We start from the raw sequence: 57,671 nt of genomic DNA on the forward strand, positions 1-57,671 counted from the left end.
GTCTGGATAAAGGCATCTTTTGAGTTGAACGTCGTAAAGTTCAGGCTATTAAAGTAGAGTTTTAAAGATTTGGATTCGATCAGGTTGGGTGAAGATGCCGGCAGGGCAATCCGGCCAATGGCTACTTGCGGGATGCCGACTGCATTTAACCAGGAAATTTCAAAGACATGCCACCAGTCTTTGCCTTGCTGAATGGCATCTACATGGGCATAGTTTTCACGGGCAGGTGCGCGTGAAATAGGGAACAGAACATCGGGTTGATATTCTGTCGGGTAGTTGGTGTCTTTACCAAGAAGAGATTGTTCTACACTCATTATTCACGCATTCCTGAACCACGGGAGAGTAAATGATAGGCAAGCATATACAGTGCTGCACAACATAAGCTGATTACTGTCAGTGAAACGGCAACATTGACATCGCTATGACCTAAAATGCCATAGCGGAAGGCATTGACCATGTACACCACAGGATTAATCAAAGATAAATTTTGCCAAAATGGACCGAGGGCTGAAATTGCATAAAACACCCCGCCTAAATAGGTCAGCGGCGTCAATACAAATGTCGGGATGATTGAGATATCATCAAAAGATTTGGCATAGACTGCATTGATAAAACCGCCCAGAGAAAAGAGCAGGGAGGTAATCAGTACAGTATAAATGGTGACGAACCAGTTGGTAATAGATAAATCTGCAAAAAACAGACTCATTACACTGACAATTATGGCGACCAGTACACCGCGGGTGACACCGCCCAGCACATGACCCCATAACACGATGTGCAGAGGTACGGGGCTCATGATTAGCTCTTCAATACTTTTCTGGAATTTTGAGCTAAAAAAACTGGAAGAGACGTTGGCATAACTGTTGGTAATGACGGCCATCATAATCAAGCCGGGCACAATGAACTCCATATAGCTGTGGCCACCCATTTCCCCAATTCTTGAACCGACCAGATTGCCGAAGATGACAAAGTACAGGCTCATGGTAATGGCTGGGGGTAACAAAGTCTGTGGCCAGATCCGCATAAAGCGGCGGATTTCTTTATACAGAATGGTATATAAGGCGATACCTAGCTGATTCATGTTCATTCTGCCGCTCCATCCAGATTTTTTTCAACCATTTTTACGAATAGCTCTTCCAGACGATTGGATTTATTACGCATACTGCGAACCTGGATGTTTTGTGATTCGAGTAACTGGAACAGATCATTCATGGTATGGGCCTTATCCAGGGTAATTTCCAGAGTCAACGGGTCAATCAGATTAAAACGGACGCCGATAATATCCAGACTGAGGGGCTCAATTGGGGCGGCCAGATCGAAAATAAAAGATTCTTCATTGAGCTGGTTGAGGAAGTTTTTCATGCTGGTATCTTCTTTAATGACCCCGCGATCAATGATGGCTATACGACGACACAACATTTCTGCTTCTTCCAGATAATGAGTGGTCAGAATAATAGAAGTGCCATTTTCATTCATTTCATTCAGGAAATCCCACATGGAACGGCGTAGTTCGATATCGACACCCGCAGTAGGTTCATCCAGAATCAGTAATTTGGGTTCATGCATCATCGCACGGGCAATCATTAAACGGCGTTTCATTCCCCCTGAAAGCATACGTGCCTGGGTCGAACGTTTATCCCATAAGCCGAGTTTGTTTAAATATTCTTCTGCTCTGGCTTGCGCCATTTTTTTAGGGATACCGTAATATCCGGCTTGAGTCACCAGAATATCAAAGGTTTTTTCAAACTGGGCAAAGTTAAACTCCTGTGGAACTACCCCTAGACACTGTTTGGCTTTAGAGGGCTGAGTGTCGAGGTCATAACCAAAAATCTCAACCGTGCCAGAGCTTTTTCTTGTTAATGAGCTGATGATGCCAATCGTGGTCGACTTTCCTGCACCATTGGGACCCAACAGCGCATAAAACTCACCTTCCGGTACATTTAAGTTAATTCCTTTCAGTGCCTGAAAACCATTTCTATAGGTTTTCGATAAATCCCTCAATGTCAGTGCATCAGTCATGGATATCTCAAATGGTGAAAAGTTAAGATATTGTGAGTGATCTTGCAAAATAAGCCAAGTCATCCACTTGGGATTCTATGTTGCGTTTTTGGAATATTGTATAAAGCATAGGCATAAAGTTAAATAACTTAGAGATAGGTGCTTTACCTTGCTGATTTTTTTGTTATGATGTGCGTCGCGCGCTCATAGCTCAACTGGATAGAGTACAGGTCTCCGAAGCCTGTGGCGTGGGTTCGAGTCCCGCTGAGCGCACCACTATTATTTATAAAATCAATACCTTATCTATATCTTGGCGTGCTCTATATTGTCTCAAGAAAAAACCGCTATTTTTATGGTAACTGCATACTATCTTCTGTATCAAATCCCAATCAAAAACTTTAAAAATTATGAAGTAGGCTTAATGGGTAAATAAAAGGTCTATTAAAATCCAGCTTATGAAGTGTCTTGTTTACCTTTAGTCACGTTTGGGACAAAAGTTTTTTAAAAAAAAGATGGCTTTTGAGTTATGAGAGAAATTTAATCTACAGTCCTTTTTTATTTTTTTAAATATTTTTAGAATAAAAGCTTTAATACACACCAGCCAATAAAAGCCACCTGCGTATTTATACAGATGGCTTTTGATATGCTCTGGCCCTACATGGCTTCTTGCTGTTTAGGGTCTTCTAAATAACTTTCCAATGAGTCATCAAGCGCATATAACCAAGGGGTATGGTGCGGTTGAGCCATTTTTCCTGTCATCACCGAGCGATATACTTTATCTCTGAAGCCCATAATATTTTCTTTTTTATGCTTTTTCCACTGCATGAAAATATTATGTACTGCATCAATATCAAAAGATGGATAATCGGTTTGTGCAATTAACTGTTTGATATAGTCGCCTTGAAACTTCGCAGACTGTTCCTCGGTTATTAATTGCTTCTCTTTCTGATGCAGGGCTTGGGTATGCTGTTGCATTTCTGCAACCTCAGGTAAGGCGATCTTGCCTAAAATAATATCGCGTACATACCAGGCTTGGGCATCAAACATATTAAAGGTATACCACTGATCCTGCATGCCTAGATAAAATAAGCGCGGATTTTTCTCCCATACCACCCCTTGATATAAGCCCAGAGGGTACAAGCAGTTATGGGTTCTTAAGCGCAACTTGTCTTCAATGAAGGGGAAATGGTGCAGATAGCCAGTACATAAAATAATGGCATCAACCTTTGCTGAGCTGTTATCTCCGAAATAGGCTGTATCTTCATCTACGCGAACAAGCTGCTTTTTTTCTGACCAGTTTCTAGGCCATTTAAAGCCCATAGGCTTGGTGCGATAACACGTGTAAATCTGTTTAGCACCATACTTATAACATTGAGAACCAATATCTTCAGCTGAATAACTGCTGCCCACAAGTAAAACAGATTTTCCTTTAAATTCACGAGCATCACGGAAATCGTGAGCATGTAAAACTCGCCCATGGAAGCGGTCGAATCCTTCATATACAGGAACATGTGGGGTAGAGAAATGTCCAGAGGCAACGATGACATAATCAAACTGCTCTGAGTAATGACATTGGTTCTGATAGTCTTCTACAGAAACTGTAAATTGCTGGCTATGTTCATCATAGCTAATCTGTTGTACTGCGGTATTAAACCTCACCTGATCTTTAATATTGGCTTTTTCTGCACGCCCTTTAATGTAATCCCAGAGAACTTCACGGGGGGGATAAGACGCGATTGGCTTTTTGAAATGTTCATCAAAAGTATAATCGGCGAATTCTAAAGCTTCTTTAGGGCCATTCGACCATAAATAACGGTACATACTGCTGTGGACAGGTTCGCCATGCTCATCTATACCTGTACGCCAGGTATAATTCCATTGCCCACCCCAATCACTTTGTTTTTCAAAACATACAATTTCTGGAATTTCTAGACCTTTGGCCTTTGCTGATTGAAATGCTCTTAATTGGGCCATACCACTGGGACCAGCACCTATAATTGCAATTCGGTTCATCGCTATCTCCATTAGTTTTAACTTATGCATTCACCTCCAATTTTGAGTTTGGTCATTCAGGATCATAGATAAAAATAGATACAATCCTAACTGTATAGATGAATAAAAAATCTACTCAAAATAGGACATGAATTAAAAGATGAAGATATGTGCTAAATCACATTGAAAAGTTGAATTTAAGTTGGATTTATAAGAAACACACATCAAAGAAACTGCATATTATCATAATTCCTTATGAACTTTAAGGGTCTCATTAGAATTGTGATTAGGCCTTAGCAGTTAAAATGATTAATAAATGAGGTAAGATATTGGAGAGAGTATTAAAATACATGCTTTAAATTAAAATATTTTAATTGTTTTTCAATGGATTATATTTTTTTTATTACTAGAATAGGAAGGTATTAATATTTGACACTAATGCAGAAATAAACCCCGATTTTTCTGCCAGATTTACTGCTCATTTAGTCCCATCATCATATTAAATTATGCAGATAAATCAAAAAATATAAAAAATCTGATTAAATATATTAAGAGCCTGTTGTCAGGATAAAGAAGTATTAACAGATGATTATCATGAAGCAAGTATTTTAAATTATATGCAAACACTGGCTGAAATAAGAAGGTATCAAATAGTTTATAAACACGAGAAATTATAGCCGAGGTTTAATACTTAAATGATTCCATTGAGCTCAGTTAAAAACCCACTGCAATAGAGTGGGTTTTTTAGAGGTGGATGAGTGATGTTCTCAATAAAAGGTCATCTCAAGATGTCGGAATTTATTGAATAGTCACTTTTACAGGTGCTGCATATAGTGTATAGCTATAATTCGGTGCCATGGTGTAATTGTAGCGAGGCATTACATAGGCGGTACCTTTTTCACTAAATGTCACGGCTTGGCCTGATTGAGTGTATTTAGCGGATTGAGGTAAAACCAGCATTTCTTTAAATATATAGGTGGTTTTTTCTCCCACTTGAGTCGTGGTTTGACCAGAGATCTCTACAGGTTTGCCCACTGTGGCAGTAACTTCTGCAGGGGTCTTTAGCTTGACAATTAAATTAGAGGAATCATGTGCATAGTCAGTGGTTAGGCCATGAGTGCCTTGAACATACATACGATTGAAATCTTCTTTATTCAACCGGAATGTCCATGGCCAGAAGGTCACGCCACGTTGACTGGCAAGCGTCATGAGCTCTTTACTTAATCCCCCGAAAGATGGGTTAAATGTCGAGGAGTACTGTTGGGTGGCATCCAGAATACGACGGGTATTCACAATGTCGCTCTGGGCGGTTGGAGTATTGGTTAAGAAACCGGTGGATACGCCGGGTAACACATTCTTCATATGGAGGATTTGGGCACCACTGAAGCTAATGACGATAGATTGGTCATAGGCATCATGTTGATCTAGTAGTGCTTTAATGGCGGGTACAATTTCAGGTTTTGGACTCTTAATTTCAATAAAATTCACCACATGTGGATATTTCTTCACCTCTGTAAGTACTTCATCCATTGTTGGAATTTGACGCTGTTTGCCTAAAGTGCGTAATTCCCGAACTTCTGCCAAAGTCATTTCTTCAATCTTGCGCGCAACACCGGTGGTACGTGTAGTAGTGTCGTCATGCATTAAGACTACATGACCATCTTTGGTGATATAGACATCGTATTCAACGGCATCTGCACCGACCTCAATTGCTTTTAACATACTTTCTAGCGTGTTTTCGTCATCCAGTGCAGGGATACCACGATGCCCGGTAATTAGCGGCTTACGCAATAAGGTATTAGGTGCCATGCTCTTCATAAGATTCTGGAAAGTATCGGGCTGAGTGGTCAAAATCCCATTCACACCAGTCGTTAAAATTTGTGCGGCTGAAACTGGAGTGGTCGTGTTTGTGCTTGCCCAAGGGGTAATCAGTAAACGCTGTAAATGACTTACGACCTCTTGTTTCACTAAATGCGACGGTAAAATCACAATTTTAGAAAGTGAAGAGTTGGTATTGTGTGCAATTTGTACAATATCTTTACGGCTATGGGTTAATCCAGTGTGACGTGAATAATCCAATGCAGTACGAGAGCTTGGAAGAGCAAGACGAACTTTACGTAATAAATCTGCTTGATCAGACACAAAAGTGAAATCTGTCAAATCATAGTTTGTAGACAGTGCTTTTAATTGCGTGATGGTATTTTCATTTTTGATGGTTAAAAGAGGTAAGGTACGGCGGTTGCTATCATTCAAATAATCACGTAAATGCATAACTTTTTGATTATTTGCATTCAATAAATTGAGTTGCTCATCTAGCTGATATGCAATATGGGTGGCATTGACCGAGGCATTTCCGGTGAGAGGAGCCGGTTGAGCCAGCGTAGGAGCCATTGAAACAGGGAGGCGATGATCGATGATATCGGTCACTTTATTTGATTCAGGTAGCGCATCAAGCTGCTCGGTAATTTTTAGACGCTCTACTCGCATCAGCAGACCTGCTGTAGATAATCCAATGCCGCCTTGATCGAGACTATACGGTAGCGAAGTATCCAGTACCAGCTCATCATTGATATAGTGGCGTACACGTTTACCATGCACAATCACCGTGGCTTTATAAGTCTTGGTCGGGTCTATATTTTCTTTATACGCGGATTTGTGTAGGACATTCCAGGCATTGGTCGGTTGACGTAAAGCAAGTTCTAGACCGCTTGCACCTGTGGCATCGCCACGAATCGCAAATTGGTAATAGGGTGAAAATGCAGGTTCAGCATAGTGATCTGCAGCACGGTAAATAATACTTCCCCAGCGTCCGCCATTATTACGTTCCACATAGGCAAACTCCATATCGATACGATAATTACGCAACTTTTGATATTCTTGTGGCAGCATCACCAAGGTCATTTGCGTGTCGTTGGCACGACCATCTAAAAATAAGCTACCTTCGCTTAAATAGACTGTTCCAGCATTTGATCTTGGCATTGACCAGGTTGCAGGAATCTCCGTCATTTGGTCAAAGTTTTCATCCAGGTAAACTTCAGGAACTGGCACAGGTTGTTCTGGTGTTTCAGGCTCAGGATCTGGAACGGTAGGCTCTTCTGGGTTGACTGGCGGTTGCGTTGATGTATTTTCATCGTCACTTGAACAAGCGCTTAAAGTTAAAGCTAATAAAATAGCTGTTGTTAAGTGTGTAATTTTCATAAAGTACTTTTCTATAGAGAGGCTTCAAAAACGTTTCTCACCTTAAAACAGCTTGGTTACATTTCTGTTGATTTGTCATAAACTAAAAATTTAATTACATATTAAATATTTATGAAATTTATATGATGGTCATAGCGACATGATGAAATGAAAGATTTTATTTTTATACATTTTTGAATGGCGAGATAATTCGACTTGAATTGATCAGGCTCTTTTGGACACGTCACTCTTGAAAGAGCCGTTATGTATAGTTTGGAAGGGTCAGGAGATGAGTATTTTGGCTTGCTCTAAATAGCTCTGCATTTGCGTCATGCTCTTAACCCCGGCAATACGCTGGATAATGTTGCCTTGATAAAAAATTAAAGTCGAAGGTAAGCCATATACTTGATAGCGCAAAGTCAGAATAGGCGATTGATCAATATTGACCTTACCAAACTTGATGTTTGGCTCGGCGTGCATTTGAGTCTTCGCCCATTGTTCAAAGACAGGAGCGTTTTGCACACAGGGCGCACACCAGTCTGCATAAAACCGGATAATTGCAAGGCCGTCATACCACTCAAAGTCAGTATAGTTGTTTTCAGTGTATTCAATAATGTCTGCCATAGTAGGTCTATTATCCTGCGCCTAAATATGGACATGATTATACATAAGTCCATTGCTGTTCAATCTGCTGCATTTATATGTTCAAATAGTTTTAGAGGCTTGAATAGTCAATCATTGAAAAAGGAAGAACATATGACACCCACCACCATGCAGCAGGTCATTATTACCGAGCCGGGCGGTATCGATAAATTGGCTTATGAAACGGTTGCGATCCCCGAAGCCAAAGCAGATGAAGTTCTGGTGAAAGTTCATGCTTTTGGTATTAACCGTCCAGATATCTTGCAGCGTCAAGGTTTGTATCCAATGCCGAAAGGCGTAACACCCGTCCCGGGCCTTGAAGTCGCGGGTGAAGTGATTGCAGTCGGTAGTGAGGTAAGCCAGTTTAAAGTTGGTGATAAAGTCTGTGGCCTGACCAATGGTGGTGGTTATGCGGAGTATTGTGTCGTACCAGAAAGCCAGACCTTGACCATCCCGGAAGGTGTAAGCTTTACACAGGCAGCAGCCATTCCAGAAACCTTTTTCACCGTGTGGGCCAATGTCTTTCAAATGGCACATGCCAAAGCAGGCGAGATGGTACTGGTGCATGGGGGTGCCAGCGGTATAGGTACCACGGCATTGATGCTGTGCAAATCATTAGGTTTGGAATCGTTTGCCACAGTCGGTTCGGATGAAAAAGTTCAGGCAATTTCCCATCTCACTACAGCCATTAACTACAAAACTCAGGACTTTGAACAAGTCATTAATGAGGTGACCGACAATGGTGGTGTAGATGTGGTGCTGGATATGGTGGGTGCGCCGTATCTAGAAAAAAATCTGAACTTGCTGCGCCGTGATGGCCGTTTGGTCTATATCGCATTTCTGGGGGGGGGCAAAGCCAAAGAAGTGAAGCTGGGCCAAATTATGATGAAACGCCTGACCATTACTGGTTCAACCATGCGTGCCCGTAATACTGCAGAAAAAGCTGAAATTGCCAAAGGCTTACGGGATTATGTGGCGCCACTCTGGGCAAAAGGCGAATGTCTGCCGATGATCTACAAAACCTTTAAATTTGACCAGATTCAGGATGCGCATGCAGCTATGGATACGGGAGAGCATGTCGGGAAAGTTGTGGTGAAAATCATTTAAATTTTCTCCCTTTTTAAAGGGAGGAGTTCATCTGTTGTACAGGACTGTTATTGAGGTAGATATATCATTTATCAACACCCTCACATAGGAAGCCGGAATGTATCCGGCTTTTTTTTGAAATAAAATAAGATAAATCACTCAAATTAATTGAAAAAATATAAATAAATTTGCCAAAAAGTAAAAAAACGTTAACTGTCCGACACAACCTGTCAGAAGTGAGGGTTACATTAACTTTAAATTTAACTTGACTAAATTTGTCTAGTTTATGTGAAACATCCTGTAATAAAGGAGATATATAATGAAGATTGTATCGGTGCCATTCACGCATGTGCATAGTTTTCGCGCTTTAAGGCGTCTTCATAAAGCGATTATCCGTAATCAGATATTATATTCGGATGTGCCTAAAATTTATCCTGCATTGCTTCATTTAGAACGTTATGTTGAGCGTCTTAATCATAAAGGTAAAAAAGCTGTGTTGTAGTTTCTGTTAAGTCAGCATATTGAGTGGGTATTAGCCTTAAGTTGAAACAAGTATTTGAAAATAAGTTTATATTTAGCTGTATAATTTAATAATTTTACGCATTTTATGCGCTATATTGCTGATTGCAAAGAGGGTATTTATGAAGGGCAATCCTTCGACACATGAGCGTCTTGCAGAGCGTTTAGCTAGAATTTTAACTAAATTAAATCTTGGTCACCAACTAAATGTACAAGAGCTGGCGCACGAGTTTCAGGTGAGTACACGAACAATTGAACGTGATTTTGACCGGCTCAATTCCTATTTACCCTTAATTCAGGATACACAAAGCAAGCGTTACTATCTTGAACCCTCTTATTTAGGGCGTTTTAAATTACAGGATATTCAAAACTTTGCTCAGTTATCTGGAATCAGTGAATTATATCCTTCTCTGGACATTTCATTTTTAAAAGAACTATTTGATAATCGTGCCAGCCTGGTTTTTTCAGCTAAAGGTTATCATTTTGAAGATGTAAGCCAATATGCTGAACACTTTAAGTTAATAACAGCCCACATTCAAAAATGTATACAAGTGGCTTTTATTTATAAAAGTAAAGTGAGGGTGGTAAAGCCTTACCGGCTGATTCATCATCACGGTAATTGGTATGTAGCAGCGGTACGCAAGCAAAAGTTGCGAGTTTATCGTTTAAGCCGGATTGAACGTATAATTACCAGCCATCAACTGGCTCAGTTTGAACTTGAACCTGATATTTTACAGCAATTGGATAATGAAGACAGTATTTGGTTTGGGTGCGATAAGCAGGAAGTTACCCTATCTGTACATCCAGATGTTGCGCTGTATTTTAAGCAACGTAAGCTTTTTCCCGAGCAAGTTATTTTAACAGAGTCTGCAGCGGGAGAGTTGTTAATCTCTTGCCAGATTCGGCATCAAAAACAACTGCATCCTTTGGTTCGTTACTGGATACCCTATCTAAAAATTATTGAACCTGTTCATTTACAGCAAGAGCTGGATGCTGGTTTGCAAGGATATTTAACATCTTCTCAGTGCAAATGACGGAGAATAAATTAAAATAACAGCCTATTTGAAATTTCAGGCATAAAAAAACCAGCTTAATGCTGGATTCTTTATGTACACCATCTTAAAAGACTTAAGAATGGTGCCCGAGGCCAGACTCGAACTGGCACGCTTTGTGGGCGGGGGATTTTAAATCCCCTGTGTCTACCGATTTCACCACTCGGGCTTTAACAAGATGGAGGCGGAGGTCGGAATCGAACCGGCGTCCACGGAGTTGCAGTCCGCTGCATGACCACTCTGCCACCCCGCCGCGTCTTGTTGATGCGTATATTATCAAGCTCTGAAAAAAAAACAATAGTGCATTCATTTGTATGCGCAGAAAAACAGCATATAGCGGAGAATATTTAAAATATTCATGTAGAATGTGCGAAATTGATTCATATCAACATTTGGGAGAAGTGCCGTGGCATTAGTTCTAGACGGTCGTGCATTGGCAAAGCAAATTGAAGCTGACTTGTTAACTCGCGTGGAAGCGCTGAAAGCAAAAACAGGTCGTACTCCAATTCTTGCAACTATTTTGGTGGGTGACGATGGTGCATCTGCAACTTATGTACGTATGAAAGGCAACGCTTGCCGTCGTGTCGGTATGGATTCACTCAAAGTTGAGCTGCCTAAAGAAACTACAACTGAAGAGTTACTGGCTGAAATTGAAAAACTCAATGCAAATCCAGATGTTCACGGTATTTTGTTACAGCATCCAGTACCGGCGCAAATTGATGAGCGTGCTTGTTTTGATGCAATTTCACTTGCCAAAGATGTAGATGGTGTAACTTGCCTGGGCTTTGGCCGTATGGCAATGGGTGAAGCCGCTTATGGTTCAGCAACACCTGCTGGCATTATGACAATTTTGCAAGAAAACAAGATTGAGATCGCAGGCAAACATGCGGTGGTCGTGGGACGTTCTGCAATTCTGGGTAAACCAATGGCGATGATGTTGCTTCAAGCCAATGCAACCGTCACTATCTGTCATTCACGCACTCAAAACCTGACTGACTTTGTGAAGCAAGCCGATATTGTCGTGGGTGCAGTCGGTAAAGCGGAGTTGATTCAAAAAGACTGGATCAAACCGGGTGCTGTGGTGGTAGATGCCGGTTTCCATCCGCGTGAGGGTGGCGGTGTTGGTGACATTCAATTGGTAGGTATTGAAGAAGTGGCATCTGCTTATACACCAGTTCCAGGTGGTGTAGGTCCAATGACGATTACCACTTTAATTCGTCAAACTGTGGAAGCTGCTGAGAAGGCGCTAGGTTAATAAACAGACCTCTCCCTGACCCTCTCCTGAAAGGAGAGGGAGAAGTTCATTGTGAAAATAATGCATGCTCCTTCTCCCTGTGGGAGAGGGCCGGGATGAGGGTAGTACCTAAAATATAAGAGTTCTTCGACACATATAAAGAATAAAAAACCAATGAGCTGTACTTTTCAACTGCCTAAAGCCCCTGAGCATCTTCTTCATGCTTTGCATGACATCATTCCGCACTGTGAATTGCAAGCACAACAATTGCCCGGTACACCCATTTCTTTATGGCTGATTCCACCCGTATTTCCAACCGATAAACTGGATGATGAAGTGATTCGTCGGATTTGGAATGAGACACCATATTGGATCTTTTGCTGGGCATCAGGCTTGGCAATGGCGCAATGGCTTTTAGTCGAACCGCATCATGTTAAAGACAAGGTCGTGCTGGATTTTGGTGCAGGTTCAGGTGTGGTGGCAATCGCGGCGAAAATGGCAGGGGCAAAACGGGTAATCTGTTGTGATATTGATCAGGTGAGTTTAGATGCCTGTCGTGCCAATGCTGAGCTCAATAATGTAGAGCTGGAATATCTGGATGATCTGTATAAAGCTGAGCAGGTGGATATTCTATTGGCTGCTGATGTGCTCTATGATCAGTGCAACCGCTTTTTTCTAGATGAGTTTTTAAAATTTGCTCCAGAAGTCTGGGTGGCAGACAGTCGGGTGAAAAACTTCAGCCATCCACAATATGTAAAACTTGATGAACGAAGTGCAACGACCTGGCCGGATCTGGATGAGTCACCAGAATTTCGTAATGTCAGTTTTTATCGAACCAGATAAATAACTGGTCAGTTATTCAATAAAAAGGGCCTGTAGCCCTTTTTATGTAAAGATTTTTTTAGGAGCAGCTAAAGCGTATCACTCTCACGGTGGTCGGATGAGCTTCAAGGGCCTGGCGGGTGCCATAATCTTCACTGTTATATAAGCCAGGAGTATTACTTAAACTGATTTGGGCACGGCTGCTGCCAATTTGACGGCCAAAGTCAACTTGTTTGTTTGCTGGATTAACAACTTCATTGGTGCTTAAAACTTGAATATTATAATTTTTACTGGCGCCTAAAACTTGTTTGCAAGCCGCTTGTAATCTATTTTCATCCTGACTAGGTCGTCCCGAAAGGATATAGCTCAAAGTTGCTGTATTGTCCGAACGCTCCAGAACCTTATAACCATTTTGTCCATTGAACTCATGCGGTGTGGTCTGACAGGCGCTCATTATTAAAGCACTTGCAGCCAAAGCTAAAATTGCTGTTGTTCTTCTCATGTTTATATTTCCTGAAGTCTTGGGCTAAGTATGCCATAGATTACTCAAACTGTTGCCTTGAGTAATTATCATCAATTGTTTGGATATCTAATAAGAAGCTGTTTATAAACTGCATCCAGAAATTAGATATTTTTAGTTTAATATAGTTTGCAATGGAGTAGGTACTGCCTTCAACAGGGTGAGATTATGATTATCCTGCCTGATAAAGAAAATAAATCTATACAGCAACAGGATGTTCCCATGGGGGGAACTCAAACAGTAGCTTAAGTTGATTGCATTATGATAACCATGAAGCATGGGTAAGAAATGAAGTCAAAAAAGATGGCTGGACTCATAGATAAGTTACGACGCAAACTTAAAACCGACTATCTTGTGTTCAGGTTTACACAACAACTCTGCAGCATTAATGGTGTTTTTAAGGTGAAATGCTTTATTGACAATATCTAAAATAAAAAGCTTGAATGAAAGCCGGTGATCAAGTGGCCTATGTCGGTCTGAAATTGCATTTATTGCAGTGTGCTATAAAAAATCACAACTCCATAACTTTAAGTTTTTTCATACAGGATCGGGCACTTCTATTGTGCACCAATTAAAGCTTTTCCATCCTATCTATGTATGATTGACTGGGTTAATCAACATCAATTGCTTTTACAAGTATTACATTTTGGTTTGAGCTGGCCGACTAAAAATCATGGCGCTTGGGTCGACTCTACATATTACCCGTATACAAAGCAGCGTGTTCAGCCTCATAAATTTTTAAAACAAGTCACCACACGCAACAAAAGTCATATTGGTATTTATCAAGCATAAAAAAACCACCCGAAAGGGTGGTTTCTTGTCGTTTAACGCTGTCCGAATTAACGGTTAATGTCGCGTTGAACTTCGCCAGTGTAAAGCTGACGAGGACGACCGATTTTGTAAGGTCCGCTGTGCATTTCTAACCAGTGGCTGATCCAGCCTACAGTACGTGCAAGCGCGAAGATTACAGTAAACATTTCAGTCGGGATACCGATCGCTTTAAGGATGATACCTGAGTAGAAGTCTACGTTAGGGTATAAGTTACGCTTGATGAAGTATTCGTCAGAAAGTGCGATACGTTCAAGTTCCATCGCAAGAGCTAGCTGTGGATCGTTGATACCAAGCGCACCAAGAACTTCGTCACAAGTTTCTTTCATAACTTTGGCACGAGGGTCGAAGTTTTTGTACACACGGTGACCGAAGCCCATGAGTTTAACTTCTTTAGTCTTCACTTTTTCCATGAAGCTAGCAACGTTCTCTACCGTGCCGATTTCGTCAAGCATCTTAAGAACGGCTTCGTTTGCACCACCGTGAGCAGGACCCCAAAGTGCAGAGATACCAGCAGCGATACATGCATACGGATTAGCGCCAGTAGAACCCGCTAAACGTACAGTAGACGTAGAAGCATTTTGTTCATGGTCAGCATGAAGCGTGAAGATACGGTCCATTGCTTTTGCAAGAATCGGATTAACCTTGTAGTCACGGTCTGCTGGTGTAGCAAACATCATGTACAGGAAGTTTTCAGCGTAGTTCAAGTCATTACGTGGATAAACGAATGGTTGACCAACGGTGTATTTGTAGCTCCACGCTGCTAAAGTAGGAACTTTGGCAATTAAGCGGATCGCTGTAATTTCACGATGGTTAACATCTTCGATGTCCAGATTGTTGTGATAGAACGCAGAAAGCGCACCCACCACACCTACCATGATCGCCATTGGGTGAGCATCGCGACGGAAACCGTTAAAGAAACGGCTAACTTGGTCGTGAACCATAGTATGGTTACGAACTTTAGCGTCAAACTCTTCTTTTTGCTCAGCTGTTGGAAGCTCACCATTTAAAAGCAGGTAGCACGTTTCAAGGTAATCAGCTTTAGTTGCTAACTGGTCGATTGGATAGCCACGGTGTAAAAGTACACCTTTGTTACCATCAATAAATGTAATCTTAGATTCGCAAGAAGCAGTCGCCATGAAACCAGGATCAAAAGTAAAGTGACCTGCAGCCAACACATCTTTAACGTCGATTACATCTGGGCCCAATGTGCCGCTGTAAATTGGTAATTCAATTTCTTTGCCATCAAGCTGTAAAACGGCTTTCTTGCCAGTTGCTTCAGACATTCAATAGATCTCCTGTCCTGGTGAATGTATATCCGATTTGCTATCAATCTTTTAATGTACAAAACGGACGGGTCAAAAATTTGCTATAAGATTAGTGGCTACTGAAATTTTGTCAATTATACTTATGGATGAAAAAATGACGCTTGCACAGCGGTTTAGTTAATTCACCAAGAGATAAAAAGTCCAATAGAATCACAGTACCAAGGCGCTATAATAAGTCAAATTCAAGAGAAGGTGCAGAAAAAAATCACCTGTAGCAGTTATTTATCAGCATTTTTTTAAAACTTAAAAAGAGCAATTAAAATTACTTGAATTTGCCAGCTTCTCCTGAAACCTATCTAAATCTCATAACTTAGATAATTTTTCAAAATTATTTAAAGGATCAAGAGATTATAAATAAAAGTTCCAGATTGAGACCTGATTCTCAGTTTAATTGGTTAAAAAGTAGCTGATATTTATTTGGCAGAGGTTGGAAACCTTATTTATAGAGATTGAGTAAGTGATTTTTTGAATCTAAAATGCTTAAAAGGGTTGAAAAAACTATCAATAAACCAAGTTGGCTAGGTCTTTCTTTTAATGAGGAGTTTTTGTATATCATTCATTTTGGTCATAATTGTTATTTGTTTTATAAATGCAGATATTTGATTTAACTCAAAAAAGAAGCCCGTACTTTACAATTTAAGACAAGATTCTTCATCTTTAGTCTAAATTCAAACGGTATAAGAATAAATCAGGCAACAGAGCGAATTTATCTACTTAATTATTTAAAAACAATTATATAAGCATAAAACACTAAGCTATATTTTGGTGGGGTCATTGATGAGTTTTTGTTAATGATTCTTATTTAAAGGTTTTTTACCTAAAAAGCCTGAGTGAGCTGTTTGTGTTTTAATAGTTGACGTTTTATAATTCAGTGTCGTTTTACGTTCGGCATGTATTTGCCTGACAATGCCAGCTTTCCTTCGAATTAATTCCAACAAACTCCGGATGGAGTTTTTAACTACAGGATGCCCGCTGTGAAAAGCAACAGACCTGTCAATTTGTCCATGGGTCAAGTTTTAGAAGTAAACTTAAAATCACCCGTGGCTATTGCATCAATTCTACACCGTCTTTCAGGTGTCATCGTATTTTTACTCGTACCGGTCCTTTTGTGGATTTTAGACAAATCATTGTCTTCACCAGAGGGTTTTGCACAAGTACAGGAAATCTTTAACGGTTTTATTGTGCGCTTCATCGTATGGGTATTTGTAGCCGGTTTAATTTTCCACTTTATCGCTGGTGTTAAGCATTTACTTGCTGACGTTGGTGTTGCAGAAGAACTGCAAAGTGGTCGCACAGCAGCTACTATCGCATTAATCTTGTCTGCAATCGGTATCGTTGCGTCATTTGTATGGATCGTACTCTAATGAAAAGTGCTACTGGTTTAACGGGTTCAGGTTCACGCGACTGGTTTATCCAGCGTATAAGTGCCGTTGTTCTTGCTGTTTATACTGTTGTTATTCTAGGTTGGATCCTGTGCAACAGCGGTTTTACTTTTGAACAGTGGTACGGCTTTATGATGACAACTCCAATGAAGGTTTTATCTTTATTGTCTGTCTTATCTCTTGTTGCGCATGCGTGGATTGGTATGTGGCAAGTATTTACTGACTATGTAACTACTCGTCAGATGGGTCCATCAGCTTCAGGTTTACGCCTTGTACTGACTTCAGCAATGATTATTGCTGTATTTGCATATGCGATCTGGGCGATCCAGATTTTTTGGGCGAATTGATAGGAAACAATCATGGGCGCTATAACCCCTAAAGACGATTACACAAATATTCCACATGAAACTTTCGATGCAGTTATCGTTGGTGGTGGTGGTTCTGGTATGCGTGCTTCTTACCAGCTTGCTCAAGCGGGTCTGAAAGTAGCAGTACTGACTAAAGTATTCCCGACACGTTCACATACTGTGGCAGCACAGGGTGGTATTGGTGCATCTCTTGGTAATATGCAAGAAGATAACTGGCACTATCACTTCTATGACACGGTGAAAGGTTCTGACTGGTTGGGTGACCAGGACGCGATCGAGTTCATGACGCGTGAAGCACCTCAAGTGGTATACGAATTAGAACATTTAGGTATGCCATTTGACCGTAACGCGGACGGTACAATTTACCAACGTCCATTCGGTGGTCACTCTGCCAACTACGGTGAAAAAGCAGTTCCACGTGCATGTGCTGCAGCTGACCGTACGGGTCACGCGCTTCTTCACACGCTTTATCAAAGCAACGTGAAAATGGGCACTCAATTCTTCGTAGAGTGGATCGCGCTTGACCTGATCCGTAATGAAGAAGGTGATGTGCTGGGTGTAACAGCAATTGACCAGGAAACTGGTAAAATTGCAGTATTCCAAGCCAAAGCAACCTTGTTTGCAACTGGCGGTGCGGGTCGTGTTTACCGTGCATCTACTAACGCGTATATCAACACTGGTGACGGTCTTGGTATGGCGGCGCGTGCAGGTATTCCATTACAAGATATGGAATTCTGGCAGTTCCACCCAACAGGTGTTGCGGGTGCGGGCGTATTGTTAACAGAAGGTTGTCGTGGTGAAGGTGCAATCCTTCGTAACAAAGACGGCGAACCATTCATGGAACGTTATGCTCCAACTTTGAAGGACTTGGCGCCGCGTGACTTCGTATCACGCTCTATGGACCAGGAAATCAAGGAAGGCCGTGGTTGTGGTCCTAAAGGGGATTATATCCTTCTTGATATGACTCACTTGGGTGCTGATACGATCATGAAGCGTCTGCCATCTGTATTCGAGATTGGTAAGAAATTCGCGAACGTTGACATCACTAAAGAGCCAATTCCTGTAGTGCCAACAATCCATTACCAAATGGGTGGTATTCCAACGAATATTCATGGTCAGGTAGTTATTCCTGAAAGCCGTGAGACTCAAGAGCTGCAAGCGAACTACAACAAAGACACAGATGTTTACTCGACCAATGCGGGTGAGCGTAACTTTGTTAAACCGGTAAAAGGTTTCTATGCCATCGGTGAGTGTTCATGTGTGTCTGTACATGGTGCCAACCGCCTAGGTACTAACTCACTGCTTGACTTGGTTGTATTTGGTAAAGCTGCGGGCGAACATATCATTGATTATGTGACTAAACATCACGGTGATGAATATCAGCCACTTCCACCAAATGTGCTTGAAGAAACAGTTGCGCGTATTCGTAAACTGGATGAATCAACCAGTGGTGAAAATGCTCAAGAAGTTGCCGATGCAATTCGTGACATCGTTCAAGACCACGCGGGTGTGTTCCGTACCACTGCGCTTCTTGAAGAAGGTGTGAAACAGATTCTTGCGATCGAGCCACGTGTTCGCAACATTCACTTGAAAGACAAATCTAAAGTTTTCAACACTGCACGTATTGAAGCGCTAGAAGTTGAAAACTTGTATGAAGTTGCAAAAGCGACATTAATTTCAGCTGCTGCACGTAAAGAATGTCGTGGTGCCCACACCGTAGTGGACTTTGAAGAGTCGCCGGATCACCCAGAGTATCCATATGGCCGTCGTGACGATGAGTGGATGAAACACACTTTGTGGTTCTCTGCGGATAACCGTCTTGAGTATAAGCCAGTACGTTATAAGCCACTTTCGGTAGAGGCTATTCCACCGAAACCACGTACATTCTAATCAGGAGATTTAAGATGAGTAGAGGTACTCGTACATTTCATATCTACCGCTACGATCCTGATAAGGATAAAGCACCGTACATGCAAACTTTTAAGCTTGAATTGACTGATAAGCACCGTATGTTGCTTGATGCGCTTCTTGCATTGAAAGTTCAGGACGAATCTTTGACATTCCGTCGCTCATGCCGTGAAGGGATCTGTGGTTCTGATGGTGTGAATATTAATGGTAAAAACGGTTTGGCGTGTCTTTGGAACCTCAATGATCTGCCAAATGAAATTACTATTCGTCCACTTCCAGGTCTTCCTGTCGTAAAAGACCTGGTGGTAGACATGAATCAGTTCTACGATCAGTACAACAAGATTCACCCGTTCTTGATCAACAACCAGCCTGCGCCACCAAAAGAGCGTTTGCAGTCTCCGGAAGAGCGTGAGCATCTAGATGGTCTGTATGAATGTATTCTTTGTGCATGTTGTTCAACTTCATGCCCATCATTCTGGTGGAACCCGGACAAGTTCCTGGGTCCTTCAGCATTGTTGAATGCATACCGTTTCATTATTGATTCGCGTGATACAGGTACTCAGGAGCGTTTGGCTCGTCTTGACGACCCATTCTCATTGTTCCGTTGTAAAGGTATCATGAACTGTGTATCGGTATGTCCGAAAGGTCTGAACCCAACTAAAGCAATCGGTCACATCCGTAATATGCTTTTAGATATGGCAGGCTAATAGGCTAAGCAATCAGTTCCCAAAAAAAGCACACCTACTGGTGTGCTTTTTTTATATATTTGAGCTAGATGTAAAAATGATAAATAGAAAAACAGGGATGTAATGCTTAAAATACATCATGTGGGTTAGAGAAAAAAGGCGCAAAATATCAGGTGCTGACCTCAACTATGAACATGCATCTGATTATTTTATTCATTTATGGTTTTTAGATGTAAAAGTGACCTGAAAAATAAACAGAAGGATGTTATTATATAACTGCTGGTGTAAAGGGAGTGGATTGAAAGATTTGCTCTCTTTTTATTTATCTTGATTCGTTAGGAAAGTCTTGGACTTAAGTCTACGTTGAATCTGATTTTTAAATACAGCACCATATAGTAGAGTAAAACTTCTACACTGTATTTAGCCAATTTATAGGAGGTATGTGTCAAAAAAATCAATTGAAAACTGATAACATGTTAGCATTTAGCCTAAGTTTAAATCGAAAAAGTGTGCCACTTGGGTACATTTTTTAAACACTGCAACTGAAAGAGAGTGTTATATAAGGTTATATAAAAGTCGCTTTAGCAAAAATATGCGTTAAAACCTTGTTTTTCCTAAGTCGATTTGCAAAAAAATTGCTCGGTCACGATCGGGTATTCAATGAGTGATGATGCCGCTGAGGGGCGTTATTATTCATTAAACATATCAAGGTTTACTTGGTGTGGTGATAACGCCTCATGGCTTATGCCTTATGGGGGACTAATGTCATATTACAAATTTGACATTAAAAATCCTGGGTTTTGCTTAAAAAGCATCCTGAAAATGTTTTTGCAATAGGAAATGGGTCCACAAATGCAAGAAGTTGCTGACGCTCTGCGTCTTGACACTGAACTTTCCGCTGATAGTGCAGCGTATATTGAAGAACTTTATGAGCAGTACCTCACTGCTCCAGACTCAGTAGGTGCTGACTGGAGAGCGTACTTCGATAAATTCCCAAAAGGTGATCAACCACACAGTAATGTACGTGAGCAATTCCTACTTTTAGGTCGCAATTCAAGCCGTATTCAGCCTGTTATCCAATCAGCAGTAAGCTCAGAGCATGAACGTCGTCAAATTGGCGTATTACAGCTGATTGCTGCTTACCGTAATCGTGGTCATCAGAAAGCAAAACTCGATCCATTAGGTTTGGCAAAGCGTGAAATTGTTCCAGATCTGGATCTTGCTGCGCATGGTTTAACCCAGTCTGATCTGGACACTGTGTTCAATACCGGCAATCTCGCTATCGGTAAAGAAGAAGCGACTCTGGGTGAAATGGTTCAGGCGATGGAAGCAATTTATTGCTCTTCAATCGGTGCTGAATACATGCACATCGTGGACACTAAAGAAAAACGCTGGATCCAGCAGCGTCTGGAAAGTGCGCGCGGTCAGTATGGTTTAAATGCAGAACAGAAAAAGCATGTTCTGGAGCGCTTGACTGCTGCTGAAGGCCTGGAAAAATATCTGGGTAATAAATTTGTTGGTGCGAAACGTTTCGGTGTTGAAGGTGGTGAATCTTTCATTCCAATGGTGAATGAGATTATTCAGCGTGCCGGCTCAGTAGGCTGTAAAGAAGTGGTTATTGGTATGCCACACCGTGGCCGTCTGAACCTTCTTGTCAATATCATGGGTAAAAACCCGGCTGACCTGTTTGGTGAGTTTGAAGGTAAATCAATCCACAAGAAAGGTTCTGGTGACGTTAAATATCACCAAGGTTTCTCTTCTAACGTCATGACTCCGGGTGGCGAAGTTCACTTGGCACTGGCATTTAACCCGTCGCATCTTGAGATTGTTGGACCAGTGGTTGAAGGTTCGGTGCGTGCACGCCAAGTCCGTCGTAAAGACATTGGTGGTGATGATGTATTACCGCTTATCGTTCACGGTGATGCGGCATTTGCAGGTCAGGGCGTTAACCAGGAAACCTTCCAGATGTCACAAACGCGTGGCTATACAGTAGGTGGTACGGTTCATATCGTCATCAATAACCAGGTTGGTTTTACAACCTCTGACCCACGTGATGCGCGCTCTACAGAATACTGTACTGACATTGCAAAAATGATTCAGGCACCGATCTTCCATGTCAATGGTGATGATCCTGAAGCGGTGATTTTCGTTTCTCAACTGGCACATGATTTCCGTCATACTTTCCGTAAAGATGTCGTGATTGACATGTTCTGTTACCGTCGTCGTGGTCATAACGAAGCGGATGAGCCGGCTGCAACCCAGCCAATGATGTATCAAGTGATCAACAAGAAGCCGACAACTCGTACGCTTTATGCAGATCAGCTGGTACAACAAGGCGTGCTTGACCGTGCAGAAGCAGACCAGTTAATTGAAAGCTATCGCGCTGATTTGGAAGCGGGCAATCATGTTGCTAACGCTTTGGTTCTTGAGCCGAACAAAAAAATGTTTGTGGACTGGACACCTTATCTGGGTCATGACTACACAGACGAGTGGGACACGACCTGTTCACTTGAGCGCCTAAAAGAACTTGGCAAAAAAATGCGTGAGCTTCCAGAAGGTTTTGTCATGCAACGCCAAGTGTCTAAAGTCATTGATGACCGTCTGAAAATGCAGACTGGTGAAATACCGTTGAACTGGGGTGCTGCTGAAACTTTAGCTTATGCCTCTCTTCTGGATGATGGTTATCTGGTGCGCTTAACTGGTGAAGATGTAGGTCGTGGTACTTTCTCACATCGTCATGCAAAACTGCATAATCAGGTGGATGGTTCAACTTATATTCCATTGTGCCATATCAAAGAGAACCAGCCGCGTGTTGCAATTTATGACTCATTATTGTCTGAAATGGCAGTACTGGCATTTGAATACGGCTATGCAACAACTCTTCCAAAGAGCTTGATTATCTGGGAAGCGCAGTTCGGTGACTTTGCAAACTGTGCACAAGTGGTGATTGACCAGTTTATCTCGTCTGGTGAAACCAAGTGGGAGCGTGTGTGTGGCTTAACTATGCTACTTCCACACGGTTATGAAGGTCAGGGTCCTGAGCATTCCTCTGCACGTCTGGAACGTTTCTTGCAGTTATGTGCTGAAGAAAACATGCAAGTGATGACACCGACTACCCCTGCACAGATTTTCCATGCTTTACGTCGTCAGGCGATCCGCCCGATCCGTAAACCAATGATCATCATGTCACCGAAGTCATTGCTGCGTCATAAGCTGGCGGTTTCTACCCTGGATGAGCTGGCAACTGGCACATTCCAGACAGTGATTGACGAAATCGACAACATCAACAAGGCAGATGTAACTCGTCTCGTGTTATGTGGTGGTAAGGTTTACTACGACTTACTGGAAAAACGTCGTGAAAAAGAATTGAACAATACTGCGATTGTACGTATTGAACAATTGTATCCATATCCTGAAGCACGTCTGGCGGAAGTCCTTGCTGCTTATCCGAACATCAAAGAAATTGTTTGGGCGCAAGAAGAGCCGAAAAACCAGGGCGCTTGGCTGTTCATCGCACCTCGTTTATACGATGATGTAATGAAATCAGGTAAACAAGTACGTATTAGCTACGCAGGCCGTGAAGCTTCTGCTGCACCGGCATGTGGTTCACCATATTTGCATGCAAAACAACAAGCTCAGCTCATCAACGACGCGCTTGCGATCGATGCTGAATAATCAGGAGATTCTAAAGAATGGCAACCGAAATTAAAGCACCGGTATTCCCAGAGTCAGTTGCGGACGGTACGATCGCAACTTGGCACAAACAACCAGGTGAAGCAGTATCACGTGATGAAGTGATTTGCGATATTGAAACAGATAAAGTTGTTTTAGAAGTTGTTGCTCCTGCAGACGGTACTATTGCATCAATCGTGAAAAACGAAGGTGATACAGTACTTTCAGCTGAAGTGATTGCACAGTTTGAAGAAGGCGCTGTTTCTGGCGCTGCTCAAACTCAGGCAGTTCAGTCTGAAGAGAAAGTTGAACAAGCTGCGGCGAATACTGAAGCAGGTAATTCACCAATTGTTGAGCGTCAGCAAGTACAAGACCAAGCGCCTGCAGTACGTAAAGCCTTGACTGAAACTGGTATTGCTGCAAGCGATGTAGAAGGTACAGGCCGTGGTGGTCGTATCACTAAAGAAGACGTGGCAAATCACCAGGCGAAGCCAGCTGCTCCTGCTGCTGCACCATTAAGTGTAGCTGTTGGTGAACGTATTGAAAAACGTGTTCCAATGACGCGTCTACGTAAGCGTGTTGCTGAACGTCTACTTGCTGCAACTCAAGAAACAGCAATGTTGACGACGTTCAACGAAGTAAACATGAAACCAATCATGGACATGCGTGCTCAATATAAAGATGCATTCGAAAAACGCCACGGTGCGCGTCTGGGCTTCATGTCATTCTTTGTTAAGGCAGCAACTGAAGCACTTAAACGTTACCCGGCAGTAAACGCGTCTATTGATGGTGAAGACATCGTTTACCATGGTTACTACGACATCGGTGTAGCAGTATCTTCTGACCGTGGTCTAGTGGTTCCTGTACTTCGTGATACCGATCGCATGAACTATGCTGAAGTTGAAAGTGGTATCCGTGCATATGCTGCTAAGGCACGTGACGGTAAGCTGGGTATCGAAGATATGACTGGCGGTACATTCACCATTACTAATGGTGGTACTTTTGGTTCATTACTTTCTACGCCAATTTTGAACACACCACAAACAGCAATTCTGGGTATGCACAAAATCCAGGAGCGACCAATGGCGGTGAATGGTCAGGTTGAAATTCTACCAATGATGTACCTGGCACTTTCTTATGACCACCGTCTGATTGATGGTAAGGAAGCAGTAGGCTTCTTGGTAACAATCAAAGAATTGTTAGAAGAGCCAGCTAAACTGATCCTTGACCTTTAATTCTAAAAAATAAAGCATGGGCTTAGGGCGATCCTCTAAGCCCATTTTTGGAGATAAAAATGTCTCAACAATTTGATCTTGTTGTTATTGGCGGCGGCCCTGGTGGTTATGAAGCTGCAATCCGTGCAGCGCAACTTGGCTATAAAGTTGCCTGTATCGAAAAACGTATTCATAAAGGCAAGCCGTCTCTAGGTGGTACCTGCTTAAACGTGGGTTGTATCCCATCTAAAGCGTTACTTGATTCTTCTCACCGTTATGAAGATACAGTGCATCACTTAGATGATCACGGTATTACGACTGGTGAAGTGAAATTTGACCTTGCAAAACTTCTTGCTCGTAAAGACAAAATTGTTAACCAATTAACCATGGGTATCGACGGTCTTTTGAAAGGCAACGGTATCGAATGGTTAAAAGGTACGGGTAAATTGCTGGCAGGCAAAAAAGTTGAATTTGTGTCGCACGAAGGTGAAACTCAAATTTTAGAACCGAAGTATGTCATCTTGGCAACGGGTTCTGTGCCGGTCAATATTCCGGTAGCGCCTGTTGATCAAGACCTTATTGTTGATTCGACTGGTGCACTTGAGTTCCAGGAAGTACCTCAGCGTTTGGGCGTGATTGGTGCGGGTGTTATCGGTCTGGAGCTTGGCTCTGTCTGGCGTCGTCTGGGTGCTGAAGTTGTTGTATTTGAAGCAATGGATGCCTTTTTACCAATGGCGGATAAAGCCTTGGCAAAAGACTATCAAAAACTGTTAACTAAACAGGGTCTAGATATCCGTGTTGGCGCGAAAGTGTCTGGCACCGAAGTGAATGGCCGTGAAGTTACAGTTAAATACACACAAGGTGGTGAAGAAAAAACTCAAACTTTCGATAAGTTGATCGTGTGTGTAGGGCGTCGTGCTTATGCTGAAGGCCTGTTGGCTGATGACTGTGGGATCAAACTGACTGAACGTGGTTTGGTTGAAGTAAATGATTGGTGTGCAACTTCTATTGAAGGCGTATACGCAATTGGTGATTTGGTACGTGGTCCAATGCTTGCACATAAAGCCATGGAAGAAGGTGTTATGGCAGTTGAACGTATCCACGGTCATGCTGCACAAGTCAACTACGACACTATCATTTCAGTTATCTATACACACCCTGAAGCGGCGTGGGTAGGTTTAACTGAAGAGCAAGCGAAAGAAAAAGGCCACGAAGTGAAGACTGGCCAATTTGGCTTTGCTGCGAATGGTCGTGCCATGGCGGCAGGTGAAAATGCTGGTTTCGTGAAATTTGTTGCGGATGCCAAAACTGACCGTTTACTGGGTATGCATGTGATTGGGCCGGCTGCGTCTGATATTGTTCACCAAGGTATGATCGCACTTGAGTTTGTATCGAGTGTTGAAGATCTGCAATTGATGACTTTTGGTCACCCAACCTTCTCTGAAGTTGTACATGAAGCAGCTTTAGCTGTGGATGGACGAGCGATTCACGCGATTCAGCGTAAACGTAAGTAATACCAAAAAGAGCGGCTTAAGCCGCTCTTTTTGCATTTGGTGGTTGTTTTTATATGAATAATCATCTAAGAATAAAGATAAGAAACAACATTGAGTTCTAAAACACCAATCTTGATTGTGAATCAAGAAATATGGGTCGATGTATAACAAGTCAAATAAGTAGTAAAAGGTTAATCAATGAATTTACATGAATATCAAGCCAAAGCGTTATTAAAAAAATATGGTATGCCAGTACAGGAAGGCATACTTGCCACTAATGCTGATGAAACCGTACAGGCATTTGAGCAATTAGGCGGAAAGTTTGCAGTCCTCAAGGCCCAGGTTCATGCGGGTGGTCGTGGTAAGGCAGGTGGTGTTAAAGTGGTAAAGTCGGCAGAAGAAGCAGCCGAATATGCTAATCAGATTATTGGCTCAAGTCTGGTGACTTATCAGACGGATGCTAATGGACAGCCGGTAAACAGTATTCTGGTATCAGAAGATGTATATCCCGTTGAGCGTGAGTTGTACTTAGGGGCTGTGGTGGATCGTTCAAGCCGCCGAGTCACTTTTATGGTATCCACCGAAGGTGGTGTTGATATTGAAAAAGTCGCAGAAGAAACCCCGGAAAAAATTATTAAAGTTGAGGTAGATCCGCTGGTTGGTCTATTGCCATTTCAGGCACGTGAAGCCGCTTTTGCACTAAAACTTAAAGATGGGCAAATCAATCAGTTTGTCAAAATTATGAGTGCAGCCTATGACGCATTCATAGAAAATGATTTTGCCCTGTTTGAAATTAACCCGCTATCTGTGCGTGAAAATGGCGATATTCTTTGTGTGGATGCTAAGATTGGTATTGATTCAAATGCTTTATACCGTCTGCCTGAGATTGCAGCACTACGTGATACCTCACAGGAAAATGAGCGTGAATTAAAAGCTTCTGAATTTGATTTGAACTATGTGGCACTAGAGGGCAATATTGGTTGTATGGTCAATGGGGCCGGTCTTGCGATGGCAACCATGGATATTATCAAGCTCTATGGTGGACAGCCGGCCAATTTCCTTGATGTCGGTGGCGGCGCAACCAAAGATCGCGTAATTGAAGCCTTTAAGATTATTTTGGCAGATAGCTCTGTACAAGGAGTATTGATCAATATTTTTGGTGGAATTGTACGTTGTGACATGATTGCTGAAGCAATTATTGCAGCAGTTCAGGAAGTGAATGTGACAGTGCCTGTGGTTGTTCGCCTGCAAGGGAACAATGCAGAATTAGGAGCACAATTACTGGATAAATCTGGTTTGAAATTAATTTCTGCAACAGGCCTTGCTGATGCTGCAGAAAAAATCGTTGCTGCTGTGAAAGCTTAAGGGGTATCTAACATGAGCGTATTAGTTAATAAAGACACGAAAGTATTGGTACAGGGCTTCACTGGCAAAAACGGCACATTTCATTCAGAACAAGCGATTGCTTATGGTACCCAAGTGGTGGGCGGGGTAACCCCAGGCAAGGGTGGTCAGACCCATCTGGATCTACCCGTATTTAACACCATGCGTGAGGCGGTTCGTGAAACCAATGCGGATGCTTCTGTCATTTATGTTCCTGCGCCTTTCGTACTGGATTCAATTGTAGAGGCGGTGGATTCTGGTATTGGTTTGATTGTGGTGATCACTGAAGGTGTACCAACACTCGATATGTTAAAGGCTAAGCGTTATCTTGAAACCAATGGCAATGGTACACGCCTGATTGGTCCAAACTGTCCAGGGATTATTACACCTGAAGAATGCAAGATCGGAATTATGCCGGGCCATATTCATAAGAAAGGTAAAATCGGAATTATCTCGCGTTCAGGTACCTTGACCTATGAAGCCGTTGCGCAAACCACGAAGCTAGGTTTGGGTCAGTCAACCTGTATCGGTATTGGAGGTGATCCAATTCCGGGCATGAACCAGATTGATTGCTTAAAACTGTTCCAGGAAGATCCTGAAACTGAAGCCATTATTATGATTGGTGAAATTGGCGGGACTGCTGAGGAAGAAGCAGCAGAATATATCCAGTCGAATGTCACTAAGCCGGTAGTCGGTTATATCGCGGGTGTAACAGCACCAAAAGGCAAGCGTATGGGGCATGCCGGTGCGATCATTTCAGGCGGAAAGGGCACTGCAGAAGAGAAATTTGCAGCTTTTGAACGTGCAGGAATGGCGTATACGCGTAGTCCGGCTGAGCTCGGTTCTACTATGTTGGAAGTATTGAAAGAGAAAGGTTTAGTGTAAGTTAAAACTTCTTTAAAAAATCCCCTAACTGGGGATTTTTTTATCTTCATATAGAAGTATTGTGGTTTTAGGTAAAAAAAGTTCTTAAATCCAAACCATAATCACTGTAAATATTGTATATTTTGTTTACTTTATGAAATATAGTGTGACATAGTTAACATAATTTTGTTGTGTATTGATACTTACTAAAATAGTGTGAAAGGATATGAATTATAAAAAGTCAATCTGGGTGACTTGTATTATAGCAAGTACTTCTTCGATTACATGTGTAAAGGCAGCAGATAGTATTGATCAATTGAGGGAAGCAAGTGTCATTTTGATTCGGGGAGGCCAAGTTGAAGAGGGACTAAGTCAATTAAGTGCTTTATTGGCTGAACAGCCAAAAAATCAAAACCTTCTTGCAGACTATATAGTGAGTGCACATGCCTATCAAAAATTAACATTGGCTGATCTGCATCATTTATCGAACATCCATATTCAAAGTTTTCCTGAATATGCTTGGCTGAGTGTTATTAAAGGGCAACGCGATTTAAAACAATTCCAGTCAGCTGCAAAGTGGGCAGACATCTTTTATCAAAGAAGCCAACAGCAACAATGGTTGGTATGGCAGGGTGTGTTAAATGCAGAATCGGGTCAAACTGTTCAGGCAAAGCAACTGCTGGCGCAAGTCAAACAGGATCAACTGAGTCCTGACTATTTAGCGCAAATGTCATATGCATACCGGCTGCTCGACATGCCGATCGAGGCACTTGCAACGGCGAAGGCTGCGCTAAACAAGCAGGTCGATGGCGATATACAAGAGCAATATATTTTGGCCTTGATGGCGAATAGCGATTATGCAGAAGCTGAACAATATATTCAAAATCATCACTTAAGTGCATTACGTCCAAACCTGCAGCATAGTTTGAAGCTTCATGAGTTTTCTCAGCGCATTCAAAATGCAATTCAGTCGCAGCGTATGCTGACTTATCGTGATCAGGGTATGTTGGCTTACAGCAAGTTAGATCACGTCATTACAGACATGCAGCATTATGAAGCTGCGCTTCCAGAAGATCAGGCGATTAGGCGCAAGTTTTATTATGACTATAGCTATGCCTTAAATACTCGACAGGCATCAAAACAAGTTTTGGCTGAATTGCAAAAAGTGAATCTGCCGATTTTAGATATGCCAGCCTATGTGCGCCATGCTGCGGCAGACAGTTATTTGAAATTACGTCAGCCCAAACAGGCTGAAGTCTACTATCGCAGTCTGTTATCAGAAAAAAACTATCCTGATTATGATGTGTATGCGGGCTTGTATTACTCCCTTATTGAGCAAGAAAAATTTAAACAAGCAGATCAGCTGATTGTTCAAATGGATCATTTATTGCCAACCTTTAATTATAGTGCGGCAAAAGGTGTAAATCGAACTACACATGATGATCGTTTAGAGTACCTGGGCTTAAAAGGGTTGAACTACGCTTATCGTAATGAACATGCCATGGCTGAACGATATTTTGAACAGTTGGTCGCGCAGGCGCCGAATAATGTGAGCTATCGAAATAACCTGGCGTTAATTCAGCGTTGGCGAGAAAAACCGGAGCTGTCCGAGAGTAATTTAGCTCAATTGCGAGGAGTAGAGCCGGTTGATCAGGCTACACGTATTAACCATATGCAAAATAGCCAGGCCTTAGGCAATATTCAGTGGTGGCGTGCGCAAAATGCGGATTTGATGCAACGCTCACCTTTGGATACCGGCGTACAGCTGAGTCAAAAGGAATTAAATGATCGTAACCGTCCCACTATTCAGCACCAAAGTACCCTTTCAAAAAGTAAATCGGACAGCCGGGATTTATTGGTGCAGTTAAAGGGTGCTCGTGAGCGTGATCATCAGACACGTCTCAACAGCCCGTGGTTGTATGATAACTATCGAGCCTACGCCACCCATGACTATCGCTGGTCTGATTTTGATGATGGTGAAGTGGATGATAGCCGTATTGGACTTGGGGTGGAATGGGCTTCAAATCGAAAACACGCCAGCATTGCCCTATCACAGACCACAGATGGCGACCGGTTCGGAGCTGAGCTTGAGTGGTCGCAGTGGCTTAATGATCACTGGAATTATCATATGGCGTATAACAGTCAGGCAGATATTCCTTTGCAAGCTGTTCGACGTGGTTTTGATGGTCAATCTTATAATGTTGGTTTCAACTGGCAACAAAACGAATCTCGCAAGGCTGGAGCAACCTATCAGCTAACGGATATTGATGATGGCAACACACGGCAAGAAGCGGCTGCATACTTTATGCAGCAAGTTTATCAGGCACCCCATCATATTACCCAGGCAAGTCTGCGTGGTTATTATGGGAAAAATGATGATATTGCCGCAGACTATTTTAATCCTGAATCCAATTACAGCTTAGAGCTGGGTTTAGCCCATGACTGGATGACATGGCGGAATTATGATCGTCACTTTAGTCAGCACTTTGAAGCAAGTGCAGGAACCTATAAACAGAAAGATTATTCGGCAGACGCAATTTATAACGTCTATTACCAACATGAATGGCAACTGTCGAGAACATGGAAGCTTCATTACGGCATTGGTTGGGGAGTACATCCATATGATGGTGACTCAGAGGAAAGAACTTATGGTGTGATTGGCTTTGAGGGGCGTTTCTAATGAAAACATTAACCAATATTTTGATAGCCTTGAGTTTAACCAGTACAGTTGTAGTACCAATAAATGCTCATGCAGAATTACAAAAGCCAAAACAAATCAAGTTACAAGATAATCAGTTTGTGACCCTAACTTTCCATGATGTTCGGGATGATGTAGCAAAGCGCGGTGACCGTGATGTTTATGCCATTAGTACGAAAAATTTAGCGCAATATTTGGAGTGGATTAAACGTGAAGGCTGGCAACCGATTCGTTTAGAAGATATTTGGTTGGCGCGGCAAGGCAAAAAAACCTTACCCAATAAAGCGCTACTTTTAACTTTTGATGATGGTGCATTAAGTAGCTATAGCCGTGTTTTTCCACTTTTAAAACAATATAAAATGCCAGCGGTATTTGCGATACCGACCAGCTGGATTAATGGAAATACCAAGGATGCCTATGAAGCCTATGGGACAGGCAACTTAATGACCTGGTCACAGATGCGCGAAATGGTTGCCTCGGGCTATGCTGAATTCGTATCGCACTCAGATAATATGCATCACGGTATTTTGGCCAATCCCCAGAAAAATATGCAACCTGCGGCAATTACGCGTGAATATTTGGAAAAGCAAAAGCGTTATGAAACAGATAGTGAATATCGCAGTCGTGTTATTGCAGACTTAAAGAAATCAAAACAGGTGTTAGATCGGGAATTAGGTATAAATACCCGCGCGATTTTTTGGCCTTATGGCGCCGTGACGGCAGAAAGTGAAGAGTTGGCAGCTAAAGCTGGTTTCCCAATGTCATTTAGCTTGGGAAGTGTCGCGCCACTTGCTGACTCGGTGAAAACCTACCAACGTGCTCTGATCATGGATAATCCGATGCCTGAAATGATTAATCAGGAAATGTTGGAGTTTTTGAATTATGTGCGTGCGCCCTATAAGCAGCGCAAGAGCTTTCTGCGTTTTGACTTGGCAGAAATGCAATCTGACAATAATGAACAGTTCAATCAGAAACTCGGACAGTTACTGGATAGCATTGATGCTCTAAAAACCAATACGCTTATTCTTAAAGCGGTATCTGATCGCAATGGTGATGGAAAAATCGATGTTGCCTATTTCCCAAACCGCCAATTACACATGCAGCAAGATATGCTTAACCGTGTGGTGTGGCAGTCGCGGACACGGATTGGGAATCGTGTCTATGCCGAATTACCAGTGAGCTTAGAAACTGAACAGAACTTAGATCTGGCTGTAATGACGGCTGACTTGGTGAAGAACAATACCTCGATAGAAGGCTTAATGCTGGATACCGGTTCTATGCTGGCCTGTGCGCTGCGTCAGAAAAACTGGGAGGCAGGATGCGAGGCACAGGTGGAACAGGTGTTTCAAATCAAAGAACGCACCAAGGCTCAAGCAAAATACTATGCCAATATTAGTAATAACTACCAGACTGCCTTGAAATTTAAGTTAGATCAAACGCAGCTTGAGGGTTTAAAAGCTCTCCTTGACTACAGCTTGGATTATGCCGATTTTATTTATATTGAATTAGATCCTATTCAGCAACCTGAAGTGTTTAACGCGCTCTTAAAGCAGGTTCGGACTTTTAATGATAAAGAACAGCAGCATTTAATTGCCAGTTTTAACATCCCCGATCAACTGACAAAACAACAAGTGAAACAACTCAAAAAATCTTATCAGCAACTTAGAAGTTTAGCGATCCAAAAAGTCGGTGTGAATAATTACAGTTTTAATCATACCCGGGTAATTCATCAAAACCTTTATCCTGAGCTGAGTTTAAATGACAGCCCATTGAATTACCGTGATCCATTTACTCAAAAAGTTTTGGAGAAAAAGTAATGCAATGGTTATCGAATTTGAGTTTTAATGACTATTATTTTGGTTTTGCATTTTTATATCCACTCTTTATGGCTTGGCTATGGATTGCAGGCGGACTATGGTTCTTTCTAAAACGTGAATATAAACAACAGGAGATTCCTGAACCGAGTGAACATGCCTGTAGTATTTTAATCCCTTGTTTTAATGAAGAAGAACAAGTCCGTGAAACCATTAAATATGCAATGCAAACCCAATATCCCAACTTTGAAGTGATTGCTATCAATGATGGGAGCAGTGATAAAACGGCTGAAATTCTAGATGAATTGCAGCAGACCTATCCACGGTTACGCGTTGTCCATCTGGCTGAGAATCAAGGCAAAGCTTATGCATTAAAGGCCGGTGCCATGGTGAGTCAATATGAATATTTGGTGTGTATCGATGGAGATGCATTGCTGCATCCACATGCAGTGCTATGGATGATGCATCATTTAACCCATTATCCGCGTGTGGGTGCGGTGACGGGAAATCCAAGAATTATTAATCGTTCAAGTATTTTGGGTAAAATCCAGGTGGGTGAATTCTCATCTATTATTGGTCTCATTAAGCGTGCACAACGTACATATGGTCGTATTTTTACTGTATCCGGAGTGTTGGTTGCATTTCGTAAAACGGCTTTAGACCGTATTGGATATTGGCGTGATGACATGATTACGGAAGATATCGATGTGTCATGGCGTTTGCAGTTTGATCATTGGGATCTGCAGTATGTGCCGAATGCACTCGGCTATATTTATATGCCTGAAACCTTTAAAGGTTTATGGAAACAACGCCTGCGCTGGGCTCAAGGCGGGATTGAAGTGCTATTGGCATATACTCCAAAAATGTTTAACTGGCGTTTACGCCGTATGTGGCCGGTTGTGATCGAGTCCATGATCAGTATCGTTTGGGCCTATGTCATGTTTGGTATTATATTGCTTTACCTGTATGGGCTATTTTTTCCTTTGCCGGGTGAGTGGGCCATCCAGTCACTGGTTCCACAGTGGTATGGAGTAATTCTAGGGGTCACCTGTCTTATTCAGTTTTTTGTCAGTCTGATGATTGATAACCGCTATGACCGTGGCCGTATTTTAAGAAACTATTTTTGGGTCATCTGGTATCCTTTATTTTTCTGGGTTTTGACTATGATGACCACAGTGGTTGCGGTGCCTAAAACATTATTAAAAACTCAAAAACGTGCGCGATGGGTGAGTCCAGATCGTGGCTTTAGAAGGGAGGCCGAAGATGCAAAAAAAGGAAGTATTTAAAGTCGTTACCGACAAAGCATTACTCGATATTCCTGCTTATATTGATCAACCTGAATATGTTCGTAATAAGGCGGTAGGTTATAGCTTATTGGCATTCGGCTGGGTGGTATGGATGTGGTTGTTTATGCCGTTGCTGACCTTGTTCTTTTGGTGGGTGGAAGGCGGTTTGGTCTATGACCAGCTGGTTGTGGCCGAAATGCCCAAAGAATCCTTAAATTTATTTCAGTTGATGGGGCTTATCGCGACGTTCATTTCATGTCTGTTTCTTTGGGCAGGTTATAACTGGTATCGTTTTCATAATAAGGAAAAGCGATTATCTCCGAAGAACGTCACAACCTCGGATCTGGCTCAAAGTTTTAGTGTAAATACTTATGATATCAGGCGTTTACAGCAAGCAAAAAATATTACCTTACACTACAGTGAAGAAGGTGAACTTAGGGCTTATGATCTGAGTGATCAGCTGGAAATACCGACTGCAAAGTGGACGCATGTGGATGTTGCTGCACAAAATCGTCAGGATAATAGCCAAAGTGTTTAACACCATGTTGTTTTAGTAACTCCATGGTTTTAGCAAGTTCTTGAGTGGAGATTTTTTGATTATTTCTCCATTTGACTGCTTGAAGCTCGAAAATCGTACGATCCAAAGTTGGGTCGTATTTTTTTGCCTGAGCAATAAGGTCTAAATAAAATTGCTGGTGATTCGTGCTTTCTTCCATATAGGGCATGGCCATAATTGCATTATAGTCATAATGCACCAGTGTACTGGCTTGAGATTGACTAAACCATTGTTCACTTTTCGGATTGAGTACAACGGGGGCATACATATTGCGTGCGGTCAGCAGGTGAGGTTGTTGTTTTTTTAAAATCTGGCTAATGCCTGCTGCAAACTGGTCAAGATAAGCGGTCTTGTATTGTGCAAATTTAAACTGTTCAGGATGTTGTGGTTGACCTAAAATAGATAAATCTTTAAATCCCCAAGAGCCATAGGTTTTTTTAGCGATTTGAGAGTTATCTTCATAATCACTGAGGGTAATATCGTCATGATATAAAATGCCGTCGACTGGATTATTCTGAATAAAATCAATAAAAATCTCTGCCACTAAGTTCATATTTTTTTGGTCAAAAGGGCTGATACGAATATAGCCTGAGCTAGCTCCCTGGCTATGAGTCACATACTGAAGAGACTCAGTTTCCGGAAACTCCCAAGCAATCAGCGGAAGCCATGCATAGATCTGTTTAACCTGAGTGTACTGTCTAATTTCGCTAAGAACTGTAGGGAATAAATTATTTCGTGTTGGAATATGCCTGTTTTTAAAATAAACCTGATCTGCCGACCCATTGGCATCCGGATCGGCAAATGCTTGTAAAAATATCGTATTAGGTTGAATTTGCTGGATACGTGCAATCAAAGCTTTAATATTGCGTTGTTGCTGTTCTTTATCAGTATCGAAAACATAGTCGAGATCAATATGCATAATACGCATTTGATCAATTTTCATCATTTTAGAAGGTGGAAGGTTTTCTGCTTGGTATTTCGCAACAAGCACATTAATTGGATGGTTTTTAATGAAGACCGGTGCCTTGGAGTGAGATAAGGGGTTGCATGCAAATAAAGGCAGAGTTGTTATACACATCAGTAGGGTATTCAATTTTTTTTTATCTAAAAAATAAGACATGAGGCTTACTATAAAAAACAAAATCAGGATAAATACTGTAATAGAAAAAACCTGGCTCCGGGAGAATTTATGTAGTGTTCTGTATTCTTTACTGTTAGAGATGCAGAGAAAAATAAAAATAGCTTGCATAAAGCAAGGGATTAAATAAAAACCGCAAATGAGGATGCAGAAGGAAACGAGCTACTGCCTTTCGGAACGAGCATATTCTTGCCGCTATCTGGTGATGAATCATGTATTTAGAAGACTGGATTTCCTGCCTCACGCCCTATATCAGCTAAAAAGCTTGCGAAATATATCTTTCTGGTTGCAAACATAGATGAATTGCCAACAGACCCTAATACTCTATAGCCTGGAAGCCATTTTTAGTTTTTTGGGTTAGCACAACTATCTGACCTTGCTGAAGAATATGATTCTGTTCTGGTTCAACCAGTACATAATGCGTATGACCATATGGATCACGCACCTTGGCCTGTGCAGGAGAATTTAGCTTCGCTTCACCTAAAATAATAACGGCTTTGCATCCAAGTAGCTCGTCACTATAGAGGGCTGTGGTTTCCTCCTGAGGAATAACTTTAGTGGCCAGCATTGCCCACCAGCGTACGACAGGCATGCACAGCAACAGACAGGCAGGGGTGATAATCCAAACGTTGAACAACTGATTGCTAAAGTATTCAAAAATGCCTTGAATCAAGAAGCCGCTCAAACCAAAACAGGTCAGAAAAATAATCAGCCAGATAAAAAAAGGTAACTGGCTAATATAAAGCCAGTCCAATACTTTAAACAATATTCCCGGATTCTGTTCAACTGCAATATCGGCCTGTACGGCGTCATGAGGCCAGAACTGCTCCAGAATATTCTGCGAGCCACCTCCTAGAATCAATAGCACGCACTCCAAAGCTGCAAACATCAGCATCAGGCTTAAGCTGATACTGAATACGATATTTGAAGGATGAGTGAACAGTTCCCACATTGCTGTTGTCTCAAATATTTATGGTTATGGTCAAATATATAATGGATAAAAGATAACAGTTATCATTCAAATTGTATCCAATAGATTACATAAAATACTAGAATGAAAATTGAAAAAGGCTAGTATTTAATGTTATGCACTTAAGGAGAGTTAAGCATAGAAAAAGATCAAGCGCAAAGTTTTTAATCATAAATTCATTTTTATAATATTTATTAGACGAATGGACAGATGAAAGTCAAAACAAGAAAATTCAAGCATGAGGGGATGTATAAAAGAGAGAGTAGGGAAAGTGAGTATGATGATCCTACTCTGGGGGGGAGAAGCGTTTGTAGAAGTACTTAAAGTAGGGCAGTTTGGATGCGAACTTTCATGTCCAGCGCCTGCTGTAAAAGATAATATTTCATCCATTTCACCTGCTCACCCATCGGGTTGGTTTTGACTGCGCTTTCCAAAAACTGAAGTTCAGGCTGATTAAATAACTGTTGCTGCAAAGCCTGTTCCAGTGTCTGGGTATTTGCAGAGAGTGGTAAAGCCACCAGATAAAAGGCTTTAGGGTAATTATAAAAAGCATAGAGCAGGTTAAAGGCCTTTTGATCACCTTTCAGATTATCGGCACCAATCTCATAAGCAGCATTCTGGTTACTGTAGGTAATACCGAGCAGATACTCCCAATGTCCTTCCTGTTGGCGCAAACCAAACTGGATACCGATCTGGTCTGCCGTCAGTTCATGCTGCAGATAAATATTTAAAGGGCTGCCATCTTCAGTCAATGGTTCCTGTAATACCAAAATAGAGGATTGATGCTGATAGAGATAACCAGCAAGCCGTGCTTTTTCCAGAGAGGCTTTTAAGGTTGCAAGATCGAAAGCGTTATGGGGCATATAAAAGAATAAAATTCAGAGAGTAAATTCTTGCAACTCTAGTTTTTTTTCTATCGCTTGTGAACCCCACTTTAGTTGATTTTTCTATTATATTTTTTTAAAAAAACTATAAGAAAATATACTGAGGAGGAGGCTGATGGAATGGTGCTAGTTTAGCTTGAAATTTGGATTCACTAAAATTGATAGTTGATATTAGTGAAGTTTTATATGAGCTTTTGAGATATGAATATCATAAAACAAGCAATCGTTATAAAAAGTTACTCTCTATAATAATTATAAATTTCTATAAAGTGTCATTAAGTACACATGTAATCCGCAGGTTGTCCATGTCATTAAATGAGGAAAGACTTACTCATCTTAAACAGCTTGAAGCTGAGAGTATTCACATCATTCGCGAAGTTGCTGCCGAGTTTGAAAATCCGGTTATGCTTTACTCAATCGGTAAAGATTCAGCCGTTATGCTGCATTTAGCCCTAAAAGCGTTTTACCCTGCAAAACTTCCATTTCCTCTACTGCATGTAGATACGGGCTGGAAATTTAAAGACATGATCACCTTTCGTGACAACATGGCAAAAACCCATGGTTTTGATTTGATCGTTCATCAAAATAAAGAAGGTCGCGACGCAGGCATCAACCCATTCGATCACGGCAGTTCCAAATATACTGACATCATGAAAACTCAGGGTTTGAAACAGGCACTAGATCAGTATGGCTTTGATGCAGCCTTTGGGGGCGCGCGTCGTGATGAAGAAAAATCACGTGCAAAAGAACGGGTATATTCATTCCGTGACAGCAAACACCGTTGGGACCCGAAAAACCAGCGTCCAGAACTGTGGAATCTGTATAACGGTAAAGTCAACAAGGGCGAAAGTATTCGTGTATTCCCATTGTCGAACTGGACAGAGCTCGACATCTGGCAATATATCTATCTGGAGCAGATTCCAATTGTTCCATTGTACTATGCAGCGAAACGCCCGGTAGTTGAACGTGGCGGCGCCTGGATCATGGTAGATGATGAACGCATGCCACTGAAAGAAGGCGAAGTTCCAGAAATGAAATCGGTACGTTTCCGTACACTGGGCTGTTATCCATTAACCGGGGCAGTCGAGTCAGAAGCCGATAGCTTGCCTGAGATTATCCAGGAGATGTTGCTGGCAACCAGCTCTGAACGTCAGGGACGTATGATTGACCATGATGAAGCGGGCTCGATGGAAAAGAAAAAACAGGAAGGCTACTTCTAATTAATCTCCCACCTAACCCTCTTTTGGTGCAAGAGGGGGAATAACCATCCTTTTTATGAAAGAAAGATGGAGGTGCGTGAAAGATTAAAACTGATTTCTAAAGCATTTGTGGAGTTTGAGCCATGTCTCATCAATCAGAACTGATCAGCCAGGATATTCTGGCTTACTTAAAGCAACATGAAAATAAAGACCTGCTGCGTTTCCTGACTTGCGGTAATGTAGATGATGGCAAGTCGACCCTGATCGGTCGTCTGTTATATGATTCAAAGCTGATCTATGAAGATCATCTGCAAGCGGTAACCCGGGATTCAAAAAAAGTTGGTACGACTGGCGATGCACCTGATCTGGCTTTGCTGGTTGATGGCCTGCAAGCTGAGCGTGAGCAGGGCATTACCATTGATGTGGCTTACCGTTATTTCTCGACTGAAAAGCGTAAGTTCATCATCGCGGATACGCCGGGACATGAGCAATATACCCGTAACATGGCGACTGGTGCGTCGACTGCGGATCTGGCGATTATCCTGATTGATGCCCGTTATGGCGTACAGACCCAGACACGCCGTCATACCTTTATTGCCAGCCTGCTTGGTATCAAGAACATTATTGTTGCCATTAACAAAATGGATCTGGTGGAGTTTTCTCAAGCACGTTTCAACGAGATTCAGGCCGAATACACCAGTTTTGTGAATCAGTTAGGGGATCGCAAACCGGCGAATATCGTATTTACCCCAATTTCGGCCTTGAATGGCGATAACGTGGTGAACGAGTCTGAACACACACCGTGGTATACCGGGCAGACCTTAATGGGGACGCTTGAGTCGGTGGAGGTTTCTCATCAGGCAGACAAACAGGAATTCCGTTTACCTGTACAGTATGTCAATCGCCCAAATCTGGATTTTCGCGGGTTCTGCGGTACAATCGCGCTCGGTGAAATCGCAGTAGGGGATGAGATTGTTGCCTTGCCGTCGGGTAAAAAGTCGACGGTAAAAGAAATTGTGACTTTTGATGGTAACTTGCCACGTGCCTTTGCAGGTCAGGCCATTACTTTAACGCTGAATGACGAGATTGATATTTCTCGTGGCAACATGCTGGTCAAAGCAGGGGATACACCTTTGGCATCACGTTCAGTTCGTGCTTCTGTGGTATGGATGAATGATCAGCCTTTGGTAAAGGGCAAGCTTTATAATGTGAAGCTGGGTACACAAATCGTTCCTGCCAAAGTGGAACAGATTAATTACCGTGTGGACGTGAATACACTGGAAAAAACTCAGGTAGAGCAGCTTAATCTGAATACGATTGCTGATGTCGTCATCGAGTTTGATGCGCCTGTGGTCTTTGACCGTTATCAGGACAGTCGTCATACCGGTTCGTTTATCTTTATTGACCGTTTAAGCAACGTAACTGTCGGTGCCGGCATGGTTGAGGAAGCGGTTGAATGGGTAGTTCATACCAATCCTGTTACTGCTGAAGATCGTGCTGCACGTTTAGGTCAGAAGCCTGCGATAGTATCTGTATCCGCCCAAGCACTGGAAAGTGCCCAAGCCCTAGAAAGCCTGTTAATTCAACAAGGTGTGGTGGCTATTGCCAAATCAGGTTTAACCGCAGAGCAGGTTGCGCTGCTTCGTGAAACGGGTGTTGTGGTTATCACTGAAGTGAGCGAAGGCGCTGATGTGACTTATGTTCAAGAAGCGGTTGAAGAACTGGCTGAAAAAATTGTGGAATTGGTTCGTCTATAAGACAGGACTGTTTTGAGAAACAACCCGCTAATATATGGCGGGTTTTTTTATGGTTTCAAAGATGACTGGAATGAATTAAAGAAATACTTAAAAGTCAATAATTCACATAAGTATTCACTCTCTATAGAATCTGTCTAAGAGGTGAATATAATGAAAAAAATTCTAGTTTTATTAGGACTATGTTTGGCTTTTGGGGCGGAAGCGAAACAAAATGGACAAAGTACTGAAGCGATTAAGCAAAAAATGATTCAGCAGTCGATTGAAAGTTATCCGGGAAATTGTCCTTGTCCATACAATACTGCAAAAAATGGGAGTCGATGCGGTAAGCGTAGTGCTTATAACCGGGCGGGTGGGTATAAGCCATTTTATCTATGCTTAAACTCTTAGTGCCTTGACCATACCTATAATTAAAACCGGCTTTAGTGAGTTGAAAAGGCTATACCCAGAATATCATCGTGTTGGTTTGTCATATACAGGCATTCTATTCGCGCCGTGTTGTGATGTCAGGCATGGATTTTGGATGGTGCTAAGCGTTTTTTTAAGTCAGAACACGCCAGGCACTTCTGATGCAGATTATGATAAGAAAAATAAACAGATATAGAAGAAACTCACTGGTTATCGAGGTCGTCTGGTGAAGTCTGTAGTAATGGATAAGAAAGAGCAGAAGTATGATGCTAAGAAGATAAAGCATTAGGCTTTTTAATATTAATTGCTATAAGCGGCATATTAAGTACGGGCGTGGAAAAATGCAAAAATAGTCTTGCTGATCAGTTTCTCGCTGCTCATCTTCAGGATGAATGTGTACTTCATTATGTCTGCAATTGATCAGGCCTAAATCCTGAGTTTTTTCTGATCATGTATTTAGTCAGACAATGGACTTAATTTAACCATTAAACCATGTGGCTGAGCAGCCTGAAATTCCAGATGGTAATGATATTTTCTTAAGAGCGTTTTAACCAAAGACAGACCTAAGCCATGACCGGGTTGCTGGGAAGATTTACGCCAGAAGCGCTGTCCCAGATTCTCCATTTCAGTTTGATTCAATATGCTGCCATTATCTTGAAAAATCATAGATTTATCTTGCATAGATATAGAAATAACATCGGCATGTGCATGCAGAGCCGCATTCTCCATCAGGTTTTTTAAAACCGTATATAAGGCAAAGTCTGGCAGCTGAATGCTGGTCAGGCTTTCCCAGTCGATATTCAGGCTTTTCTGAAGCGCAGGATAAGCTGGTTGCAGGTCTTGAATAACTTGTCTTAATACGCTTGCTACTTCTGTTGAGCCTAATTCTTCTATTTTATTGTGTTCCAGAGAAGAAAGCGTTAAAAGCTGCTCCAGAAGCTCGGCATATCTGCGGATACTGGTATCGGCCTGCTGTAAATTTTGCTGTAACTTGGGCGATGCCTCGTGCTGTGCCATCAACTGGGCCAGCTGGACATGGGTTTTAATGGCAGTTAAAGGACTGCGTAATTCATGGGCAGCGTAGGCCGTAAAGACTTTTTCATTTTCCAGACTATGATGCAGCTTTTGAATCAGTTGTGTTGAATTGTCGACGAAAGGCTGCACTTCATGCGGAATATGTCTAGGGTCAAGATCGGTTAAATATTGGGTTGCCGCCGTCAGGGTTAAATTCTTTTGACTTAAATGCTGGGCGATGTCATCCAGGCTTTTAAATTCCCTGCGAATAATCAGTACAATCAGGATGGTACAGATCAATAAGGAAAGCATCAGGGGAATAAGTACGGATCGTAAAATCTGCTGTAACAAGGATTCACGCAGGAACATGCGCTCAGCGGCGACAATCTGTATATCACCTTTACGCAGTACATAGCTGCGCCATTCAATGCCGCCAGATTGCCAGGTGCTGAATCCAGACGGCTGTTGGCTCAGGTTGGCAGGCGCTCCCCGGGTTTTGGCCAAAACCTGCTGGCCCACTGAAATATCCGAGCTGAACAGAGACACTTCACAGGCAATCAGGTTTTCAGCATCTGCCGATTTATTGGGTTGCTGTATCAGTTCATGATGAATGGCTTGTATGGGAAGTTGTTGAATCAGGCGCGCCACCATATGCGCTGACGCAGAAAGGCGTTGATCCAGCGTCTCTTGCAGGCGTTTTTGCAGGTCAATATACAGCCAGGCAAAAACGATACTCCATAAACACAAAAAGACCAGTAATAAGCTGATGACCAGACGCCATTTTAAACTGTAGCTACGCATCAGCTTTCCCCGGGAGCTTTAAACATATAACCCACACCACGGATGGTCTGGATAAAATCAGCATTTAATTTTTGACGCAGATGGTAAATATGCACATTTAAGGCATTGCTCTCAATACTGTCCTGATAACCATAGAGTTTATCCAGTAGCTGCTCATTTTTCAGAATCTGGTTGGGATGACTCATCAGGGTCTCCAGTAAACTGTATTCACGTCTGGACAGCTGAATGGCCTGCTGCTGATAGAACACTTCCTGAGTATCGCGATTCAAGCTGAGGTCTGCAAACTGCAAGATATTCGATGAAAAGCCCCGATGGCGCCGGCTAAGGGCATGGATACGGGCAATCAGTTCATCCAGCTCAAAAGGCTTGGTCAGATAGTCATCAGCACCCAGGTTTAAGGCTTCTACACATTGCTGAGTATGTAAACGTGCTGTCAGCACGAGCACAGGTAGATGAATCTGGTCCTGGCGCCACTGTTTTAGTAACTCCAGGCCATCCTGATCCGGCAGTCCCAAGTCGAGCAGACACAGATCTACGGCGCTATGGCGGACAAAATAATCCGCTGTACGTGCTGTACTGACATGCTCTACAGAAATATTTAAAAAATCCAGAGCTGCACAAATACTCTGCGCAATATAGGGATCATCTTCGACCAGGACGACGAACATACTCTTTCCTTCCGATACTGTGTCTATTTTATAAATGATTCTGCCTGTTAATGCTCCCTTAATTTTAGATTCCTGATAATGGCCGTGATGAAATGAAACGAGATAGGGATGATGGCTTGGATTTGCAGAGTATTTTGGATCATGGTGTGCATAGGACTAAATAATGCCTATGCTGACTATCTGCCGCCTGATCAAGCTTTTCAGTTCCAGGCGGTATCGACCAGCCAGGATAAAGCCGAACTCACCTGGAAGATTGCAGATGGTTATTATCTTTATCATGATCAGTTGAAAGTCAGTCAGGGGCAAACACCGCTCAAGCTGAATTTGCCGGCACCTCAAGATAAGGATGATCCCAATTTTGGTCTGACTCCAGTACATTATGGGCAAGTCAAAACGCAGATTAAAGTACAGCCCCAGCAAACGCTGAGTATTCAGTGGCAAGGTTGTGCAGAAAGCGGCTTATGTTATCCGGTACAACGCAGCACGCTTCAAACTGATGCTGAAGGATTGTTGCCGGCCCAGAGAATCACTGAAACCAAAAAGCTGTTAAATCTGGACTCTACTGCTAATGCTGTATTGCAACCTGAACCAGCCGTTGAACCCGGACTGGCTCAAGAAAAAAAACCAGCGCCAGCAGTAGAAAATTTAAGTAATAAAGATATCGAAGAAATATCTGAAATTCCGGTCTTGCTACCGCAGACTGAACCAGTCGCTGATAAAACGCTGACACCGGCCGCAAGTGAAATCAGCCCTCAGACAGAACTTCAGACACCGGCTGATCAGGCCACAAGCCCTATGCAATCTCAATGGAATAATGACCAGTTCTTTTTTAGCCTGCTTTCGAGCCAGAATCTGTTGATTAATTTACTGGTATTTTTAGGGCTCGGCATCCTGTTGGCTTTTCTACCCTGTTCCTTGCCTCTGATTCCTATTCTTTCGGGAATTCTGGTTCAGCGTAAAACCGGTTACCGGGCGGCATTGATTGCAGGCGCTTTTGTTGTAGGTATGGCAATTGTCTATGCGTTGATGGGACTGGCAGTGGCGCAATTAGGTTATAGCTTCCAGCGGTGGTTCCAAAGTCCGGCATTCATTGGCTTTTTTGCTCTTCTCTTTGTTCTGTTTGCCTTTAACCTGTTCGGGGCATTTCAACTGTCCTTACCACAGGGGCTGTTACAGCGTCTGGACCAGTGGCAGCAGCGTCAAAAGGGCGGCACATTGTTCGGTGCCTTCTTGATGGGCGTGATCGCGGCCTTGATTGTAGGCCCTTGTATGAGTGCGCCGTTGGCCGGAGCCCTGTTATTTGTTTCTCAGTTGAATCAGCCTGTGATGGGCGCCAGCTATTTATTTGTACTTGGCTTGGGTCTTGGCTTGCCGATATTTATTGCTTCAGTATTTGGGGCAAAATATTTACCTAAGCCCGGTGTATGGATGGATCGTCTTAAATTCAGCTTTGGTTTTGTGATGCTGGCTCTGGCGATTTATTTTATACGTCCCTTCATTCCGGGAGTAGTATATTTCAGCCTGTTGGGCTTGACCCTGTTATTACTTGCAGGCTATTGCCTGCTGAAAATGCTGCCTCATTTATCACGGGCAATTCCGAAAACCATAGTGGCCGTGTTAAGTCTTCTGTTTGCTGCCGGAGGTATTTGGCAGCTTAACCAGGCTGTTGCCCAGCTTAATATCACTCAGGCAGAACGCGTACTGGAATGGCAGAAGGTAAGCACGGCAGAGGAACTGAGCCGCGTACTTGTCCAGTCTCAAGGACAAGCTGTCATTATTGATGTCTATGCCGACTGGTGCGTAGCCTGTCAGCCTATTGAGCATGAAGTGCTACCGCGTGAAGATGTACAGATGGCGCTGCAGGATATTGTGAGGATTAAGTTAGATCTCACTCATTACCATCCAAGTCAGGATGAAATATTAAAACAGTGGCAGATTCTGGGGCCGCCGACCATGATCATGTTGGATGCTTCGCAGCAGGAGCAGCGCAGACTTCGACTGACCGGCACATTTAGTGCAGAGCAGCTACTGACACGATTAAAACAGCTTCAGGTAGGAGGGCAGCCATGATTTCTTCTGAAGCCTTACATCTTGGTCCGTTGATGTTGCCCTGGACACTGATCATTCTTTTAGTCGCCCTACTTGGAGTGTCGATTGTCGCTCATCTGGTTAGCCGGAAACTGAATTGGGACCCAGCGATCTTTCAGGTGTTTCAGGACTCCTTATGGACCAGTGTGTTGATCGGGCTGATCGGAGCACGAATGGTTTTTATCATGTTGCATTGGGATGCGTATTCCACTTCCATGATCGACATCTTTAAAATTCAGGACAAGGGATTTCATTTAATTGGCGGTGCTCTCTTCGGATTGGGCTGGTTTTTCTGGAAAAATAAAGGTTTGGCTTATACCTCAAGGCTGAGCTTTATCTTTATTTTTACGCTGCTTTTAGGTACAGGTATAGCGCTGCAAGCCAGTGTGAAACAGGAAACCCATTTCCCGGATTTAAGCTTTTCTTCTTTGAATCAAACCGGGGAAACAGCAGAGCAGATCGCACTCCAGCAGTTCGCCGGGCAGCCTACGGTGATTAATATGTGGGCCAGCTGGTGTCCGCCGTGTCATCGAGAAATGCCGGTTTTACAGCAGGCCCATGATCAATATCCTGATATTCATTTCATCATGCTGAATCAGGGTGAAGATGGCGTCACAGTCCGAGATTATTTAAAACGTTATCAGCTTGATTTTAAACATGTATTACTTGATCCATATGGAGAGCTGCCTCAACAGCTGCATATGTTCGGCTTACCGAGTACCTTGTTCTTTAATGCACAGGGCCAGCTGGTAGAACGGCATATGGGGGAGTTAAGTCCTGCAATGTTGCAGCACTATTTAAGCAAAATTTCTCTACAACCTTAACTTGACCGGGTGAATTTTATGATGAGACTGACACAACGCACGTTTATTTTTATGTTGCTCGCAGGCAGTACAGCCTTTGCTTCAGCCGCGATAGACCTTAAAACACAGATTACGCAGGAAGGCTTTCAGTTTGTGAAGCAAATTCCTGCACCCAGCGGTATGACCGGTTGGGTCGGGCATAGCAATCAGCATCCTGGAACGGTATTTATTTCTAATGACCAGAAGTATTACATCCAGGGTGATTTATATAATGCCAAAGGAGAAAACCTGTCAATTGAAGCCATGAATCAACATGCCAAACAGGCAGTTCTGGATGATGTGTGGAAGACTCTGGAAAAAGCCACCTGGATTCAGGATGGGCAAAAAACAGCGCCACGTATTGTCTATGTATTTTCAGATCCTAATTGTCCTTATTGTTATCAACTTTGGCGAGAGGCACGTCCATGGGTTCAATCCGGCAAAGTCCAGTTACGTCATATTCAGGTCGGGGTGATCCGTGAAGAAAGTCGGGCTCAGATTGCCACCTTGTTGAAGTCCAAAGATCCGGCCGCCGTGTTTGCCAAGATGAATGCGGATAAGGCCAAGAATCGCTTGAAACCGGCGAGCAGCATTCCTAAAGAAATTGCAGAAAAAATTGACTTTAATGAAGGCTTGATGGAGAAATATGGGTTTTTCTCAACGCCGTCTATGGTGTGGCGCGATAGTAAAGGAGAATTTAAATCTGCCCAAGGCATGCCGCGTGATTTAAAAGAAATTTTTGAGAAATAAAGTCCTCAATCGAAACTGTCGGTAGCTGGGTGCTGGATCAGCATGGGCAAGATAAGGGCTATTTCGGTTTGAAATTTCAGAGCAGGTAAACTACAAAAATCCAGGATTGAGCCTGATCAACCTGGATGATTGACAGGTCTGATGGAGCTTTGAACAGGCAGTGTAAGTCCGCTCCAAAGCTGGCTTGTTTATAATCCAGCAGGTATAAAAATATTCAGCCAATCCGAGTGTCTAGGTGAGTTAAGCTACTTATTCTATCTAAATTGAATGGAGTAAAGTCTTGATAGACAGAGGATAGGCTCTATAATGGCAGATGAATCGCTTTATCTGGCTTTCTTATGCGTCTTGCAACATGGATTACAGTCTTGGTTGGATTGTTCATGTTCCAAAGTCTTTGGAATGTGGCAGCAGCCTTTTGTGCCCATGAAGAACAGGCATCGCTACAGCGTTATCATTTCGGTCACCATCAAAATACTTTGTGTACCAGTGATAACCGACAACCTTCGTATCATTCGCAGCTAGATCATTTAAAGCAAATCGGGAACGATTTTGAACTGGGTGAAGATCATCAGGATCATTTACCATCGATGACACATTTATTGGTGCAAGATGCAAAAGTTATAATTGTTTTGCCCGTGTTCGAGACTCAGGTAATTCCCGAGTTTTATTGGAAAAACAGCTATCAGGCACCGGATCTTTTTCAGCAAAGCCCGCCTCCCGAATTTTCCCCGCTAAAGGTGGGGTAGCCTAAAATATTCCCACCACTGTTATTATTTCAATAAGTGGGAAAATTATGTCTTTACAAAAAATGGCATTCTTGAGCCGTTATCTGGTGGTCGCTGTCTGTGCAGTCTGCGTGCAGTATAGTTCTGCTGAAACGGTCAACAGTTTTGAATCGGCTTTAGCAAAAGTACAAAACTATCAGGCTCAGGATCAGTTGTGGCAACAAGGCCAGCAAGTTTCTAAACTGAATATTCAGCAGAGCCGGTTATGGCAAAATCCAAGTTTAAGCCTCGAAAAGTCCGGATTTGGTTCAGATCAGGAGCAGGAATTCAGTATTGGCATCAGCCAGCCGCTAGACCTTTTTGGCGAGCGTAAGCTGAAGCAGCGTATGGCACAGACCTCAAATCAGCAAATCCAGTTACAGCAGCAATTATGGCAAGCACAAAGCCAGCTGATTGTGAAATTTGCCTGGTCACAATTGCTGCTTGCTCAGGTTGAACAGTCTGTCTATGCCTCACAATTAACCGTAAGTAAAGCTAATCTGGACAGTGCCCAGAAGCGTTATCAGGCGGGCAGTATTGCACTGGTCGATTTTGAACGTGCCCAGATTGAAGCGCTAGATGTAAAACGGCTGTATCAGCAAGCGCTTTTGAATCAGCAGGTGGCTGAGCGTCAGCTCTCTAATTTGTGGGGAGAAACCACCGCAGCTATTCAGCCGAATAAAAAGGGGGGGCCTTGGCCGGAGCACAGTGAGCAAGTGGTACAGCGTTATATTGCACAAGGCTGGCTGGAAAAGCTGTATGCCTTGAATCTCCAGCAGTCGAACAATCAGATTGAAAACTTAAAAGTGCAGGCGCGTCCGAACCCGACCTTGAATGTGGGAATGAATCGTAGCAAGTCGCCGGATGAAAATAATGAAACGGTTTTAGTACTGGGCGTTGATGTGCCGCTGAATATTTTTAATCGTCAGCAATATACGATTCCTATGGCCCAGCAGCAACAGATCTTACTCAATCAACAGCAACAACAGGAGCTGAAGCAGCAAATCCTGGATATTGCCAATGGCATGCATCAGCTGAAAGGCTTGCGCAGTCAGTTTGATGCAACGACTGAACAGATTGCCTTGTCAAGTAAAGTTCACAGCCGTACCTTGCAAGGTTTTCAGGCAGGAAAACTATCTACTACAGATGTCCAGCAGGCGACTACTCAGCTGCAAAACCTCCGTTTAGGACAATTACAAATTCTGCGTCAGGCCTGGCAAAGTGCCCTGACTGCTGAGGCGCTCAGTATCGGCACCAGCTATGAGGAGATCAGCCGTTCAGATGCTCATACCCAGCTGAATAAAAATGCCATTGCCGTATCACAAAATTTAATCAATGCAGGGGCGCGATAAAATGAACATGAAGCAAAATGGAAAATTATCCCAGCCTCTCATGATTGTGATTTTGATTGGGGTGACGATTCTGGTCGGCATCGCGATCTGGTTTAACAGCAAAAATACTCCCTCTGATCCACATGCGCATGAGGAAGATCATGGTCAACATGCGCATGCAGAGGATTCTGATGAAGCGCATGCAGAGGAAGGCGAACATGGAGCAATACAGCTGACCGCCCAACAAATGGCCGAGCAAGGCCTGAAAATTGCGGTGGTATCTACCGGGATGGTTGAAAAGCTGACCACATTGCCCGGCCGGTTGATGGTCAATACCGACCAGCAGGCACATATTTCTCCGAACTTTAGTGGTCATGTCGAGCAGGTAAATGTGGCTTTAGGACAGAATGTAAAAAAAGGGCAAATACTGGCGGTACTTTCTGTACCTGAGCTGATCGATCAGCAGGCGAATCTGAGAATGGCGGAAGCCACTCTGGAACTGGCCCGTCAGGAATATCAGCGTGAACAGCAGCTCTGGTCACAGGGAATATCAGCAAAACAGGATTACCAGCGTGCCGAAAGCGCCTATCGTCAGGCCCAGATTAGTGTGCAATCTGCCAAGGCACGTTTAAATGCTTTGGGCGCAAGTGGCAATAATAATGGCCGTTTTCTGATTCGAGCACCAATCTCGGGCGTGATCAGCCAGAAGGATATTGTGGTCGGTGAAAATGTCCAGCTGGCCGACCAGTTATTTGTGATTGAACAGTTAAAAGACTTATGGCTTGAATTTAATCTGCCAAATCAGTTTCCAGGCCAGTTGCAACCAGGCCAAACGATTGCTTTTAAGAGCAATGGCTCCGAGCAAAGCTATACCGCCGTCATTCAAAGCTTAAGCCCTCAAGCCGATGTGCAAACCGGGCGTCTGGTGGTACGCGCCAAGCTGAATGTCCAAGCTGACGAACTGCGGCCGAATGTCCTGGTGAATGTGCTGATTAGCGAACCATCTGCAAAAACTGCGTTGCGTATTCAAAAATCTGCACTGCAACAGATTGAAGGCGAGGACAGTATTTTCATTGTTGAGTCGCAAGAAAAAGATCAGGTGCATTTAAAGGTCCAGCACGTCGTACTTGGACAAGTTTCCAGTGATGGCGAATGGCTGGAAGTGATTTCGGGTCTGAGTGAAGGGCAAAAGTATATTAGCCAAGGCAGTTTCTTGCTGAAATCTGAACTGGAAAAAGATGAGGCAGGCCATGAACACTAATTCTGATCTGCCCAAAGCAGAAGGACTGTTTGAACGAATCATCCAGTTCTCGATTCAAAATGCCATTTGGGTCATTCTCTTTGCCTGTACCTGGATTGCAGTCGGGATTTACAGCTATCAGAAATTACCAATTGATGCGGTACCTGACATTACCAATACCCAGGTTCAAATCAATACTCAGGCGAATGGGTTTACGGCGCTTGAAGTCGAACAGCGGATTACCTATCCCATTGAAAATGCCATGGCCGGGATTCCTGATCTGGAACTGACCCGTTCCATTTCGCGTTATGGCTTATCGCAGGTTACTGTCGTTTTTAAAGATGGCACCGATATTTATTGGGCCCGTCAGCAGATCAACCAGCGGGTACAGGAAGTCCAGTCTGAACTGCCTGCGCAAATTGCCCCGACCATGTCTCCCGTTTCCACAGGTCTGGGAGAGATTTATCAATGGGTACTTAAAGCCGACCCGAATGCCAGAAAGCCGGATGGAAGTGCATATACGGCGATGGATTTACGCGAGATTCAGGACTGGATTGTGCGTCCTCAATTGCAGCGTGTGCAGGGTGTTGCAGAGGTGAACAGCATAGGCGGCTTTGAAAAAACGTATGTGGTGTCGCCTGATCTGAACCGTATGCAGCAGCTGAAAATCTCATTAGACCAGCTTCAGCAAACATTGCAGGAGAATAATGAAAACCGGGGAGCTGGATTCATTGAGGACAATGGGCAGCAGTTGACGGTACGTGTACCGGGTACACTCAACCAACTCTCTGATATTGAAAATACCATGATCGCCAGCCCAAATGGCGATCCGATTCGGGTCGGAGATATTGCCCAGGTAGCTATTGGACATGATTTAAGAACCGGTGGCGCCACTTATAATGGTGAGGAAACGGTGCTGGGCATTGCCATGATGGCAATGGGAGAAAATAGCCGGACGGTTTCTCAGGCGGTGCATGCCAAGATTCAGGAGGTGCAGAGCAGCCTGCCTAAAGGGATCAGTATTGAAACGGTGTATGACCGTACCACACTGGTTGAAAAAGCCATTCAGACCGTACAGAAAAACCTGCTGGAAGGGGCCATTCTGGTCATCATCATCCTGTTTCTGTTCTTGGGAAATATTCGAGCAGCTTTAATTACCGCCTGCGTTATTCCATTGTCGATGCTGTTTACCTTAACCGGGATGGCACAAAAAAATATCAGTGCCAACCTGATGAGTCTGGGCGCTCTTGATTTTGGCATCATTGTCGATGGAGCCGTGGTAATTGTTGAAAACTGTATTCGCCGCTTGGCCCATGCCCAGCAACTGCTCAAACGTCCTCTTAGTCAAAGTGAACGCTTTAAGGAAGTTTTTCTGGCGGCACGACAGGCACGCCGTCCCCTGATCTTTGGCCAGTTAATCATTTTGGTGGTCTATCTGCCGATTTTTGCTTTAAGTGGTGTAGAAGCAAAACTGTTTCATCCTATGGCTTTAACGGTGGTATTGGCGCTGGTGGCTGCCATCATCCTGTCCATTACTTTTGTACCTGCGGCAGTGGCGCTATGGGTAAAGGGAGATATTCAGGAAACAGAAAGCCGCTGGATGATCTGGCTCAAGACCCGCTATCAAAACGTGCTGGATGGTGCTTATCACTATAAGGCCGTGGTGTTGACCTTTGCGATTTGCCTGTTGGTACTGACGGGTTTGCTTGCCACTAAAATTGGCAGCGAGTTTGCACCACAATTAAGCGAAGGGGATTTTGCCGTACAGCAGTTACGCTCACCTAGTACGGGGCTGGAAGAATCCTTGCGCATGCAGGAAAATACCGAAAAACTGTTACTGAAAAATTTTCCGGAAATTAAAACGGTATTTGCCCGTACCGGTACAGCTGAGGTGGCTACCGATGTGATGCCACCGAATATTTCCGATGGCTATATCATGTTGAAACCGCATGAAGAATGGCCTAATCCGAAAGAGACCATTGATGAGCTGAGAACTCGAATGGTCGCTTATCTTGCCACACTACCGGGAAATAACAGCGAGTTTTCTCAGCCGATTGAACTGCGTTTTAATGAGCTGATTTCCGGAGTGCGTAGTGATGTCGGAGTGAAGGTTTTTGGTGATGATATGCAGCTGCTCAATAGCGAAGCTGAAAAAATCGCCAAAATTATTCAGCAGATTGCAGGCAGTAGCGCAGTGCAAGTGGAGCAAACCTCAGGTCTGCCTTTACTCAATATTGAAATTGATAAAGCTCTGGCTGCCCAATATGGACTCAGTGTCAGATCTATTCAGGATGTGGTGGCTGCCAGTATTGGCGGGCGCAGTGTCGGAGAGATTCTGGAAGGAGACCGCCGTTTTGATTTTGTCATCCGCCTGAGTGATCAGGAGCGTAATGTCGCAGCTGTTGCGCAATTGCCCTTACAACTTGCCAATGGGGGCAGTATTGTGCTCTCTGATATTGCACAGGTTTCGACCATTGAAGGCATTAATCAGGTCAGTCGGGAAAATGGTAAACGTCGAATTGTGGTCACAACAAATGTTGAAGGCCGTGATTTAGGTTCTTTTGTCTCTGAGCTGCAAGCCCGGCTCAAAGAATACAATTTGCCCAGCGGTTACTGGATTGAATATGGTGGACAGTTTGAAAATCTGGCTTCAGCCAAGGCCCGAATGCAAATCGTAATTCCATTGGCCTTAATTACGATTTTTATTTTACTTATGGCCGTCTTTCACAACGTCAGGGAAAGTCTGCTGGTGTTTACCGGTGTTCCATTTGCTCTGACAGGCGGCGTACTGTTTTTATGGCTGCGCGATATTCCCCTTTCAATGTCAGCAGGAATTGGCTTTATTGCCCTCTCTGGGGTTGCAGTGTTGAATGGGCTGGTCATGTTGACCTTTATCAAGGAATTAAGAGATCAATATTCCTTGCATGAAGCGGTATGGCAGGGGGCAATCTTAAGGCTCAGACCAGTACTGATGACTGCCTGTGTTGCCTCACTGGGTTTTGTGCCGATGGCACTGGCTACCGGTACAGGGGCCGAAGTACAAAGACCGCTAGCGACAGTGGTGATTGGCGGAATTATTTCCTCTACTTTACTGACATTGGTGTTGTTACCGGTACTGTATCGCTGGATGAATCATTCCAGACAAAATCGTGATGCCTGATGACCAGTCTATGAAAAAATGAAATCACCATACTCAGGATGATTCTAGAATTGTCCTGAGTCTTCTATTTTACTGTGTGCTGCCCTAAGCAGAATGGCTGTTCATGTCCTGTACCTCGTTAGGCAATATATCTATTTAGCGATGTCTGGATATTTCACTTCACATGAATAACTTGTTTTATAAAAAGATCAGGCTTCGATTGAGGTTTTCTGTGGCGAATCAGTATGGTCCTTGGGTAAATTTCAGCGCATATTTAATATGGATGTAGGGATAACCCTGAATAGGGATTAGTGTGATCATGCGATAGCTGCTGTTTAAAACCGGAGAGATTTTATTAAAACTATCATCCCATTATTTAAAGTGAGAAAAATTCATTGATTTTATTTTAAGATGATTTAAATTAAACCAGATCGGAAGGGCTCAGTTATTTCCAGAAGGAAATAAGCCATTTTTATATTTTGGGTATTACGCATGCTAGAACTACGACATTTAAAAACACTGACCGTTTTACGAGAGCATGGCTCGCTCGTTGCAGCAGCGGGGGACCTGTGCCTAACCCCATCGGCTCTATCGCATCAGTTGCGTGAGCTTGATCAATGGTTTGGCGTCGAAGTGGTTAACCGCCGTAGTCGCCCTGTGAGTTTTTCTAATGTTGGGCAGCGGTTGCTGAAACTGGCTGATGAAATTCTTCCACAAGTGCAAATTGCTCAGAGTGATATTAGCCGTATTGTGCATGGGCAGACCGGAAGAATCATTTTCTCTTCAGAATGTCATAGCTGTTTTGACTGGTTAATGCCTTTATTGAATCAATACCGTATGCAATATCCTGACGTCGATCTGGATTTTGCTTCAGGTTTTGAGGCGAATCCGCATGAATTATTACAGACCGGGGAGTTTGATCTGCTGATTACCGCCGATCCGATTGCACTCAAAGGGATCGAATACTTTCCAATTTTTGAATATGAATCCCGGCTGGTGCTCTCCAATACGCATCCCTTGGTACGCGCCAAAGAGATTACGGTACAAGAGCTGGCTGAAGAAACTCTGGTGACTTATCCTGTCGATAAGCACCGTCTGGACATCATGTCGCGTCTTTTTATTCCTGCCAATATTTTACCCAAGCAGATCCGTACCACGGATTTGACCCAAATGCTTATTCAGCTGGTGGCCAGCGGCCGGGGTATTGCAGCGTTGCCAGATTGGGTGGTCAATGAATACGAGCAGAAGGGCTGGGTAACTTCACGTCGTTTGGATTGTGTAGCACCTGCAGGTTTGCGTCGTACTTTATATGCGGGTTATCGCAGCGAGGAAAAAGAAAAAGATTATTTTGAAGGCTTCTTAAAGCAGCTCGAACGCTTTTCGAAAAAGAGAGTAACCTACTACTAAGTATCCTATGATCGTCAGCATTGTATTGTTCAAGGCTGATGATCATATTATAAATATTTGGATATAAATAAATCTTCCATTTATGAAGCAGAAAAGACCAAACATATAAAATCAGAAACATACACAATTGCGTCCCTCATTTTTAGCTTTATATAAATTGTTATCAGCTATTTTAAAAACTTCCTGAATATTATTAGAACTAAGTGGCCAGGACGCAATCCCCATAGAAATCGTTATATTGCCGATATTGTCAATTTTATGCGCTTCGACTTCTTTACGGAAGCGCTCGGCACTTTCATAAACCTGTTGCGGATTACTGTTTGGTATAATAATGATAAATTCTTCACCGCCATATCGACAGCACAGATCATCTTTCCGAAATTTTTGTTGCATCAGACAGGCAACCTGCTTTAAAACAATATCTCCCTGATCATGACCATAGGTATCATTCACTTTTTTAAAATGATCGACATCAATCAGAAGTATCGAGAAAGGGGTAGCGGTATTTATTTTTTGGGTAATGAAGTCATTCATTCCACGGCGGTTCATCAGCCCGGTTAAAGGATCGGTATTAATATGATTATCCATCTGGGTAATTTGCTGGGAAAATTTTCGCATACTGGACAAGAGGGAAAATTTAAATTTGGTGACCTCATAATACCAAGGCTTGATCTCTTTAATTTTGGAGCTTATTTCAGGCTGATTTAATAAACCTGCCATATTGGCCAGTTGATTTAAAGGTGAGGCAATATAATTCGATAATTTCCAGACGATATAAAATATGAGCACATAGAAGAAAAAGAAGGCCGCTGCCAGTTTATAAAGTATCGAATTTGCCTGTTTGAGCAATTCATGAGTAGGCTGTTGCGATACCACAATCCAGTCTGTAACCGGAATATGGGAAAAGCCAGCCAGATTATCTATGCCTTGACTATTGATTAAACGGATCTGACCATTTTTATGGGTATGCATATAGTCTATGCCGGTATTACCTGTTGCCGTCTGCCCGATTCTATTCGCATCAGGATGAAAAATAATTTCATTTTTATGGTTAATCACATAAATATAACTATTTTTATAATTATGATTCGTTGTTAAAACTTTATTAATAATATTCTTCTCTCTGAGATAAATGGCTGAACCAATAAAACCCTTATAAGCATTTGAGCCATCAAAAATAGGCTGAGAAATAAATACAATCATATTATTTTTAACAGAATAATAAGGCGAGGAAATATAGGCTGATTTTTTATTTAGGGAATTTAACACCCCAGGAGTATTCTGTATTTGATTTTTATCAATATTAAGTACATTTGGGGAATAGTTAATTAGCCTTCCCTGAGGATCACTAATGACCACGCTATTATAGTGATCAGACTGATATTTTAACCGGTTGGTTTCACTCTCTCTCAGTTCATGGCTAGCGAAGTTTTGACTTAAAACTTTAGAACTGTATTCAAGCTCAAGCAGCATGTTTTTAAAGTAGTTATTGGTATTTAAAGATACTTTATTGGCATAATTCGAGTTTAAGGCCAGTGAGTTGCTGATCAGCTGGTTTGTGACAATCTGATAGCTGATAATTAGAGAAATAATAAAAAGTGTAGAGACACTAAAAATCGCTAATAAAAGTATTAACTTTCTTAAATTCAGATCGAGGCGCTTTCTAAATTTATAAATTAGCATGAAAAAAGAATTATATTTAAGTGTAATGATACGTATTGTATTGTATTTTTCTTGCAAGTTTAAAGAAAAACAACAATAAAATTTCTATCTAGCAAAAGGCGGATTATTTAAGGTGACGAGTTTTCATCACCTTGAGGTTTTTTTATAGTAGCGTCTCCAATTTTCTCCACGTTTTACAAATATTGCAATGGTTTTGATTCTGATTGCTCTACCTGCCTTTATATGAAGTACAGAACTTATGCAAAATAGATGAACAGGCTTAATCCGATATTGTTTGTTTTTTTTAGTGCCCTTTGAACAACTTGTGCTCACACTCCTGAAAATGAGACACCACAGCATTCAACTCCAATGAAAACCTGTAAGGCAGATCAGACCATACAACGAGCAAGCAAAGAAATTAAGCCAAACAGACATTAAATCAAAGGCATATACTGAAATTGTGCGAATGATTGCCTTGGGTCGGCCAGTGACAGCGGATTGTTGCACCAATCGAATTGCTATCGTGATCGACCATCAAACTAACATTAGTGTAACGATGCTTGTGGCTAAGCTGGTTCATCCTTCTACTATTACAACCCTCCTTAAATGATTTTTTAGGATGAAGTGTTATCTTTTAGAATAAGAAATTTTATATAAGCTTACATAAATATTAAAGCTTCTCTATTGAATAACTTTGTTGACTATTTGAGCATAATCTTTTCAACTTTAATAAGGGATGAAAGGCCATGAAAGAAGATGAAAACTCTATAAATGATGAAAATGAAAATATGCCTGTAAATATTCAGCAGGAAGAAAGACCTTTAAATTTCGAGGATGATGAACAGCCTTTAAATTTTGAAGATGAAGAGTTTATTGATGATAAAAAAGAAGATGAGCTCTACAATACGATTACCAAAGATGGATCAAGTGTTGATCCTGCCGATGATGCGAAGCAGCACAGACGGCCTGAAAATGGTGAACCTATCGAAATTGATGAATAAGCAAAAGCCCAATTGTATATTGGGCTTTTTATTGGGTTTAAAAATAGCACAGGACTAAAGAGTCTGTTCTCGACGCGCAAAGCAAGTAT

General features: G+C 42.6%; 44 protein-coding genes and 3 tRNA genes (1 of these 47 only partly in view). 31 read left to right on the forward strand and 16 right to left on the reverse strand.

Going from position 1 to position 57,671, the window contains the following annotated elements:
- The 3 genes in view from queF to NI461_RS04795 are tightly spaced (each overlapping or abutting the next) and all read right to left on the reverse strand, a layout consistent with a single transcriptional unit that may run on beyond the window.
- Positions 1-314, reverse strand: partial view of an NADPH-dependent 7-cyano-7-deazaguanine reductase QueF gene (gene queF / locus NI461_RS04785; RefSeq protein WP_151206437.1) — the beginning only. The gene continues 502 nt to the left of window position 1, outside the view; only the first 314 of its 816 coding nucleotides appear in the window; its start codon is at positions 312-314; the stop codon falls past the left edge of the window.
- Positions 314-1,087, reverse strand: a complete 774-nt coding sequence (locus tag NI461_RS04790) for an ABC transporter permease (protein ID WP_151206436.1) — start codon at positions 1,085-1,087, stop codon at positions 314-316. The genes queF and NI461_RS04790 overlap by 1 nt, the downstream gene beginning before the upstream one ends.
- The gene (locus tag NI461_RS04795; RefSeq protein ID WP_253151100.1) at positions 1,084-2,019 is read right to left on the reverse strand and encodes an ABC transporter ATP-binding protein; all 936 of its coding nucleotides are present in this window, start codon (positions 2,017-2,019) and stop codon (positions 1,084-1,086) included. Before NI461_RS04795 ends, NI461_RS04790 begins: the two co-directional genes overlap by 4 nt.
- Positions 2,020-2,198: 179 nt before the next feature.
- On the opposite strand from NI461_RS04795, the gene NI461_RS04800 reads away from it, so the two are divergent.
- Positions 2,199-2,274, forward strand: a tRNA-Arg gene (locus tag NI461_RS04800).
- A gap of 378 nt (positions 2,275-2,652) precedes the next feature.
- Here NI461_RS04800 and NI461_RS04805 read toward each other — a convergent pair.
- The 3 genes from NI461_RS04805 to NI461_RS04815 form a co-directional block, all read right to left on the reverse strand.
- Complete coding sequence (locus NI461_RS04805; protein WP_151202990.1) at positions 2,653-4,011, reverse strand: NAD(P)-binding domain-containing protein; 1,359 nt, start codon at positions 4,009-4,011, stop codon at positions 2,653-2,655.
- Positions 4,012-4,788: 777 nt separating this feature from the next.
- Positions 4,789-7,188: a glycerophosphodiester phosphodiesterase family protein gene (locus tag NI461_RS04810; RefSeq protein WP_253151102.1), complete on the reverse strand. Its 2,400-nt coding sequence runs from the start codon at positions 7,186-7,188 to the stop codon at positions 4,789-4,791.
- A 261-nt stretch (positions 7,189-7,449) separates the two neighbouring features.
- Positions 7,450-7,791 carry a co-chaperone YbbN gene (locus NI461_RS04815; RefSeq protein ID WP_253151104.1) on the reverse strand — a complete coding sequence of 114 codons (342 nt, stop codon included), beginning with the start codon at positions 7,789-7,791 and terminating at the stop codon, positions 7,450-7,452.
- Positions 7,792-7,923: 132 nt separating this feature from the next.
- Between NI461_RS04815 and NI461_RS04820 the strand changes: the two genes are divergently transcribed.
- The 3 genes from NI461_RS04820 to NI461_RS04830 all read left to right on the forward strand — a co-directional run bounded on the left by NI461_RS04820 (position 7,924) and on the right by NI461_RS04830 (position 10,448).
- Entirely contained in the window at positions 7,924-8,916 is a 993-nt protein-coding gene (locus tag NI461_RS04820; RefSeq protein WP_253151106.1) for an NAD(P)H-quinone oxidoreductase, read from the forward strand.
- Positions 8,917-9,214: 298 nt separating this feature from the next.
- The gene (locus NI461_RS04825; protein WP_253151108.1) at positions 9,215-9,397 is read left to right on the forward strand and encodes a hypothetical protein; all 183 of its coding nucleotides are present in this window, start codon (positions 9,215-9,217) and stop codon (positions 9,395-9,397) included.
- A 139-nt stretch (positions 9,398-9,536) separates the two neighbouring features.
- Positions 9,537-10,448, forward strand: a complete 912-nt coding sequence (locus tag NI461_RS04830) for a YafY family protein (protein WP_253151109.1) — start codon at positions 9,537-9,539, stop codon at positions 10,446-10,448.
- 101 nt (positions 10,449-10,549) lie between these two features.
- On the opposite strand, the gene NI461_RS04835 is transcribed toward NI461_RS04830, so the two are convergent.
- Both NI461_RS04835 and NI461_RS04840 read right to left on the reverse strand, forming a co-directional pair.
- Positions 10,550-10,635 (reverse strand) — tRNA-Leu (locus NI461_RS04835).
- A gap of 10 nt (positions 10,636-10,645) precedes the next feature.
- Positions 10,646-10,719, reverse strand: a tRNA-Cys gene (locus NI461_RS04840).
- A gap of 153 nt (positions 10,720-10,872) precedes the next feature.
- Here NI461_RS04840 and folD point away from each other — a divergent pair.
- Entirely contained in the window at positions 10,873-11,721 is an 849-nt protein-coding gene (gene folD / locus NI461_RS04845; protein ID WP_253151111.1) for a bifunctional methylenetetrahydrofolate dehydrogenase/methenyltetrahydrofolate cyclohydrolase FolD, read from the forward strand.
- Between the two features lie 153 nt (positions 11,722-11,874).
- Positions 11,875-12,543 carry a methyltransferase gene (locus tag NI461_RS04850; RefSeq protein ID WP_253151113.1) on the forward strand — a complete coding sequence of 223 codons (669 nt, stop codon included), beginning with the start codon at positions 11,875-11,877 and terminating at the stop codon, positions 12,541-12,543.
- A gap of 58 nt (positions 12,544-12,601) precedes the next feature.
- Here NI461_RS04850 and NI461_RS04855 read toward each other — a convergent pair whose 3' ends face one another.
- Positions 12,602-13,024 (reverse strand): hypothetical protein, encoded by a 423-nt coding sequence (locus NI461_RS04855; RefSeq protein WP_253151115.1) that lies wholly within the window; start codon positions 13,022-13,024, stop codon positions 12,602-12,604.
- Positions 13,025-13,881: 857 nt separating this feature from the next.
- Positions 13,882-15,156: a citrate synthase gene (gene gltA, locus NI461_RS04860; RefSeq protein ID WP_151202972.1), complete on the reverse strand. Its 1,275-nt coding sequence runs from the start codon at positions 15,154-15,156 to the stop codon at positions 13,882-13,884.
- A gap of 1,007 nt (positions 15,157-16,163) precedes the next feature.
- Between gltA and sdhC the strand changes: the two genes are divergently transcribed.
- The 13 genes from sdhC (at position 16,164) to pgaD (ending at position 34,504) form a co-directional block, all read left to right on the forward strand.
- The gene (sdhC, locus tag NI461_RS04865) at positions 16,164-16,562 is read left to right on the forward strand and encodes a succinate dehydrogenase, cytochrome b556 subunit (protein ID WP_151202970.1); all 399 of its coding nucleotides are present in this window, start codon (positions 16,164-16,166) and stop codon (positions 16,560-16,562) included.
- The gene (gene sdhD / locus NI461_RS04870) at positions 16,562-16,927 is read left to right on the forward strand and encodes a succinate dehydrogenase, hydrophobic membrane anchor protein (protein WP_151203043.1); all 366 of its coding nucleotides are present in this window, start codon (positions 16,562-16,564) and stop codon (positions 16,925-16,927) included. The genes sdhC and sdhD overlap by 1 nt, the downstream gene beginning before the upstream one ends.
- 12 nt (positions 16,928-16,939) lie before the next feature.
- The gene (sdhA, locus tag NI461_RS04875) at positions 16,940-18,838 is read left to right on the forward strand and encodes a succinate dehydrogenase flavoprotein subunit (RefSeq protein ID WP_151202968.1); all 1,899 of its coding nucleotides are present in this window, start codon (positions 16,940-16,942) and stop codon (positions 18,836-18,838) included.
- 14 nt (positions 18,839-18,852) lie between these two features.
- Complete coding sequence (locus NI461_RS04880) at positions 18,853-19,563, forward strand: succinate dehydrogenase iron-sulfur subunit (RefSeq protein WP_151202966.1); 711 nt, start codon at positions 18,853-18,855, stop codon at positions 19,561-19,563.
- A gap of 831 nt (positions 19,564-20,394) precedes the next feature.
- Positions 20,395-23,217 (forward strand): 2-oxoglutarate dehydrogenase E1 component, encoded by a 2,823-nt coding sequence (locus tag NI461_RS04885; RefSeq protein ID WP_151202964.1) that lies wholly within the window; start codon positions 20,395-20,397, stop codon positions 23,215-23,217.
- 17 nt (positions 23,218-23,234) lie between these two features.
- On the forward strand, positions 23,235-24,449 hold the full coding sequence (gene odhB / locus NI461_RS04890; protein ID WP_151206428.1) for a 2-oxoglutarate dehydrogenase complex dihydrolipoyllysine-residue succinyltransferase: 1,215 nt from the start codon (positions 23,235-23,237) through the stop codon (positions 24,447-24,449).
- Positions 24,450-24,508: 59 nt separating this feature from the next.
- Positions 24,509-25,942, forward strand: a complete 1,434-nt coding sequence (gene lpdA / locus NI461_RS04895) for a dihydrolipoyl dehydrogenase (RefSeq protein WP_174659515.1) — start codon at positions 24,509-24,511, stop codon at positions 25,940-25,942.
- A 177-nt stretch (positions 25,943-26,119) separates the two neighbouring features.
- Entirely contained in the window at positions 26,120-27,286 is a 1,167-nt protein-coding gene (gene sucC / locus NI461_RS04900; protein WP_253156675.1) for an ADP-forming succinate--CoA ligase subunit beta, read from the forward strand.
- Positions 27,287-27,298: 12 nt separating this feature from the next.
- On the forward strand, positions 27,299-28,189 hold the full coding sequence (sucD, locus tag NI461_RS04905; RefSeq protein WP_253156677.1) for a succinate--CoA ligase subunit alpha: 891 nt from the start codon (positions 27,299-27,301) through the stop codon (positions 28,187-28,189).
- 205 nt (positions 28,190-28,394) lie between these two features.
- Positions 28,395-30,848: a poly-beta-1,6 N-acetyl-D-glucosamine export porin PgaA gene (pgaA, locus tag NI461_RS04910; protein WP_253156679.1), complete on the forward strand. Its 2,454-nt coding sequence runs from the start codon at positions 28,395-28,397 to the stop codon at positions 30,846-30,848.
- The gene (gene pgaB, locus NI461_RS04915; RefSeq protein WP_253156681.1) at positions 30,848-32,683 is read left to right on the forward strand and encodes a poly-beta-1,6-N-acetyl-D-glucosamine N-deacetylase PgaB; all 1,836 of its coding nucleotides are present in this window, start codon (positions 30,848-30,850) and stop codon (positions 32,681-32,683) included. Before pgaA ends, pgaB (NI461_RS04915) begins: the two co-directional genes overlap by 1 nt.
- Complete coding sequence (gene pgaC / locus NI461_RS04920) at positions 32,683-33,966, forward strand: poly-beta-1,6-N-acetyl-D-glucosamine synthase (protein WP_253151117.1); 1,284 nt, start codon at positions 32,683-32,685, stop codon at positions 33,964-33,966. Before pgaB (NI461_RS04915) ends, pgaC begins: the two co-directional genes overlap by 1 nt.
- Entirely contained in the window at positions 33,944-34,504 is a 561-nt protein-coding gene (gene pgaD, locus NI461_RS04925) for a poly-beta-1,6-N-acetyl-D-glucosamine biosynthesis protein PgaD (RefSeq protein ID WP_253156683.1), read from the forward strand. The genes pgaC and pgaD overlap by 23 nt, the downstream gene beginning before the upstream one ends.
- Here the strand turns inward: pgaD and pgaB (NI461_RS04930) are convergent.
- The 3 genes from pgaB (NI461_RS04930) to NI461_RS04940 form a co-directional block, all read right to left on the reverse strand.
- A complete protein-coding gene (gene pgaB, locus NI461_RS04930) occupies positions 34,401-35,771 on the reverse strand; it encodes a poly-beta-1,6-N-acetyl-D-glucosamine N-deacetylase PgaB (protein ID WP_253156685.1) in 1,371 nt (456 codons plus the stop codon). The genes pgaD and pgaB (NI461_RS04930) overlap by 104 nt on opposite strands.
- 205 nt (positions 35,772-35,976) lie before the next feature.
- Positions 35,977-36,612, reverse strand: coding sequence for a YqiJ family protein (locus NI461_RS04935; RefSeq protein WP_151206421.1), 636 nt, complete (start codon positions 36,610-36,612; stop codon positions 35,977-35,979).
- Between the two features lie 338 nt (positions 36,613-36,950).
- Positions 36,951-37,493 (reverse strand): hypothetical protein, encoded by a 543-nt coding sequence (locus NI461_RS04940; RefSeq protein WP_253156687.1) that lies wholly within the window; start codon positions 37,491-37,493, stop codon positions 36,951-36,953.
- Positions 37,494-37,819: 326 nt separating this feature from the next.
- Between NI461_RS04940 and cysD the strand changes: the two genes are divergently transcribed.
- From cysD to NI461_RS04955, 3 genes are all read left to right on the forward strand, one after another.
- Complete coding sequence (gene cysD, locus NI461_RS04945) at positions 37,820-38,734, forward strand: sulfate adenylyltransferase subunit CysD (protein ID WP_151206419.1); 915 nt, start codon at positions 37,820-37,822, stop codon at positions 38,732-38,734.
- A gap of 122 nt (positions 38,735-38,856) precedes the next feature.
- A complete protein-coding gene (gene cysN, locus NI461_RS04950; RefSeq protein WP_253156689.1) occupies positions 38,857-40,470 on the forward strand; it encodes a sulfate adenylyltransferase subunit CysN in 1,614 nt (537 codons plus the stop codon).
- A gap of 150 nt (positions 40,471-40,620) precedes the next feature.
- Positions 40,621-40,857: a hypothetical protein gene (locus NI461_RS04955; protein WP_253156690.1), complete on the forward strand. Its 237-nt coding sequence runs from the start codon at positions 40,621-40,623 to the stop codon at positions 40,855-40,857.
- A gap of 474 nt (positions 40,858-41,331) precedes the next feature.
- Here the strand turns inward: NI461_RS04955 and NI461_RS04960 are convergent, their stop codons facing one another.
- Positions 41,332-42,690: an ATP-binding protein gene (locus NI461_RS04960; protein WP_253156691.1), complete on the reverse strand. Its 1,359-nt coding sequence runs from the start codon at positions 42,688-42,690 to the stop codon at positions 41,332-41,334.
- Positions 42,690-43,358 (reverse strand): response regulator transcription factor, encoded by a 669-nt coding sequence (locus tag NI461_RS04965; RefSeq protein ID WP_151202934.1) that lies wholly within the window; start codon positions 43,356-43,358, stop codon positions 42,690-42,692. Before NI461_RS04965 ends, NI461_RS04960 begins: the two co-directional genes overlap by 1 nt.
- A gap of 111 nt (positions 43,359-43,469) precedes the next feature.
- On the opposite strand from NI461_RS04965, the gene dsbD reads away from it, so the two are divergent.
- From dsbD to NI461_RS05005, 8 genes are all read left to right on the forward strand, one after another.
- Positions 43,470-45,428, forward strand: coding sequence for a protein-disulfide reductase DsbD (dsbD, locus tag NI461_RS04970; RefSeq protein WP_253156720.1), 1,959 nt, complete (start codon positions 43,470-43,472; stop codon positions 45,426-45,428).
- Positions 45,425-46,270 (forward strand): TlpA disulfide reductase family protein, encoded by an 846-nt coding sequence (locus NI461_RS04975; RefSeq protein WP_253156692.1) that lies wholly within the window; start codon positions 45,425-45,427, stop codon positions 46,268-46,270. The genes dsbD and NI461_RS04975 overlap by 4 nt, the downstream gene beginning before the upstream one ends.
- Positions 46,271-46,291: 21 nt before the next feature.
- On the forward strand, positions 46,292-47,038 hold the full coding sequence (dsbG, locus tag NI461_RS04980) for a thiol:disulfide interchange protein DsbG (protein ID WP_262934039.1): 747 nt from the start codon (positions 46,292-46,294) through the stop codon (positions 47,036-47,038).
- A 338-nt stretch (positions 47,039-47,376) separates the two neighbouring features.
- Entirely contained in the window at positions 47,377-47,784 is a 408-nt protein-coding gene (locus NI461_RS04985) for a cation efflux protein, CzcI-like (RefSeq protein ID WP_253156693.1), read from the forward strand.
- 47 nt (positions 47,785-47,831) lie between these two features.
- The gene (locus NI461_RS04990) at positions 47,832-49,154 is read left to right on the forward strand and encodes a TolC family protein (RefSeq protein WP_253156694.1); all 1,323 of its coding nucleotides are present in this window, start codon (positions 47,832-47,834) and stop codon (positions 49,152-49,154) included.
- Position 49,155: 1 nt separating this feature from the next.
- Positions 49,156-50,394, forward strand: coding sequence for an efflux RND transporter periplasmic adaptor subunit (locus NI461_RS04995; RefSeq protein WP_253156695.1), 1,239 nt, complete (start codon positions 49,156-49,158; stop codon positions 50,392-50,394).
- Positions 50,384-53,533, forward strand: a complete 3,150-nt coding sequence (locus NI461_RS05000) for a CusA/CzcA family heavy metal efflux RND transporter (protein ID WP_253156696.1) — start codon at positions 50,384-50,386, stop codon at positions 53,531-53,533. Before NI461_RS04995 ends, NI461_RS05000 begins: the two co-directional genes overlap by 11 nt.
- A 471-nt stretch (positions 53,534-54,004) precedes the next feature.
- Positions 54,005-54,919: a LysR family transcriptional regulator gene (locus tag NI461_RS05005; protein ID WP_253156698.1), complete on the forward strand. Its 915-nt coding sequence runs from the start codon at positions 54,005-54,007 to the stop codon at positions 54,917-54,919.
- Positions 54,920-55,030: 111 nt separating this feature from the next.
- Here the strand turns inward: NI461_RS05005 and NI461_RS05010 are convergent, their stop codons facing one another.
- Complete coding sequence (locus tag NI461_RS05010; protein ID WP_253156700.1) at positions 55,031-56,602, reverse strand: sensor domain-containing diguanylate cyclase; 1,572 nt, start codon at positions 56,600-56,602, stop codon at positions 55,031-55,033.
- 779 nt (positions 56,603-57,381) lie between these two features.
- Here NI461_RS05010 and NI461_RS05015 point away from each other — a divergent pair.
- Positions 57,382-57,582, forward strand: coding sequence for a hypothetical protein (locus NI461_RS05015; protein WP_151206600.1), 201 nt, complete (start codon positions 57,382-57,384; stop codon positions 57,580-57,582).
- Positions 57,583-57,671: the final 89 nt, after the last annotated feature.

The organism is Acinetobacter sp. S4400-12, from assembly GCF_024129495.1.
GTDB lineage: Bacteria > Pseudomonadota > Gammaproteobacteria > Pseudomonadales > Moraxellaceae > Acinetobacter > Acinetobacter lwoffii_C.

Coding starts and splice junctions, on each gene's coding strand:
- NI461_RS04790 (WP_151206436.1), bottom strand. CDS start 1,087: ATGAACATGAATCAGCTAGGTATCGCCTTATATACCATTCTGTATAAA.
- NI461_RS04795 (WP_253151100.1), bottom strand. CDS start 2,019: ATGACTGATGCACTGACATTGAGGGATTTATCGAAAACCTATAGAAAT.
- NI461_RS04805 (WP_151202990.1), bottom strand. CDS start 4,011: ATGAACCGAATTGCAATTATAGGTGCTGGTCCCAGTGGTATGGCCCAA.
- NI461_RS04810 (WP_253151102.1), bottom strand. CDS start 7,188: ATGAAAATTACACACTTAACAACAGCTATTTTATTAGCTTTAACTTTA.
- NI461_RS04815 (WP_253151104.1), bottom strand. CDS start 7,791: ATGGCAGACATTATTGAATACACTGAAAACAACTATACTGACTTTGAG.
- NI461_RS04820 (WP_253151106.1), top strand. CDS start 7,924: ATGACACCCACCACCATGCAGCAGGTCATTATTACCGAGCCGGGCGGT.
- NI461_RS04825 (WP_253151108.1), top strand. CDS start 9,215: ATGAAGATTGTATCGGTGCCATTCACGCATGTGCATAGTTTTCGCGCT.
- NI461_RS04830 (WP_253151109.1), top strand. CDS start 9,537: ATGAAGGGCAATCCTTCGACACATGAGCGTCTTGCAGAGCGTTTAGCT.
- NI461_RS04850 (WP_253151113.1), top strand. CDS start 11,875: ATGAGCTGTACTTTTCAACTGCCTAAAGCCCCTGAGCATCTTCTTCAT.
- NI461_RS04855 (WP_253151115.1), bottom strand. CDS start 13,024: ATGAGAAGAACAACAGCAATTTTAGCTTTGGCTGCAAGTGCTTTAATA.
- gltA (WP_151202972.1), bottom strand. CDS start 15,156: ATGTCTGAAGCAACTGGCAAGAAAGCCGTTTTACAGCTTGATGGCAAA.
- sdhC (WP_151202970.1), top strand. CDS start 16,164: ATGCCCGCTGTGAAAAGCAACAGACCTGTCAATTTGTCCATGGGTCAA.
- sdhD (WP_151203043.1), top strand. CDS start 16,562: ATGAAAAGTGCTACTGGTTTAACGGGTTCAGGTTCACGCGACTGGTTT.
- sdhA (WP_151202968.1), top strand. CDS start 16,940: ATGGGCGCTATAACCCCTAAAGACGATTACACAAATATTCCACATGAA.
- NI461_RS04880 (WP_151202966.1), top strand. CDS start 18,853: ATGAGTAGAGGTACTCGTACATTTCATATCTACCGCTACGATCCTGAT.
- NI461_RS04885 (WP_151202964.1), top strand. CDS start 20,395: ATGCAAGAAGTTGCTGACGCTCTGCGTCTTGACACTGAACTTTCCGCT.
- odhB (WP_151206428.1), top strand. CDS start 23,235: ATGGCAACCGAAATTAAAGCACCGGTATTCCCAGAGTCAGTTGCGGAC.
- lpdA (WP_174659515.1), top strand. CDS start 24,509: ATGTCTCAACAATTTGATCTTGTTGTTATTGGCGGCGGCCCTGGTGGT.
- sucC (WP_253156675.1), top strand. CDS start 26,120: ATGAATTTACATGAATATCAAGCCAAAGCGTTATTAAAAAAATATGGT.
- sucD (WP_253156677.1), top strand. CDS start 27,299: ATGAGCGTATTAGTTAATAAAGACACGAAAGTATTGGTACAGGGCTTC.
- pgaA (WP_253156679.1), top strand. CDS start 28,395: ATGAATTATAAAAAGTCAATCTGGGTGACTTGTATTATAGCAAGTACT.
- pgaB (WP_253156681.1), top strand. CDS start 30,848: ATGAAAACATTAACCAATATTTTGATAGCCTTGAGTTTAACCAGTACA.
- pgaC (WP_253151117.1), top strand. CDS start 32,683: ATGCAATGGTTATCGAATTTGAGTTTTAATGACTATTATTTTGGTTTT.
- pgaD (WP_253156683.1), top strand. CDS start 33,944: ATGCAAAAAAAGGAAGTATTTAAAGTCGTTACCGACAAAGCATTACTC.
- pgaB (WP_253156685.1), bottom strand. CDS start 35,771: ATGCAAGCTATTTTTATTTTTCTCTGCATCTCTAACAGTAAAGAATAC.
- NI461_RS04935 (WP_151206421.1), bottom strand. CDS start 36,612: ATGTGGGAACTGTTCACTCATCCTTCAAATATCGTATTCAGTATCAGC.
- NI461_RS04940 (WP_253156687.1), bottom strand. CDS start 37,493: ATGCCCCATAACGCTTTCGATCTTGCAACCTTAAAAGCCTCTCTGGAA.
- cysD (WP_151206419.1), top strand. CDS start 37,820: ATGTCATTAAATGAGGAAAGACTTACTCATCTTAAACAGCTTGAAGCT.
- cysN (WP_253156689.1), top strand. CDS start 38,857: ATGTCTCATCAATCAGAACTGATCAGCCAGGATATTCTGGCTTACTTA.
- NI461_RS04955 (WP_253156690.1), top strand. CDS start 40,621: ATGAAAAAAATTCTAGTTTTATTAGGACTATGTTTGGCTTTTGGGGCG.
- NI461_RS04960 (WP_253156691.1), bottom strand. CDS start 42,690: ATGCGTAGCTACAGTTTAAAATGGCGTCTGGTCATCAGCTTATTACTG.
- NI461_RS04965 (WP_151202934.1), bottom strand. CDS start 43,358: ATGTTCGTCGTCCTGGTCGAAGATGATCCCTATATTGCGCAGAGTATT.
- dsbD (WP_253156720.1), top strand. CDS start 43,470: ATGGCTTGGATTTGCAGAGTATTTTGGATCATGGTGTGCATAGGACTA.
- NI461_RS04975 (WP_253156692.1), top strand. CDS start 45,425: ATGATTTCTTCTGAAGCCTTACATCTTGGTCCGTTGATGTTGCCCTGG.
- dsbG (WP_262934039.1), top strand. CDS start 46,292: ATGAGACTGACACAACGCACGTTTATTTTTATGTTGCTCGCAGGCAGT.
- NI461_RS04985 (WP_253156693.1), top strand. CDS start 47,377: ATGCGTCTTGCAACATGGATTACAGTCTTGGTTGGATTGTTCATGTTC.
- NI461_RS04990 (WP_253156694.1), top strand. CDS start 47,832: ATGTCTTTACAAAAAATGGCATTCTTGAGCCGTTATCTGGTGGTCGCT.
- NI461_RS04995 (WP_253156695.1), top strand. CDS start 49,156: ATGAACATGAAGCAAAATGGAAAATTATCCCAGCCTCTCATGATTGTG.
- NI461_RS05000 (WP_253156696.1), top strand. CDS start 50,384: ATGAACACTAATTCTGATCTGCCCAAAGCAGAAGGACTGTTTGAACGA.
- NI461_RS05005 (WP_253156698.1), top strand. CDS start 54,005: ATGCTAGAACTACGACATTTAAAAACACTGACCGTTTTACGAGAGCAT.
- NI461_RS05010 (WP_253156700.1), bottom strand. CDS start 56,602: ATGCTAATTTATAAATTTAGAAAGCGCCTCGATCTGAATTTAAGAAAG.